Here is a 57,671-nt window from a genome sequence, read left to right as displayed (position 1 = left end):
ACGTCATCAGGTTCAGTCAAAGGCAATAACTTTTGATTAGTAAAGTTAGAAACCAATGAGTTAACGTGATGGTTGTGACAAATATCAATTTCATCGAACATTTCTGCTTGATACATTTGTAAGACAGCTTTCATGATCGGTGTGATATCTTTAACAGTTGGAATATCAGGTAGACCAGTATATTCATAGGCTATGTCATATCCACGAGCCTTAAAAAATTCAGTACCAGTATTACCTAAAGAAATAATAGTAAATTTGCTCTTGTCGCCATTATATTTCTTTTGGAAAAGATCCATCATGGCTTTCAAAATATTACTATTGTATCCACCAACAAGGCCACGGTCACTTGTAATGACAACGTAAGCGGTCTTTTTGACTTCACGAACTTTTAGAAGACTATTCAAACTCAACGGATCAGTGGAATCATCAGCAATTGATAATTCTTTGAACACATCAGCCGCTGTTAAATGTCTGACAATAGCTTCAACCTTTTTTTCGTACAATTGATAAGCAATAGATTTCTTTTCAATACGAGAGAGTTTAGCACCAGAGACCATTTGCATGGCCTTCGTGATTTGACCGGTTTTCTTAGTAGAAGAAATTCTTCTCTTAATATCCATAAGGGATTCAGCCATTATTTAAACCTCCTGTATTATTATTTGTCTTGCTTACTATTATCTGACTTTGATGCCAAGAAGTTTTCTGTAAATTCACTTACAGCAGCTTTGAAGGTATCTTCGTCAGGCAATACGCCTTTTTCTTTGATTGTTTGTAATAGTTCTGGATGGTTTGCATCGAAGTTTTCAGAAAGTGAAGCTTGATATTCTTTAATATCTTCAACATCAACTTTATCCAAGAATCCTCTTGTCAAAGCAAACAAAATCAAAACTTGTTTTTCAACAGGAACTGGGGCGTGTACGGGTTGTTTTAGAACTTCCTCAGTACGACGACCACGGTCTAGTTTAGCTTTTGTAGCTTCATCAAGATCAGATCCGAATTGAGCGAATGATTCCAATTCATGATATGAAGAAAGATCCAGACGCAAAGTACCAGCAACTTTCTTCATGGCCTTGATTTGGGCATCCCCACCAACACGAGAAACAGATGTACCAGCATCGATAGCTGGACGTGTACCTGAGTGGAACATATCACTACTCAAGAAAATTTGTCCATCAGTGATAGAAATAACATTAGTTGGAATATAGGCTGACACATCACCGGCTTGTGTTTCAACAATAGGAAGAGCAGTCATTGAACCGCCTCCTAATGCGTCACTCAACTTAGCGGCACGTTCTAGTAGACGTGAGTGTAAGTAGAAGACATCACCGGGATATGCTTCACGCCCAGGTGGTCTACGAAGCAATAGTGATATTTCACGGTAGGCATTGGCTTGCTTGCTTAAATCATCATAGACGATTAAAACATGTTTACCGTTGTACATGAAATATTCACCCATTGCAGCACCAGAATATGGTGCGAAGTAAAGCATAGGGGCTGGTTGACTTGGACCAGCTTCAACAACGATAGTGTAATCCATTGCGCCATGCTTTCTTAAGGTTTCAACTTGGGCTCTAATTGTTGATTCCTTTTGACCAATTGCGACATAGATACAAATCATATCTTGATCTTTTTGATTAAGAATTGTATCAATAGCGATTGATGTTTTACCAGTTTTACGGTCACCAATGATCAACTCACGTTGACCACGACCAATAGGAACAAGTGAGTCAACTGATTTCAAACCTGTTTGTAGAGGTTCAAAAACTGACTTACGTTGCATAACACCGGGTGCAGGTGATTCGATAGGTCTTGTCTTGTCTGTCTTGATTTCTCCTAAACCGTCAACGGGTTCACCCAAAGCATTTACGACACGTCCAACCATTGCATCACCAACAGGGACTTCCATGATACGACCTGTTCTCTTAACAGTATCGTCTTCACGAATTTTATCGTAGTTACCTAAAATGATGATACCAACATCATCACTTTCAAGGTTTTGAGCTACACCGAAAGTACCGTCTTGGAATTCTAGCAATTCACTAGCCATAGCATTTTCAAGGCCATTAGCACGAGCAATACCATCACCGACGTATGTAACTGTACCTACTTCATCAACTGAGAGTTCATTTTTATAGTTCTTCAACTGTTCTTTGATCAGCGAACTAATCTCTTCAGTTTTGATGCTCATTCTTTTCACCTCGACTTATTTAATTAACCAATAGAGTCTTCTTAATATCGTTAAATCTCTTAACGACACTACCATCAACGACTTGGTCTCCTACACGGATTATAACCCCACCGATGATAGATGGATCGACTATTTTCGTTAAATTTACTTTATTTACTGAAAATCTTTGCTTGATTACGGATTTTAGACTTTCTGCTTGAGCATCATCAATGTCAATCGTCGTTGTAACTACAGCTTCAACAATGCCATTAGCTTCATCATATTTTTCAATGAAAGCATCTGCAATGTCAATGATACAGTCCATACGATTATTGTCAAAAACTAGGCCCAAAAAATCTTGCATCAATTCGCCAAATTGGCTCTTCAATGTTTCCAAAATCTTAAGTTTTTCAGTGCGAGAAATAGAACGTCCTGCAAGAGCAAAGCTCAAACTAGGATTGTCTTCATAGACTTTTTTCAAAGACTTTAAGTCTTCAAGCATTTCTTCTATGGATTTTTGTTCTTCGGCTACTTCGTAAAGTGCCTTACTGTAACGCTTTCCCACTTGTTTTTTACTTAGCTTCATGTACCGTCAACTCCTTAATATAAGAGTCGATAAGTGACTTTTGATCATCTGCATTAAGCTCTTTAGAAATGACTTTTGAAGCAATTTCCAAAGACAAGCTAGCAATGTCGTTTTGTGCATCTGACATTGCATCTTCTTTAGCTTTAGCTGCATCAGATTTTGCTCTTTGTCTTACTTCTTCAGCTTCGCTATGAGCATCGGATACGATGGACTTCTTTTGAGTCTCACCGCTTTCCTTAGCTTTACTAACAATTTCCACTGCTTCAGCACGTGAACTCTTCAGAGCATCTTCACGTTCTTTTGCCAACTTTTCAGCACGTGAGCGTTCCTGATCCGCATAATCAAGATCACCAGTAATCTTTTCAGATCTGGCATCCATCATCTTCGTTACAGGACCCCAAGCAAAATGCTTAACTAACAGTGCTAAAACGATGAAAGAAACAAGAATGAAAAGCATGTCACCCAAAGCTACTTGATTAGCTCCGAGAACTAATAAACCTGCCAATATTCTTCACTCCTTCCTTTCTAATAAACACATCAACATAAAAAGGCGATTATTTTATATCGCCAAGTTCCTGGTTGTATGTATTAAACGAAAAGAATAACGAACGCAATAGCGATGGCAATGATAGGAACAGCTTCGATAAGACCAACACCGATGAACATTGTTCCTCTTAACTTATCAGCTACTTCTGGTTGACGGGCCATACCTTCAAGAGTTTTTGAAATAACAAGTCCGTTACCGATTGATGCTCCAAGAGCAGCGATACCAGCTGCAAGAGCTGCCGCAATATCCTTCATAATTAAAAATCCTCCAATAAAAAGTTATTCTTGTTCCATTTTACGTGAAATATAAACCATAGACAATGTGGTAAATACGTACGCTTGGATGGCTCCAATAAATACAGAGAAACCTTGCCATACCATTGCAAGTGGCATAGCAGCAACAAATGTGACCGCTCCAAGGCTCTTTGCAACAGTTCCAATAAGTGCAAGAAGTACTTCACCGGCAAATATATTACCGTAAAGACGCAATGACAATGTTAGGAAGTTGGTAAATTCTTCCAGAAGGTTAATTGGTAGTAAAAACTTTACCGGTCTCGCATAATTGGATAAATAGCCGCCGAATCCAAATTTCTTCACAGCATAATAGTGTGAAAGCAACAATGATACCGTTGCAAGTCCCATTGTGATCAATGGGTTAGACGTTGGTGACTTAACATATGTGAAACCGCCAACCTTTACTTGGAAGAATAATCCCAATTGGTTAGATACAAAGATGAATAGGAATAATACAAACGCATAAAGGTTGAATTGTTTACCAGACCCATCTGGCATTGCTGATTTGACTATACCATTAGTAAAATCAATCATCCATTCAAGTACATTCTGTGCTTTTCCTGGTCTCATAGTGACCTTGCGAGATAATGCAAACACCAAAATGAAAACAAGGACCGCAGAGACAAGAACTGACAAGTCATTTGCAACATTGAATCTTAAGCCTAAGAAATCAATAAACTTATACTTATCATCCAATAATAACCCTCCTTTCTTCGCTTATTGAAAACAATTGATACCATGAAATAATAACACTAAATTTTAGATATTCAAACAATGAAATTTCTATTTTGTCCCAAACAATCTGTCTCCAGCATCGCCTAGACCAGGGAAAATATAACCACTTTCGGTAATCTTTTCATCAAGTGATGCGGCATAAATATCAACATCAGGATGAGCATCTTGAACAGCTTTGACACCTTCAGGAGCTGCTACTAATACAACTAGGCGCATGTGCTTAGCACCACGTTTTTTAAGAGCTTCAATGGCCATATTAGCTGAACCACCAGTAGCAAGCATTGGATCAACGATGAATAGTTCACGTTGGTCGATATCACTAGGGAGTTTTACAAAATATTCGTGTGGCTTCAAAGTTTTTTCATCACGGTACATACCAATGTGACCAACTTTAGCAGCGGGGATCAATTCAAGAACGCCATCGACCATACCTAGACCAGCACGCAAAATAGGAATAACAGCTAGTTTTTTACCAGCAAGTACTTTTTGTGTTGACTTACCCATTGGTGTTTCAACTTCAACATCTTTCAAAGGAAGGTCACGAGTAATTTCGTAAACCATAAGTTCACCAATTTCGTTGGCAACTTCACGGAACACCTTAGTACCAGTGTGCTTGTTACGGATAATTGTAAGTTTATGTTGGATCAATGGGTGATTTAATACTGTAAATTTAGACATTTTGAATCTCCTTAGTTTTTATAATGTGTGTTACCAGCTGACTTATTCAAGCGATTACTGTATGCAGCACCGTGACCTTCGTCAGGGAATCCTTGAGCTAGGATAAATTGCATATGATCATTGTCCAATTGACGTAATCCAGCAAATAGATTTCTTGAAGCCGTGTAGACATCGTCACCAAGTGAAAACTTCTCGATACCTTCAGGTACTTCCTTCAAAATTTCATCCGTAGCCATGACTCCCATTGAAACATCTTTAGCGACGTATTCAGCAATAGCTTGTTTAAAGTCGTTCTTATCATCAACGATGATAACTTGTGCGTTTGGTGCGTAGTGCTTGTACTTCATTCCTGGCGCCTTTGGAACCTCGGTCTTTGTGACTTTGTGATGGTCACTGTTGACGTCGTCGATAACTTTCAACAAATCGTCTGAGTCGATCATCCCCGGTCTCAAAATCGTTGGTATATCCACAGACAAGTCGATCACTGTAGATTCAACACCAAGTTTCGTTGGACCATCATCCAAAATGGCCGCAATTTTACCATGCAGATCATGATAAACATGCTTAGCCAAGGTTGGACTAGGTTTCCCACTAGTATTAGCTGATGGACCAACAATTGGTTTGCCAAAAGTTTTGATAAGATTCAAAGTTGTCTGATTGTTGGGCATACGAAAGGCAGCAGTTGTAAGTCCCCCGGTCACTGCTTTCGATAGCTTACCAGGCTGAATTGGCATAATGATCGTCAATGGGCCAGGCCAAAATGCATTCATCAGTTTTTCAGCCAAGGGCTTATAACTGTTGTCGGCGTATTCCCAAACCATCTCTGGTCCAGAAACATGCACGATCAAAGGATTGTCGCTTGGACGTCCTTTGGCAGCATAGACATCTTTGACTACATCAGGTCTTGTCGCGTCAGCACCTAGTCCGTAAACTGTTTCAGTTGGAAAAGCAACTAACAGTCCTTTGGCTAGGAAATCTGCAGCTTCTTGAATCTGTGTATTCTTGAGTATCTCAGTTTCCAATACTACATCTCCTTTTTAGCTTTTAGATATCGGTAATTTCCACTTATATCTTTATGAAATTCTACAACATAATCAGGTAAATTATCACAAAAAATCTGTTTTATTGCATTTTTTTGTCGAAAACCGAACTCCATGTACAAAATACCATCGTCAGACAAGTAATTTTGAACTTCTTGCGTGATATTCTCGTAGAATTCCAAACCATCATCTTGACCGTACAAAGCTAAATCCGGTTCATACTTGATGACACTGATATCCATATCCTTTTTCTCTGATTCAGCAATGTATGGTGGATTGGACACAATGATATCGAATTTTTGTGGTTCAATACTTTTAAACAAATCACTCTGCTTAAAAAAGACATTATTTGTTTGGTAGTTTTCCGAATTAAGTTCAGCGACCTTTAAAGCATCCTTGGAAATATCAGTTGCTAAGATTTCATCTTCCGGAAATTCTAAGCCCAAAGTGACCGCAATGATCCCTGAACCAGTTCCAATGTCACAAATACTTTTTTTCTCATCGCCATGATCATCAATGATCTTTTGAACCATTTCTTCGGTATCTTGCCTAGGAATAAGTACATTCTCATTAACAGAAAAGTTTCGATCCATGAAATATGCATATCCCAAAATATATTGTACCGGCTCATCAGTCATCAACTTAGCTAGTCCATCCCGAAACCGATACATAATATCACTGGGAACTTCATCATTTCGATGCAGCTGCAGTTGCGTGTAATTGAACCCACTTAATTCCTCCATCAAATACTGAGCATCCTCTGGAAACTTGTGCTCGGCCTTTAACATAGAAAAAGCCCCTTTCAGGGCGTTAGAATAACTTAGCTTCTCCACTTTGAATTTGCTCCAATTTTTGTGCTTGGTCGTGAACGATCAAGGCAGAAATAATTTCGTCGAGATCCCCGTTCATGATTCGATCCAATTTGTTCAATGACAAACCGATTCGGTGATCAGTAACACGGTTTTGTGGATAGTTGTAAGTTCTAATACGTTCAGAACGGTCCCCCGTACCAACGGCAGACTTACGTTTCTCATCGTATTCACTTTGGTTTTCCGATTCATAGTAATCATAAACACGTGACTTCAAAATTTGCATTGCTTTTTGACGGTTTTGTTGCTGTGAACGTTGATCCTGCATAGCAACTACGATACCAGTTGGCAAGTGAGTCATACGGACAGCTGATGAGGTCTTGTTAATGTGTTGACCACCAGCACCAGATGAACGGTAAACATCAGTTCTGATATCCTTAGGATCGATATCAATATCAACTTCATCATATTCAGGCATTACGGCAACTGTGGCAGTTGAAGTGTGGACCCGACCTTGAGATTCAGTTGATGGAATACGTTGAACACGGTGAGCTCCGTTTTCATACTTCAATTTAGAGTAGACACTGTCACCTGTGATCATGACGGCGACATCCTTGTAACCACCGACTTCAGTGTCAGTTTCATCAATGATGTCAAAGCTCCAGCCTTGTTTTTCAGCATACTTGCTGTACATACTCAACAGATCAGCGGCGAACAAACTAGCTTCGTCCCCACCGGCAGCGCCACGGATCTCCATGATGATATTCTTATCATCGTTAGGATCCTTAGGCAACATCAAGAGCGTGATCTTGTGTTCGATCTCTTCAAGTTCTTTTTTGGAACTCTCCATCTCATCTTTTGCCATTGCTTGCATTTCTGCATCGTCAGTTTCACGAAGAATCTCATCGCTATCACTGATACTTTGTTTTAATTCTTTGTAACGCTTGAAAGCCGCAACGACATCACGCATATCAGCTTCTTCTTTAGAGTAAGCCATATAACGCTTAGTATCGTTGATAACTTCAGGATCACTCATAAGTTCTTGAAGTTCTTGATATCTTTCAAGTAAAGTTTCTAGTTGATCAAATATTTTATCCAACTTAACTATCCTTTCTTCTATTTATTATTCTTCATCGAGCATTGGAGGATGGTTGTAATGGCGACGACAAACTGGATAATACATTTCATTGCCACCGATCGACACCTGTTTTCCTTCATAAACTGGTTTGCCATTAGACATACGCATATTCATTGTAGCTTTTTTCTTACAGAACCAGCAAATAGTCTTCATTTCTTCCAACTTATCAGCGTACAACAACAAATATTTAGTTCCTTCGAACAATTCATTGCGAAAGTCATTTTTCAAACCAAATGCCATGACAGGAATGCCTAAGTCATCAACCACTTGAGTTGCTTCTAAGACTTGATCTTTAGTCATAAATTCACATTCATCGATCAAAACACAAGCCGCACTAGGATTTTTAGCCTTAACAATTTCTAAAACATTCGAATCCTTCGTCAAAGCAATAGCATCACGAGTCAACCCCATACGGCTTACTATTCTACCCTTGCCGGAACGAGTATCCATAATACTGGTCATTAAAATGACTGACTTACCTTGTTCTTCATAATTATGCGCTACTTTCAAAATCTCAATCGATTTTCCACTATTCATAGCACCATATTTAAAAAATAATTGAGCCAAATTTACGCCTCCAAAATTATATCCTTCAAGATTATAACGAAAAAACGCCGATTTGAATATAGCAAACATTTTCCAATTTCAAACAAAAACCGCTAAAATATGGATTAGGTGTGATAATATTATTTTAATTAATTTAATTTGGGGTTTTTATCGATGACATTCAAATCAGGTATAGCAACATTAACAGGGAAAACATCTTACTTTATTTTAAGCAAATTTTTCAACGGCGGTTCCTCATATCCAGGAAAAATTGCTTATAAGATCGACCCTGATATTTTAAAAAGTCTCGGCAAGGATTACGATCTCATCGTCGTTACAGGTACTAACGGGAAAACTCTAACGACTTCTTTGATCAACAAGATGTTGATTCAAAAGTACGATGACGTTCTAACTAACCCAACCGGTTCAAATATGATTCAAGGTATCGTTACAAGTTTTGTTACGCATCACAAAAAGAGCAAACGTCCGCTAGCAGTTATCGAAGTCGACGAAGCCAACGTTCCTATCATCTGCAAATATATCAAGCCTAAGTACTTCGTTTTGACAAATATTTTCCGCGATCAAATGGATCGTTATGGTGAGATCTATACAACTTATCAAAAGATCCTCGATGGGATCAAATTGGCTCCTGAGGCTACGATCATTGCTAATGGCGATGCCGCTATCTTCGCTTCTAAGAAATTGCCTAACAGAGTCGTTCACTATGGTTTCTCTGATAAAGGTCACGAAACAGCTGACTTCAAAGCACCAACGAATACTGACGGTGTCTTATGCCCCAACTGCAATCACATCTTGCACTACCACATGATCTCATACGCCAACTTAGGTAGTTATTTCTGCCCTAACTGTGGCTTCAAACGTAGTGCTTTGGACTATCAAGTGACTAACATTTCAACGTTGTTGCCCAACAAGACTGCTTTTGAGATCGATGGTCACAAGTTCACAATGAACATCGGTGGTAAATATAACGTCTATAATGCCTTAGCTGCTTTTGCAATTGCTTCCGAAATGGGCGTTTCTGTTGAACAGATGCAAAAAGCCTTCGCTTATGACGAAAAAGTCTTTGGCCGCCAAGAAACTATCAATGTCGATGGTAAAGACGTCAATATCATCTTAGTTAAGAATCCGGTTGGTTTGAATCAAGTTATTGAAACTATTCTCAGTGACAAAGATCCTTACACCTTGGCTTTCTTATTGAATGCTAACTACGCCGACGGTATCGACACTAGCTGGATCTGGGACGCAAACTTCGAGGATTTCGACTACGACAAGTTGCCATTAGTCATCACTGGTGGTAAACGAGTTAAAGACGTTACTTATCGTTTCAAAATTGCTGGTTTAGATATGAAGAAAAATATCGAAACAGTTGAGATCGACGACTTCGTTAAACAAATTGCTAATATCCCAACTGATAAAATTTACGTGTTGGCCACCTACACAGCCATGACTGGTTTGCGTAAAGTGCTTGGTGATAAGGGTTACATTAAATCAAAATAAATATACCAAGAGAGTGAAGCAAGCTCGATCAGATTCTGAGCAATTGTCTAGACTTGGAAATTAGCCACCCGTTTTTGGTGGATAATTTTTAAGTCGTAGCAATGCACAGGAATCTAGCTTGTATAACTCGTTTTAGAAAACAGAATAAAACATGGTCAGCTTTCGAGCATTAACAAAAAGGCGCCTCTGATTCAGCATTTCGAATCAGAGGCGCCTTTTACGTCCATATTTAATTTTTATTTACTCTCATCCAAAAATGCATCCAAAATCGTCTCTCGCCGTTCCAAAAACAACTGATTATTTTGGATTGGATGAACCCGATTAGTCATAACGACCATTGCATTTTGATGTTGATAATCGACCGCAATGAATTCTCCGGTATAACCAGTGTGGAACAAAACATGTCCTGACCCATCCGGCTTTACATCCCAACCTAATGATCTACCAGGATCTAGTTGAGTGTAATTGTGATACAGATCTTTTTTATCTGGCAACAACATGTCAGCTGCAAATTTCATAACATCGTCTAAAGTAGCAAACATTCCCGCTGAACCACAGTGCTTACCTAATTGACGCGCTTTAGGATCATTAGCGACACCTTGCAGCATTTGCCCATTAACTTCATACGTTGGTACGCAACGACTGACATCAGGTTCAAAAGTTGCGTCCTTCAAACCTTCTGGTTCAACGACATATTTCATGATTGCATCTTGAACCGGCATGTGACAGATCTGCTCGATCACTAATCCAAGAAAAATCAAACCAGTATCGGTATAAACAACCTTTTTATTAAACGTATCAGTAACTGGCAATTTGATCAAAGCTTTGATCAACTCATCACTATTGAGACTATCCCGATTGGGAATATAGCCGTGAATCCCTGAAGTATGCGTAATCAAATGGAACAACTCAACTCTACTATCAGTAAAATCTGGAAGGTATTTTTGAATCGGATCGTGCAAATCGATTTTTTTCTCATGCAGTAATTTGATAATCAAGGGAACTGTTCCCATAACCTTCGTTAAAGACGCTAAATCGTGCAATTCGCCGCCTTTGAGCGCGATTTTAGCTGGTCGCCATGATTTACTACCATAAATATATTTATGCGTCTGAGTCCCATTTATAAAGCCAAAACTAGCTCCGGGAACAATCTGTTTATTAACTAGATCAATAATCTGTGCTTTTGTCTCTGTAAAATCTGCCATTAACTTCTGCCTTTCATAAATAAAAGTACAAAAAGGGATTTGAATACAACTATATTTTTTGAATATATCGCATACACACGGAACAAAAAAATCATCTCTGATTCCAAGTGTGGGAATCAAAGATGATTTTTTGTTAATACTCGAAAGCTGACCATGTTTCGTCCCGCTTTCAATTATATATCTAAGTTTTTTACAAAGCGACATTTCCGGCAAATTGTGAATTGTAAAGATCAGCATAGAATCCGTTCTTAGCCATCAATTCATCATGATTACCTGTTTCAACGATTGAACCGTGATTCATAACGATGATCTTGTCAGCGTCTTGAATAGTTGAAAGTCTGTGGGCAACTACGAAACTTGTCCGATTCTTCAATAGTCGTTCCATCGCATGTTGAATATGCAATTCAGTTCTTGTATCAACTGAACTTGTAGCTTCATCAAGGATCAAAATTTCCGGATCAGCCACAAAAGCACGAGCAATTGTAATCAACTGTCTTTGACCTTGTGAAATATTAGATGCCTCTTCGTTTAAGATCGTGTCATAACCCTTAGGCAATTGACGCACGAAGTTATCAACGTGGGCCGCTTTGGCAGCTGCAATGATCTCTTCTTTGGTTGCATCTTCACGACTGTATTTCAAGTTGTCATAAATCGAACCTGTAAAGAGCCATGTATCTTGTAGAACCATTGCGTAGTGACTTCTGACATCTTCTCTAGAAATATTCCGGATATCTTTACCATCCAATTTGATCGAACCACCGTTGACGTCATAGAAACGTTCCAACAAGTTGATAATGGTAGTTTTACCAGCACCAGTTGGACCAACGATAGCAATCATTTGACCTGGTTTGACACTCAAGTTGTAATCTTCCAAAAGGGTTGGACGGCCTTCATAACCGAACTTAACATGATCAAGTGTGACCTTGTCATCAGTTTTAACGTCCGGTACATCGACCTTGGAATTGTCCATTTCTGGTTCATCCAAGATTTCAAAGACACGTTCAGCAGAAGCAACAGTCGCTTGAATAGTATTCGTCAAGTTGGCTAATTGAGCAATTGGTTGAGAGAATTGGTTCATGTATTGCAAGAAAGCCTGAATATCACCCAAAGCAATATTACCATTGGCAACTTGAATACCACCATACATCGCAACCAAGACGTAACCTAAGTTATTGACGAAGATCATCAAAGGCATCACGATACCAGAGATCATCTGAGCTTTCCAAGAAGCCTTATACAACTTAGTATTTTCTTGTTCAAATTCATCGATCGATTCTTGACCGTGGTTAAAACTCTTAACAACCACGTGGCCAGAATAATTCTCTTCAACTTGGTTATTCAACAAACCTAGTGAAGTCTGTTGACGTTTAAAGAATTTTTGTGATTGTGGCGCAATGATTCCGACAACGATCAAACTCAATGGCACGGTTGCTAAAGCAATCAAAGTCATTTTCCAACTGATCGTAAACATCATCCAAATAACTCCAACGAATGTAACCGTACTGGTAACGAATTGCGTCAAACTCTGTTGCAAAGTACCGGCAATGTTATCCATATCGTTGATAGCACGCGACATGATATCACCATTTGAATGTGAGTCGTAATATCCAATTGGCAATCTTTGCATCTTGGCTTTAAGATCCCGTCTCAATTTGTAAACGGTCCGTTGTGAAATACGTGTCATAACAAACTGTTGCACGAAACTGAAAGCTGCTGAAGCCAAATACATCAAAATAACGATCACAATGATGTGTTCGATCTTCGTAAAGTTGATCGGTAGTCCGTTAATCTTGAGTCCCGCCTTTTGTTGAGCGACACCAGTCATCAGACCCTTGTAAATCTCAGTAGTTGCTTCACCCAAGATCTTGGGTGTTTTGATTTGGAAAACTGCGGAGGCAATAGCTAAAACCAACACGACGATCAACCCTACTACATAAGTCGACATGTAGTTAGCTAAACGAACCGTCGTCTCCCAAAAATTCTTGGGCTTCACAACGACTGCAGGTCCACGGCCACCAGGGCCACCATGTCCCATTGAAGGTGAACTTTGAGGTTTTTTCTCAGCCATTATTTACCCTCCTTTAATTGTGAATCAATAATTTCTTGATATGTCTTGTTATTTGCTTTTAATTCTTGATGAGTTCCCAAACCAACCATCTTACCGTCTTCTAGAACAACGATTTGATCGGCATCAGCAACCGTTGAAATACGTTGACCAACGATAACAACAACTGCTTGACTGATTTTTTCATCATTCTTCAAAGCTGTACGTAAATTCAAATCAGTCTTGAAATCAAGTGCTGAGAAGGAATCATCAAAGACATAGACTGAAGCATCTTTGACCAGTGCTCTAGCGATAGCCAAACGTTGTTTTTGACCACCAGAGAAATTGTCACCAGCTTGTTCAACTTCGCCATCTAGTTGACCATCAAGGTCCTTGACAAAATCAGCAGCTTGAGCGATTTCTAGAGCGTGCCAGATCTCATCGTCAGTTACATCAGGTTTACCGTAAATCATGTTGTCCCTGATCGTACCTTTGAAAAGAAAGGCCTTTTGTGGAACCATTGAAACTTTACTGTTGATATCTTCGGTACTCAAAGCCTTGACATCAGTTCCATTGAGACTAACGACACCCGTTTCAGCATCGTAGAATCGAGGGATCAAGTTGATCAAAGAACTCTTACCAGAACCAGTTCCACCGATAATAGCCAAAGTTTGACCTTTAGTTACTTTGAAATTCAAATCAGCTAAAGCCAGTTTTTCGGCTCCACTGTATCTGAAGTTGACATCGTTGAAACTCAATGAAGCTTCGTCAGAAACCTTAGCTGGTTTAGCAACGACGTCGATCTCACTTTTAGTTTCAAAAACTTCTTGAATACGTGCGGCTGAAGCTGAAGCACGTGGAACGAAGACGAAAACCATTGAAAGGATCATAAAACTCATTAAAATTTGCATGGCATAAGTCATGAAAGCAATCATATTACCAATTTCCATTGATTGGTTAGCAATATAATGTGCACCAAGCCAAGTGATTCCAACATTAGTACCACTCATAACCAAAGTTACAACTGGGAACATGATCGCCACGATCGTAAATACTTTGACCGCATTGTTTGTATAATCAGCATTGGCGTCTTTAAAACGATCCTGTTCAAACTGATCTTGACGAAAAGCTCTGATAACACGTACCCCAGTCAACCCTTCACGGAAAACCAAGTTCAAACGGTCAGTCTTTTTTTGCATAGCCTTGAACAATGGCACAGCAAAATACATTACTAAACCTGTAACAATGATCAAAATAGGAATCGAGATCAAAAAGATCTTCGTCATTTCCGCATTCTTTTGATAAGCCATGAAACTAGCACCGATCAACATGATTGGCGCCATGATCATCATTCTCAACATCATGATCATTACGTTTTGAATTTGAACAACATCATTAGTCGTTCTAGTTGTTAATGACGCTGTTTCAAATTTATCGAATTCATCGTGGGTAAAATTCAGTATTTTTTTAAACAGATCAGATCTCAATTTGCGACCTAATCCTTGTGATGCTTGTGAAGCCATCAAGACATTACCAAAAGCGACTACGACAGTAATTAATGAAACGATCACCATCTTTATTCCGGCATGTACGATATAATTAGTATCACCAGTAATAACACCTTTATTAACAATGTCAGATGTTATGTTAGGAATGTACAACGTTGCAACAACTTGGAAAATCATAAAAATGACTGCACCAAGAACTTGCCACGTGTTGATCCTACCTCGAGCAATATTAAACATTTATTCACTCCCTTTAAAAAACTCATGATAGCATTATAGTATTAAAGCACTAATTATCCAAAAATTCTAATAGTTATCTTACTAAGGCGGTATTTTTAATGAATAATTCTCAAAATACTTATCATCCTATAAAAGTCATACTTCATATTATAGCCTTTTTATTTTTATTTTTAATGGAACAGCTCCCATTAAGTATCCTAACTTTGACAAAAAAAGAATTAGGAAATAGTTATAGTGCCTATTTAAAGTACGCACCAGTTTTTACTATTATATTATTGTTGATCTCAGCAACGATAATCTTCGCTGTCTTCAAAAAAGTTCAAAAATTCTCCACCCCAAAGTTCACTAAAAGTACTTGGATAATCATTGTCGTTGCCCTGTTGTTAACTTTTTTGATCAATTTTATTACCGTTCCTTTCATGAAAAGCAGCAATGAAAACGTCGAAGCGTTAAAATTAGTTGGCAACAACAATATGTTCATTCTAATTGCTTTTACAATCTTTGTTGCACCGATTTTGGAAGAAATTATTTTCCGGGGAATTTTCATGAACTGGTTCTTCGTCAACAATCCTTTGCTATCAGTCCTATTCAGTGGCCTGATCTTCGGCTACGTTCATGCTCCTTTCAACGCGGATACCGATTGGATCTATGCCTTATCAAAAATTTTGTTAGGGATCGTTTTAGCCGCTGTCTATTATCGGACTAAAAATATCAAAGCCGATATTTCCGTACATTTTCTCAATAATTTTTTGGCCGTATTAGCGGGAGCCTTAACTTCAGGAGTGATTCTTCTATGAGTAATAATCAAAAAAAATTCAACGAAATCTATCAAAATATATTGCGACGCATTGTCATGTTTGGCGTCTTATCGATGCTTTTAATCGCCAGTGCTCGAATCACCGGCTGGATCATAATGGAATATGCCGGTTTCGTCAGTGCTATTTATACAATTGTCCTGATTGGCATGTTGATCTATGTTCTGATCATCAAAACTAAGGATAATAACTCCAACAAAAATTGAAATAACTACCAATTTTTTCGAGTTCGATCCCCATACCGGCAAATCCACGATGAAAATAAAAAAACTGTTATACCAGCTTCTAAACGCTGATATAACAGTAACTTGAACTACTTAATCACCCGTATGGGAATCGAACCCATAACTCCACCTTGAGAGGGTGGCGTCTTAAACCATTTGACCAACGGGCAAATTTAACAACACTCATAATTTTAACTGTTGACCTAGGTTTCTGTCAACTTAAATATGACATTTATTAAGATTTATTTTTTGATCAATAACGTACTATAATTTTACTTACGAGAGGAGTGAAACTTTTGAACGTTGAATTTTCAGATCTATTCACCGATAATTTCATGCAAGAAAATACTGCTTTTGCTAATCTAAACGAATTCTTTTCGGCTGTCCATGTGACCGATGAAGAAAGTTTTTTGGCTTTGCCTGATGATAAATTAGAATTCTTGGTTACTTCCAGTACTAATTTTTCTAGTTGGTCCAAGATGCAAGAAGCTGCTGCCACAGAATATTTAAGCAACAAGTTGGATTTTTGATTTTAGTCTAAAACACAAAAAGCAGACCTTGAAAGGTCTGCTTTTTATGCAAGGTATTCAACATGGATATAACTCAAACTACTGTTTTATCTGCAAGATGTTTGTACCTTTCATCAAGGTACTCGTTTAATATAAAATAATTAGCAACTAATTAATATGGACAATTTCAATAAAGTGTTCACTTTCAAGCATTTTTTGGAAATTGTTCAAAAGTAAATATTTTACCTATTGCCTTTTCAGTTTTAAAATGAACTTATTAAAATTTTAAAATGCAACCATATTTTTAAATATTCAGCCTTAATGTGGGACAAAACATAGCTTTAAAGCGTGTTTTGCCCCGCTCTTTATTTTTCACAAATCAGAAAGGAGTATTATCTTGGCATTCAAAACACCTTTGGCCGATCAAATGCGACCACAAGAATTGACCCAAATGGTCGGACAACCTGAACTTTTAAACCCAGGTCAACCACTGCGAAAAATAATCGATCAACACATCAACATCCCTTTGATACTCTGGGGACCTCCGGGGACTGGGAAAACCACCTTGGCTAAAATCATTGCTAAAGAAGATAATTATCCCTTCGAGGCTTTCAATGCTTCGATTGATAACAAAGCTAAACTGACAAAGTTGATCGATCAATATCCTGACGACTCATTCGTCTTATTGATCGACGAAATCCACCGGATGACTAAAACTTTGCAAGATTTTTTATTGCCTCATTTGGAGAATGGTCACGTTATGTTGATCGGTTCAACGACAGAAAATCCCATCATGTCGATTGTCCCTGCTATTCGCTCGCGCTGTCAGATCTTCGAATTCAAACCACTGGCTGACAAAGATATTTTAACAATGCTACAACGAGCCACCAACGATATTTATCATTTGACTGAACAACAAATTGAGCCTAATGCTTTAAACTTGATTGCAATTTCAGCCGATGGCGATCTGAGGATTGCTTTAAATGCTCTAGAAACGATCCACGCTATTAATCCTGAGAATATCAAAATTAGCGATGTAAAAAGTTTTGCTCAGCAACAACATTTTAGTTACGATAAAAAAGCTACCAAGCATTATGATTATCTTTCTGCCTATTCTGATTCAATGGCTGGTTCCGACACTGACGCTGCGTTGTATTATTTAACGATTTTATTGAAGAATAACGACTTGCCTTCAGTTGTTCGCAGATTGCGGGAGATTCCTTATACATATATCGGTTTGGCTAATCCCCAGCAAGTTACGCAGATCGTCACGGCAGCCAATCAAGCTGAAAAAATTGGTATGCCCAAGGCCAAATATCCATTGATGTTTGCGACTATGCTGATGTGCATTTCACCTAAATCAGGCTCCTTTGACGAATCTTTGGAAAAACTCGATCAAGATACTCAACATCCTAATGAACATCCAATGCCCAAAGAGCTACGCGATAGCCACTATAAACATTCTAAAGAAATTACTGGTGGCGGATTATTCGAATCCCCCTTTACGGCACCACACCAAATCGCCCAGCAAAATTACATGCCTAAAGGTTTAGAAGGACGACGTTACTACTATCCTAAGGAGAACAGCAACGAGCAAAAATTAGGTGAACAATATTTAAAGTTGCATCGCTTCATTTATCACGATGATTACAAAAATTAAAACAATTTAAAAGGAGATTTATTTATGAATCCTACCATCGAAAACTTGCTCCATCACGTTTCTGTTCGTGACTTTACAGATGAAACAATTACCAAAGAGCAGAAAGAGAATTTATTAGCCGCTAGTCAAAGTGGCTCAACCTCTGAATTTGTCCAAGCCTTTTCTATTATTGAGATTACTGATCCTGACTTACGGCAAAAAATATCTGACATCACGATCAGTTCGCCTCATGTCAAAAAGGCTGACACTTTTTATATTTTCGTGGCTGATTTAAATCATCAAGCACAGATCTTACAACGACACCATCAAAGTTTGGAACCTATCAAGAACATGGAAAGTCTCTTAGTTGCCACGGTCGACACCACGATTGCAGCTCAAAATATGGCCGTTGCAGCCGAATCAATGGGATTAGGCATCTGCTATATCGGCAGTATTCGCAACAATATCAAACAAGTCGCGCAGTTGTTGAATTTGCCAAAATTTACTTTCCCACTCTTTGGTATGACCGTCGGCGTACCTAGTATCAAAAATCAAGTTAAACCGCGTATGTCCGTCAAAAATCAAGTATCGACTAATACTTACAACAATCAACGATTCACTGACTTGACTGACTACGACCAAGAAGTTAAAGAATATTACGCTAATCGCAAAACTCATCCCCAAGATACGACTTGGACACAGAAGAATTTAGCTATTTTTGACCACATTCATCGCCCTGAAGTTGCTAGTTTCTTGAAAGAACAAGGTTTTTCGTTGCAATAAAATTCATCAAGAGAGTGAAACAAGCTCGATCAGATTCTGAGCAATTGTCTAGACTTGGAAATTAGCCACCCGATTTTGGTGGGTGATTTTTAAGTCGTAGCAATGCGCAAGAATCTAGCTTGTGTAACTCGTTTAGAGAGTGAAACATGTTTGGTCAGATTCTGAGCATTAATGTAAATTCGCCGTTGATTCAGTATTTCGAATCAGCGGCGAATTTTTGTTAAACGGAAAAATATAATTGTATCCTAGACTTTTTTATTTCAACTCATAAGTAAAGGACATTTATCGTTATTTTTCAGAAAATTTACACAATTAATACAAAACTTTACATTATCTGAACATAAAATACACACTACTTTTATATTATTTAGCCATAGATATAAATATTTGACGAATGGAATAAAAATAGTAGGTGTATAAATAATGAATAATTTAGGAGATATTTTAAAAGAAACCCGACAACAAAAACAACTTTCTCAATTAGAAGCATCCGAAAATATTTGTTCTCAATCAACTCTTTCTGAAATTGAACACAATAAATACATACCCAACACTGAATTGTTGCTCAACCTCTGTCAAAGACTCTGCGTTGATTTCGACGACTTAGCATTGTCGACTAATTTCAAGGTCTGCAAAGATAACTACTTCAATCAGAAGATCCATTCTTTTTATAACAACCGTAATTATCGTAAGCTACAGATTTTTTTGAATCGACCCACAGTCTTAGAAACTATTCAAACTGGCAAACAAACTCAATCATATTACTTTTACTTAGCTCTCTGCTCTCTACATTTGGAACGAAAATACGACAATGCCAAAGAATACCTAAAACTATCTTTAGCCAGTGCTGGCCACAGTCGCAAACAAACGACCTTAACTCGAGTCGGCAATATTGTACTAGCTTATGTCTACGCTCAGCAAGGGCTCAAAATGTCCGCTCTCAAACAGATTGATTTAGCTTTGAAAGGTCTTGAAAAAGCCAAATACGAAGAGAATCTCAACTTGGTCTTTTACTTGGCTTCACTCTCCTACTTCCAGTTGTCCGAACAAGATTCAGCTATTCAAACGATCGAAAATGGCATTCATTTTATTCTTCAAAATAACTCGCACTTTATGCTGATCAACAGTCTTTATTTAATGGCTAATGTAGCCGAAGTTCTCAAACGTGACAATGAACCATTACAAGCCGTCAAAAAATACGACATTTTTAATAATTTCATGCGAGAACGTGAGAAAGTAAGCTAATAAAAGCGCTATAAAGTACCATCCTTCAATGTTATACTCACATTAAAGGATGGTACTTGATCATGAATGATGATGTAGAACTATTGATCGAACAATTACAAGCAATCGCTCAAACTGGCAAACATTACAGCAAAGATGTCTTTGACAAAGAACGTTACGAACAATTAGAAGTCGTCGCTAAAAAACTAACGACCAAATTGACTAATAATGTTACGCCTGAACAATTAGGCATCTTCTTTGATGCCGATACCGGTTATGTGACTCCCAAGGTCGACATTCGAGCCGCCACTTTTAAAAATGACAAGATTCTCTTAGTTCGTGAAAAGAGCAGCGGTCAATGGTCGATTCCTGGTGGTTGGGGAGATATTGGCTACTCTGCTGGTGAAATTGCCGTCAAAGAAACCTTTGAAGAAGCTGGCATCAAAGTTGAACCTAAACGTCTAATTGCTATCAAGGATATGCAAAAGAATCACTATCCTAAGAAAAATCTCAACTATATTTACAAACTATTCTTTGAATGTGAACCAATTGAAGATGATATCCACAGTGGTATTGAAACTTCTGACGTCAACTACTTTTCACTCGAGGAAGCTCTGCAGCTCAACCTCTCCTTGGCTCGCAATCTGCCGGATGATTTTCAAAGGGCCTTTGACTGTCATAAAGCTAAATGTTGGCAAACTTATTTTGATTAGCAACAAAAAAGCACTAAGAATCAGCTTTTATCGAGCTTGACTCTTAGTGTTTTTATTTTGAACGTTAATACTTAACAATATTTACTATAGTAAGTGAGCATCCTTCAACAATTCTTCGATATAAGTTCCCTTGATCTTCTCCATAACTTGCTTTTCAACGATCCGTTCCTTGAATGGCAACTTGATGTCTTCGATCTTCTTCTTGCCATCTAGATAGTAGATTGCTCTTAACAATGTACGTGTATCAAAGGCTGAAGCAAAGACTTCAGGAACACCACGGTCAACATCAAGCAATGTGTAGACAGCTTCCATGGCTGTTCTGACTGAATATTCAGTTGTGAAGACAGTGTCACGTTCTGTTTCGGCAAAGTTACCAATGAAGGACAAGTTCTTTGAACCTTCTGGAACTACCAATGGACGGTCGCCGACTTTTCTAGGCATGAAGTACGAAGTGATGTATGGCATGTGTGCTGGAATAGTGCTTGCGTGGTTTTCAGCAATGTCCTTGATCTTGTCAGTTGGAACACCAATGTGATATAGCCACTCTTCACATAGTTCATCACCAGTACACTCCGTGATTTTCTTGTTAACGAAGTTACCTGGTTTGTCTGAGAATAATCCGTAGACCCAAACGACTAATTCGTTGTCTTTTTGTCTCTTAAAGTGCTTTTGACGACTAATTGAGTAACCATATAGCCAGTTAGAATCCTTGATACTTACTGGTCCACTTGTGACGATTGAACCACTGTGGGGATCTTTCTTACTGATATTTTCGATGTATGGAACTACTTCATCATCTGTCAACGTAATCGTTCCAGAAATCGTCCAATTAGCTTCAGGAATATTCTTGCAGAAGACATCTGGGTTACCAAAGGCCTTATCTTGAGCAGCTAAGTTTTCCCAAAGTTTCCAACTGTCTCCTAATTCATGTTCAGTTGGTGCCGGATGAGTCTTGTCACCATAAGTTGTACTTTCAGTAATTGAACCGTTAGTTACGAAGACCAAATCATTTTCAGTCAACTCGACATTATTTTCTTTGCCATCAGTTGTCATTTCAATTTCAGTAGCTACTTTAGAGCCATTTGAAAGATCAACTTTGATATTTGTTACATGAGTATTGTATGTAAATTGAACGCCCTTGTCTTCCAAGAATTTGATCATTGGTTGAATCAAGGATTCGTATTGATTGTATTTAGTGAATCTCAATGATGACAAGTTTGAAAGTGAGTCGATATGGTGACAGAAACGCATCAAGTAACGTCTCATTTCCATAGCACTTGCCCATGGTTCAAAGGCAAACATTGTTGACCAATAGAGCCAGAAGTTTGAATTTAAGAAGTCTTCAGTGAATACTTCATTGATCTTCTTGCCATCCAAGTCTTTTTCAGGTGTCATCACAAGGTCGATCAATTCTTTAACAGCCTTAGGTGTCAAAGTAAGGTCGCCTTCAGTTGGCAACTCCTTACCTTGGTCTTGAATAACTCTACCGTGTGAGAAACTAGGATCTTTCTTGTTCAACCAGTAGAATTCATCCAAAACTGAAACATCAGGATTTTCCAATGATGGAATCGATCTGAACAAGTCCCAAAGTGTTTCAAAATGAGGTTCCATTTCTCTACCACCACGGATGATATAACCTTTTTGTTCATTCCAAATACCATCCATACTACCACCAGGTAGGCCTAACTCTTCTAGGACATGGATCTTGTCGCCTTTCATTTGACCATCACGAATTAAAAATGTTGCAGCAGCCAAGCCGGCTAACCCAGAACCTACAATATAAGCTGACTTATTATCAACGCCTTCTGGTTTAACTGGTTTTGCGAATGCCTCATAATTACCATTGCTTCTATACATAAGAACCACCTCTTGATTAGAATTGCTTCTTTTTTGTAACTGCTTACAGTTAGAATATAGTTCTCTTATTAACAATATACAATAGTAAAGTTGTGATTTTTTTGTGAAATTTAGATTTAAAATTTATCACATTTTGAGACAATTTTAAAAAAGAGTGGTATTTGAGATAAACTCAAATATCACTCTCATTTTCGAATTATTAGAACTCTTCGTAAACTGCTGGGTCTTGATTCTTATTTCTTCCATCAGGTTTAGTCAAAGAATTGATTTTTTCCATATCACTATTTGAAATTTCAAAATCAAAGATGTTCAAATTCTCACGTTGTCTGACTGGTGAAGATGACTTAGGAATTGGAATAGTATTCAATTGGTGTTCCCATCTTAGAATAATTTGTCCGACCGACTTGTTATATTTCTTAGCCAATTCAAGCAAAGTTTCATTCTTCAAGACTGAACTAGCACGTCCCAACGGACTCCAGTCCATCGTTACAATACCGTGATCTTGATCATATTGACGCATCTTGGCTTGGTTAAAGTAAGGATGTAATTCAATTTGGTTAATAGTTGGCAAAACACCAGTTTCTGTCTGTAACTTTTCCAAATGTTCTGGCAAGAAATTGCAGACACCGATAGATTTAACTAAACCGAACCTCTGTGCATCGATCAAAGCTTGCCAAGCTTCAACATACTTTCCTTGTTTAGGGTTAGGCCAATGTAATAAATAAAGATCAAAATAATCTAAATGAGCTCGATAAAGCGACTCTTGTAAGGCCGTGATAGCATCGTCATAAGCATAATAACGACCAGGCAATTTAGATGTTATTGTCAACTTATCACGATCAATGCCACTTTCAGCTATTGCTCGACCAACAGTACCCTCATTCTCGTAATTATAAGCTGTATCAAGCATTCTATATCCATTATTAATGGCAGAAACAATACTTTGAACACCTTTGAGACCATTTAATTTATATGTTCCAAATCCAAAATCAGGTATTTTTTGACCATCATTTAATTTATACATAATATTTCCTCCTCAATAACTTATTCTAACGTACATCAAATCACGCAATTGAACAAATTATATCCCAGAAAACAGAAAGAGCCTTACACCAATCCTAGGTGTAAGGCTCTGGGCAACTTTATAACGGATCTTGGAATGTATAAAGCTGTCACTTTTAAATCACAGGTAGGCTACCTGCACAACTAACTATACCGTTTTTCAGTTGAAATAGCTAGTCTTTTTAAAAACAGTAATAATCCAAACAAATCTAATAATAGTATTTAAGCATTAATTTGTTATCATTTGATAAATTTGCTTTGCCGTTGGTTTGATATCCGCTGCCAATCGTTCATAGTTTTGCAAAACGATCACCGCGTTCTGGCCATCGTCTGACATGTGAACGACCGTTTGGAAACCATAACCCCAACCATTCGCAAAGTTGTCATTATTTCCATGATACAGACCACCACCGTAAGTACTTATACTACCAGGCGTGAACAACTTAGCCCGCGACTTCTTCGTCAACATTGAACCTGTCATGATGTACTTTTCAACTTTATACAAATCGTAGGCACTCATATAAACTTGGCCGGTTCCTAATTCATCGAATTCAAACGATTTCTTAGTATATAAGGCATTACGATAATCCAGATTTGCGGAGATTGGATCAATATTGCTGTAACCGACTGCTTTTTGAATACTAGGTTTATCATCATAGGCAAAAATCGTATTCTTGAGTTTCAACTTCTTAATGTAAGTCTCAGTGAATAGTTTCCGATATGATTTGCCTGTAATTTGTTCCAAGATACCACTCAGCAAATTAAAATTAATGGCTGAGTAATTCCACTTGTTGTACATCAGATTCGAGAATTTAATATTGCCAATATCCGTATCGATAATATCAGCATCAGACATAACTCGGTCAGGACCGATATTACCCTTTAAACTCAATCCAGAAGTCATATCGAGCATTTGTCGGATGGTGATCTTTTTGCTGCCGGGAATCTCGGGATAAAACTCATGCAACTTATCTGTCAGACGCAATTTTTTCTTCTGAACTTGTTTCATGATCATCGCTGCCGTCATCGATTTTTGCACTGAATCGATCTCATAAGTTGTATCAGCGTCATTGGATACGCCGTTAGCAAAATCAGCAAAACCTCGGCTAGTCTGATAGACCATCTTGCCATCTTTGACCACTAAAAGCGTTCCGGAATAGCCTTTTTTATTCAACATGTAGTTGATATTCTGATTCAATTCAGTATCGGCCGTCGTGTCGACAGAACTGTCTGCATAGACCGTGCTAGGAGCGCTGCCTAACGTAATAGAAAATAACATTAAAATTGGTAAAAGGATTTTCTTCATAATATATTCACCTGTGAAACCTGACTCTAAGCGACCTTCCTCAAATAAGATTATAAATTATTTGGCACAAAATCCATACTAATAAACTCAACAATCTATTGTTGCCTCACCTTATACTCCTAATCTTTCGATATGGTAAAATATAGCCAATAAGAGAAGAAGGAGATTTAAATGAAAATACTAATAATTGTAATTATTGTCGTTCTACTAATTGCAGCTTACGCTGGCATGTACAACAGTCTTGTTAAGTACCGTAATCGTGCCCGTGAATTCAGTTCACAGATCGACGTCCAACTCAAACGTCGGACTGATTTGATTCCTAACTTGGTTGAAACTGTCAAAGGTTACGCTAAACACGAAAAGGAAACACTTGAACATGTAGTGGAATTACGTAACAACGTAAACAGTGCCAGTTCTTTGCAAGACAAAGTCGATGCCGACAATGAATTGTCCGGTGCCTTGAGACAAGTCTTTGCTTTGGCCGAAAACTATCCCGATTTAAAAGCAAACCAAGAATTCTCTCAATTAATGGAAGAACTTTCTAATACTGAAAATAAAGTTTCATATGCTCGTCAAGCATATAACAGTCAAGTACAGGCTTACGACACAGCTATTCAAACATTCCCACGCAATATCATCGCAAGTATTCATGGCTTCAAAGAAATGAACTTCTTGCAGATCCCTGATGTTGATAAAGAAGCTCCAAAGGTTAAATTTTAATCGAGGTCAACTATGATCTATGAACAAATTGATCGTAATAAACGTAAAACCTACTTGATATTTTTTGTTTTCTTTTTACTATTAGCAGCTCTGGGGAGTTTTATCGGTGAATACTTCTTTGCCAATATATACTCCGGTATCGTGATTGCTTTGATCATCGCCATCGTCTACACACTGATCACTTATTTTCAATCTACCAGTATCGTAATGCAAATGAATGGCGCAAAAAAGCTAAATTCAGCAAAAGATGCGCCTGACCTTTGGCATATTGTCGAAGATTTATCGATGGTTGCCGATATCCCTTTACCAGAGATCTATATTATCAACGACCCTAGTCCTAATGCCTTTGCGACCGGACGCGACCCACAACATGCAGCCGTAGCTGTTACCAGTGGACTTTACGAAATGATGAATCGTGAAGAGTTGGAAGGCGTTTTGGCCCATGAGATCTCCCATGTCAAAAACTACGACATCCGTGTTTCAACGATCTCCGTTGCCTTGTCTTCCGCTGTTATTTTGATTTGTTCCATTATTGGAAATGCCTATCGTTGGTGGATCCCTATGAACGATGACGACCGTGACAACAACAACTCTGGCGCCATCAGAATCGTCTTATGGCTAGTTGGTTTGATTTTTGCAATCATCGGTCCGTTGATTGCTAGTCTAGTTCAGATGGCTATTTCCAGAAATCGTGAGTATTTAGCTGATGTCTCCGGTGCTGAATTGACTAGAAATCCCCAAGGGTTGATCAATGCTTTGGAAAAACTCAAAGAGAGTACTAAACCAATGCAACGTGTCGACGACGCTAGTGCAGCTTTGTATATCGATGATCCTAATAAGAAGAAACATTTCTCAGGACTCTTCGATACTCACCCTCCATTGGATGATCGGATTGCGGCCTTGAAGAAAACATTCGAATGATTTATTAAGAAGTTGATTTTTATTCAACTTCTTTTTTTATAGTTTTAAACTATAACTTTATATACGAATAAAATGTAATATTTTCGGTAATATTGTTCTGAATTTACAGAAATTTATGATAAAATCAAATGCGAAGGTTATTTGATCTTCGTAGTGAGGGGAAAGAATTATGTATATGTTATTGCTCGTTTTATTGGGTGCAATCGTCTTATTTACGACCTTTATGGTCAAACCCAAAAAACGTACCCACAAAAAGTTAGTATCTCTCGGGATCTTGCTAGTTGTGGTTGGAGGTTCTGGTATTTATGAAAGTTACCAGAATAATGGTCTGGGGTCTGGCGACAATCCCCGCCAAGTTGAGAAATCAAAAGTCTCTTCAAGTTCTGATTTAGCCAACCTTGATTATCAAGGTACACAAGAAATTACGGTCAATAACAATACGCCTACTTTCTCAAAATCCGAACTAAACGTGACAAATGGTCCTTGGCAGGAATTTGCTGATCTGGACAATTTGAATCGGGCTATTCAAGCAGATGCATTATTGAACAAGAATTTAATGCCCACTGCTAAACGTGAACCACTCTATGTCAATCCCACTGGTTGGCATAATAAAAAGATTCGAACTGGTTGGCTCTATAATCGATCCCACCTGATCGGTTATCAATTAAGTGGACAGAACAATAATCCCAAAAATCTGATGACCGGAACGCGTTCCTTGAACTCCCCTGAGATGCTCAAACACGAAAACGACATTGCTTACTATTTGAAGCAAAATCCTAACAATTACATTAGATACCGGGTCAAACCGATATATCGTAATGATGAATTAGTCGCTCGTGGAGTTCAAATGATGGCTGAGTCCTTGTCTAACAACGGACAACCTGATAACGGCGTTTCTTTCAATGTATACATATTCAATATTGAAAAGGGTGTCAAGATTAATTATAGTGATGGTACCAGCGTAGTTAACAACAATTATTAAGGAGATGGTCGTAGTGCAATATAGTACAGGTGATAGTAAAGTTTTCGATTTGATCAAAAAAGAAGAGGACCGACAAAATAGAAATATCGAGTTGATTGCCTCTGAGAATATTGTTTCCGACAACGTTAGAAAGGCTCAAGGCTCCGTTCTAACTAACAAATATGCTGAAGGTTATCCTGGACACCGTTACTATGGTGGCTGTGAATATATCGATGGAATCGAACAAATCGCTATCGATCGAGCTAAAAAATTATTCAACGCCGAATACGTTAACGTTCAACCACATTCTGGTTCTCAAGCTAATGCTGCTGCTTATCAAGCCGTTCTAAAGTCTGGTGACACTGTTTTAGGTATGGATCTAAATGCCGGTGGTCACTTGACTCACGGTTCAAGAGTTAATTTTTCAGGTAAGATCTACAATTTCCATTCATATGGTGTTAATGCCGACGGTTTGATCGACTATGACGATGTTTTAAGAATCGCTAAAGAAGTCAAACCACATTTGATTGTCGCTGGAGCTTCAGCTTACAGTCGTATTATCAACTTCAAAAAATTCCGTGAAATTGCTGACGAAGTTGGCGCATACTTAATGGTCGACATGGCCCACATTGCCGGACTCGTTGCGGTTGGTTTGCACCCTACTCCAGTTGGAGTTGCTGATATCGTTACTACAACTACCCACAAAACTCTTCGTGGACCTCGTGGTGGTATGATTTTGGCTAACGCTGAACTAGGCAAGAAATTAAATTCTGCTGTCTTCCCTGGAACTCAAGGTGGACCTTTGGAACACGTCATTGCTGGTAAAGCTGTTGCCTTTGGTGAAGATTTACAACCAGAATTCAAGACTTACATGGAACAAGTAGTTAAGAACGCTGCTGCCATGGCCAAAGTCATCAACGACGCTGACAACCTATCCGTCTTGACTGGTGGAACTGACAATCACTTGTTAAACGTTGTTTTAACTGAAACTGACCTAAACGGTATGGAAGTTCAAAACTTGCTTGACTCAATCCACATCACAACTAATAAGGAAGCTATCCCTAACGACCCATTGCCTCCTAAGTTCACTTCAGGTCTACGTCTAGGTTCTCCTGCCATTACATCTAGAGGTTTTGACGAAGAAGATTCTAAAGAAGTAGCCCACATCATCGTTGATGCTATCAAGTATCACGATGATCCAGCTAAATTAGCCGAATTGGATGCACGTACAAAGGCCTTAACTGACAAACACCCTATTAAGTAAAAAAATTCATGTATTAACGCAAAGACGTCTCTGATTCGGCATTTCGAATCAGAGACGTCTTTTTGTTAAACGGAAAAAGCTATGTTTTGTTCCGCGTTTATGCTGCATATTTGATGGGAAATATAGTTGTGTCACCTTAGATCCTCGCAGTTTAAAGTACACTGACGCTGAATCAATGGTATTTTACGCTGACAAAGATTTTCAAAATCGAGCTTTGATCAAGTCTTTAAAGCCTAGTCAAAACAATTCTCATAAAAAAATTATAAAAAAACAGACCTTATCAAAATTGATAAGATCTGTTCAAAATATTTATTATTTAGTAGCCTCAGCACCAACGGAACTTGAATCTTTGGCATGTCCTTTATGTTCATATCTGTAATAAAGTACAAACCCAACAAGTCCGAAGACGACTGGTCCAAGGATTGTCCATAGAGCATCTGTATATGCACCTTCCATGATTGGTTGGAGCAAAGTAAAGATAATGGCGAAAGTTAGAACTAATAAGACGATCGAAGTTACTGTCCACATGATCTTCTTATTCTTGAAGAACAAGTATGGTTTTTCGATATCTTTGTTCAAGTTAAAGAATGGATATGCCCCTACCAAGAATAGGTATGGAACAGTTGTTGAAACATTAGCCATCAATGTCAAAACATTGTAAAGTGCTTTGGCATTCTTACCACCCATATCAACGATCAAGATAAGAACGATAACTACGATAGCTTGAATCCACATAGCATAAGCTGGCATACCATATTTGTTTAACTTAGTAACTTTTGCTGGCCATAGATCCTTTGGTGTTCCTAGGATGAATGATTTCAATGGTGAATAGATCAAAACGAAGAAGGCACCCATGTAAAGGATAAACATATCAAAACCAGTGAAACGAGCTAGCCACTCACCTAGTGTGATAGCAGCTGCACTACCCAATCCGATATGCGTTCCAAATTGATAACCAAGATTACTCATCATAACGTATGTAATATTACCTAGGTTAACGTCACCTTTGGCAATAACGGTATTCCAGTTAGCACTCATTGACCAACAGAAAATCGTTAATGAATACATCAAAGCCATAACGACCGCAGCGATTAAAACACCACGTGGGAAATCCCTTTTAGGATTCTTCATACTATCTGTAACACCACCAACGGATTCCAAACCACCGTAAGCAAAGATTGCATACACGATGAAGGAAACCATTCCAAGTGGTGAAGCAAACGCTGGATTAGCTGAATGGATAAATGTATCTAATCCGTGAATTGGTTCTGCTGTGTGAAAGCCTGACATAAATAGAACTGCCAAACTCAAAACGAAGAAAATAACTTGTAAAGCAATCGTCATAACACCACCAAAGTTAGTGATCTTGGCGATTTTATCGATACCTTGCGTAGCTGTGAATGTAACGAAAATGATCCACAAAACAGCTAAGATACCGATAACTTGCGTGGCACTTAATCCAAACATTCCCCATGTTTGAGTCGTATCGTGCCCAGCGAAAGTCGTTGAAAGTGGGATCCAAACCTTTGAAGAAGTTGACACAAGCCAAACTTCCCAAGAAGCTAGCCACATAAAGGTACCAATAAAGGCCCATTTAGCACCAACGGCTCCATCGATCCAAGAATAAATACCACCTTTTGCTTCATTAAAAGCAGAACCATATTCTGCTACCATGAATCCTACTGGTAGAAAGAAGAATATAGCAGCGAATACGTACCAAAGAATACTTGCCAATCCCATCTGTTCATAAGCAACAGTTGTATTAGCAAATCCAAAGATCGCCGTGAAAATCATCATTATTAAACCAAACAATGTGATTGTTTTTGTCGGCGCATTACCATCATTCATTTTATAAAACCCCTCATTTAATTTTCAATGTACAAATTATAATTTTTATAAATTCATATCTGTCTTGAAGTTTAGAGGTGAAAAATCAGTCGAGTCCGTAATTAACTGAGCAATAAGCTCTTTGTAGCCATCAAGTGAAATTTTTGCCATTTCAAACGATGCCTTTGTCAAATAATTAGGTAATTTATCATCATCTGTGCTCAAGGCTTCCTTATCAAAATCATTCAACTTCTTGCGAAGCGTGATATTGATATCCTTTTGCTTGGCTTGGAAGTTCTTTCCAAGTTCTTTGTAGTGACCGTCTAATAAAACTCCGGCTAATTTATATGTCCAATAAGCTGACTTGCTGTCGTATGGCAACTCACCAAGTTTATATTCCTCAGGTGTATCTGTCATTCCCATGTAGAAAGGAACATAGATGCTTTGAGAAGCTACACCCATAGCTAACCATTGAACGCAGGCAATCTCAGGCTTCATATTGGGTCTGATCTGTAAGACGTGTGATTCCTGAGTTTTAGCCAAACTGATTGGACGATAACGTTTATTATCAGCTGATTTGTTCAAAGGATCGAATTCGGTCTTTTGAAAATGAGAAGCTAGATAATCTTGTGCGTCATCAACACTCAACAACCGATCTGCTTTCTTGATAAAAGCTAGATCTTCGCTCTCAGGACTCTCATCAGTCTTGCCTGAGAATTGTTGCTGTCCCCACCACACACGTGGAGTACTGTAAATCTCATCGGATAAATCGTGTGTTCCAAAAATTTCTCTAAAATTAAAAGTCTGTGGTCTGACGTTCAAATGATTGTCCGAGACGAATTTCTGAATATCTTTACGATACAAGAAATTATCCGGATCATTGAAGTCGATCTCTTGAATAGCTAATTGATTAGCTACCACAGCGTAACTATCGTCGGGGATACGTTGTGCAACCCAATAGTGACCTGAACCACTTTCGAAATACCAAACTTCTTTTTCATCAGAAAATAGGATTCCGTTAGTTTCACAGGTGCCATAATCCTCAATAATTTTACCTAAGCGCAAAACGCCTTCCCGAGCATTTTTCACATAAGGCAAAACTACGGTGATCATAGCCTCCTCGCCAATACCATTTTTTTCAAGAGGGTCCACGCCTAAGACGCGCTGATTTGAATAAGCACTTTCCGTGGCGCTCATTCCAACGCCATATTCGTTAAAACCGTCCTCTTCAAACAATCCCTCTTTAAAGGTCCATTCAGGAGTGGCTGAATATTTATAGCGAACTTTAGGCAATTCCATTTGAAAGTCATTAGCTGTTGAAACGAATTTTTGATCATCAGTAAACTCTTTGTGTTCATGAATCACAAAATGCTTAGGCCATGAAGCCATGGCATCTTCATTTCTTCCGATGATAGTAGAACCATCAACGGTAGCATTTTTCCCAATTAAAATACTTGTACAAGCTGATAAAGAATTCTTGTTATATTCTAATGTCATCTAATCACCTTACTTAAATTTTACTGCGGTACCATACGCTGCAACAGTTTCCATGTCAGCACTGATAGAATCGGAATCAAAGCGCATCATAACTACTGCGTCAGCTCCCATATCCAATGCATTTTGACGTAAACGATCAATAGCAATATCACGTGCTTCAGTAAGAAGCTCTGTATAAGCCTTGATCTCGCCACCAACGATGTTTTTGAACCCAGCACCAATATTTTTGACAACATTTTTTGACTGAGTTGTTAAACCAAAAACTTCGCCGATGATTTCGTAATCACGTCCTGGCACATGTTCTGTCGTAGTCACTAATATTTCGCTCTTCTCCATTAATTCACCTCACAAAAATATTTATTTCACTCCATTAAATAATGTAACACATTCTCCTGTTAATATGACCATATCTTGAGAATTATTGGCATTAAATCTGATAATTATTTAAATTTACAAAAGTGGTCTAGATGTTAGTCCCACAAGCGTTTCGTACAATAATTATATTTCCCGAAACCAGATTAACAATCAGATTTTCTCTAATAAATTACTTATTTATTTAAAATATTTTTAATGAAAATTCAACTGAAAATTTCAAGCAAATAATTGATGTTTTGGAAATAATAAAAGTCCAATAAAACTTTTTTTTAGACAAGTATTATTGGACTTTATAATTAATATTTTCAAGTTTAATATCTAATTATCATAATAAAAAAAGCCACCCAATTAAGGATGACTTTCAAATTGATTGGACATATTGGGTTCGAACCAATAAATTGCGGATTCAGAGTCCGCTGCCTTACCATTTGGCGAATGTCCATTAACAATAAAATGTTATAAAAAAAACGCTCCCTTGTCAATAGAAATACCATATTCCCTACGAATATAAACGATTTTAGGTAGAAAAAAGGAACCATTTCAACTTATTCGTCAAAATAGTTCCTAAAATTTGCGAACCAACCTTACTTTTTGATCTGTCCTGCATCTAAAAGTTTGATTGCTTTATCCAATGATTCAAAAATATCGGTATTCAATAATTCCATAATTGGACTTAACCGATCGTATTCGTGTGAGATTAAATTCTTATTCGTCTGTTCGTCATTGAGCCGACGTAGCTTCAAATTGTAATCCATCAAAGCATTGATCCTAATTTTAGAATCATCTAGTTCCACTAAAATATCATCGATTTTATCCATATCATAAGTTCTTGAATTCGCAGCAGTTTTTGTATTTTCCATTTGAACGTACTCCTTTATATTTCGGACTAAATATCCTTCTATTTGGTCTATACCTATATATTAAAGGTTTTACTTAGGAAAGATAGCCTACTATCCAAGATGTATATCTGAGCTTTGGTTAAGCATTGAGTTTTCAGAAAACTAACTATCTATGTTACACTATTCTAGTTTTTGTAAAAAAAACAATCCACATCAAGGAGATGCTAAACAACACATGCATTTATCTACTCTTGAACGACGTCACTATGTGATTGGTTTTGCCCTGATCATTTTCATGGTTTCTTGCGCTACATTATTACATGATTTTGAAATCATTCTCCCAGAAATCGGCGCCTTAACCGCTGGAACTTGGATCTATCAAAATGAAGGCTGGATCAAACAACCGGTCAAAATTTTCTTAGCTCCATCAGGTACAGCCATCATTGGTTTTTTGATCAATCAATTAAATATTACTTACGCTCTCAAAGTTATTCTGGGCTTACTATTAATGCTGATACTATTGCGTTTATTAAATTCTAACTTAGCCCCATCATTTGCGACCGGACTATTGCCAATTATCATCAACGCCACTCATTGGTCATTTATCGGCGCAATTTTAATTTTTACTGCTATTCTGATGGCTGGCGTTTTTTTACAAAAAGAATATAAAACCGCTCAACCAGCCCCCAATATCAAAATACAACATATGATAGTTTTCACCATTTTAGCAGCCATTTGGGTTGGAGCTGTCTGGTTCTTTGGCTTTTCACAAATGGCTGCTATCCCGCCTGTAATGGTCGTCTTCTTTGAAGTTTTACAGAAACCAAATTACTCTTGGCGCATGGCCAGCAAACACTTCATTGCCTTAGTTGGGGCAGCCACGATCGGCGTATTAGTCCACTTATTCTTTGCATCTTGGTTGATCTCAACTATTATTGCTTTGCCATTAGTTTTCTTGTTGCTGCAACTATTGAGAATCAAGCTTCCAGCCGCCTACGCTTTTCCACTCTTGGCACTAGTTTTACCGACGAATATGTTCCATATGTTACCAATCACAGCTATCTTAGCAACCACATTTTTCCTTGGTTCATTAGTCGTTTTGAAAAAAATCGTTCCTATATTTCAATCTACTCGAGAAGTTAATAACGATTAATATCTCTACATAAATAACCTCCGATTCTAAAAATCAGGGGCTATTTTTTTACTTTACGATACCCAAATCGATCATTGATTGAGCAGTTGCGATAATAGCTGTTTTAGCAGAACGTGGTTGCCAATTTAATAATTCTTTAGCCTTTTTGTTACTTGTTTCAGCGTAACCACCCACGATTGAGGCAATCATTCTTAACTTAGGATTAGTTACCGCGGCTGCTTTAATAACTGTGTTAGGAATCAACTTAGTTGGCATTTTAGAAGCATAATCAGGAAAAGCTTCCCGCAAAATATCAGCTACATCCATCATCGAAAGCGTCTCACCTGTTGTTGCCAAGAAACGTTCTCCATTAGCTTTATCAGAAGTCATTGCCAAAATGTGCAAGCTGGCAACATCACGGACATCGACATAACCTGAATCTACTTTTGGCAGAGCCTTGATTTTGCCTTCGAGCATTTCTTGAATTTGGACATTTGAATGGGAGTACTTAGCGGACAGCACCGGTCCCATTACACCCACCGGATTAACGGTAGCTAATTCTAACCCATGGCCTTCTTTTTTGATAAAGTCCCAAGCAGCCATCTCTGACATCGTCTTTGATTTTTGGTAAGGGTGGATATTTTTGGCATCCAAATTAGTCCAATCTTTTTCAGTATAAGGTGTACTCCGGTTCTTGTGACCAGCAAAAATTGCTCCATATGCAGAGGTCAGTACTACTCGTTTAACACCTTCATCGCGGGCTGCTTTGAGAACTCGTAAAACACCATCAACGGCTGGACGGATCATCTCAGACTCATTTTTGAAATTCAACTTTGGTGTTGGTGAAGCCACGTGAATAACGTATGTTGCTTTGGCCATTGTTTCTTCCCAATTATCATCTGAAGTTAAATCAGCTAATGAAAACGATAGGTCAGAAAAATCTGTGATCCCGCCATTAGTTAACATCTCTTTTACCACAGCTTCCTTTGCTTCGGAACGAATCGTCGTTCTAACGGCATAACCTTGTTGTAAAAGTTGCAAAATAATATGTATTGCGATAAATCCACTACCACCTGTTACGACTACTAATTGTTTTTTCATAATTAAATATCTCCAAAATTTTGTTATTGTTAAGCTGACGTTTCACTTGTAACGTTCATGAATGCATCTTACAATGTGTCTAATATGTTCTCAAGCAAATCGAGAGCATCTGTGACAAAAAGGAGAAAGTGTAATGGCAGCTACTGATCATTCGCAACAAATCAAACAAGATTCACAAGATTATTTAATTACGGCCCTTTTACAATTACTAAAGAATCAACATCTCAATGAGATAACTGTAACTAAGGTCGTCAAAAAAGCCGGTGTCAGTCGGATGGCTTTCTATCGGAATTTTCAAACGTTGGAAGATATTTTAGTTGCTTATTTCAAGCCAAAGATCGACCAAGAATTCGATATTATCATTAATAAAACTCCCCAAGACAAAAAAATGGACGCTTTAGGTAATTTCTTTACCGATATGGCTGAACCAATGAAGTCAGCTGAAATTGGCAATTATGAATTTATTATTCAAAAGATCTTTGATGACAATATCAAACACTTCTATGACACGGTCATGAATTGGGATAATTTTTCAGATGTTCAAAAGAAGTACTGGATCAAATTCATGGGTGCCGGTACATATGCCATTTGGAAAGAGTGGCTACTTACCGACCAACAAGAATCTTTACACGATATCCACACCTTGATTGCTGACTTTCAGATTGCAACGTTAAAAGCATTGCAGAATCAAACGATCAACAAAGATATTTAATGAAATGGACTTCCATATTGATGGCAGTAATTATAAAGGCCAACTTTGTACAGGTCAGTCATTTTATTAACTTGGTCATCAGAATTGAATTCAATCATTTTTAATACTAGATTAGTGAATTCCAAAACGGCTGTTCCATTGGCTGTGACTAAATTATTATCGATGACTGCTTGTTCGTTCATATAGTCATTGTCATTGTGATAATTGATATATTTGCGCCATAAATATTGTGAATTGCCAGTGTGTTTATATCCGTCTAACAAACCGTTGCGAGCTAAATAATCCACTGAGCCACAAATTGCTGCCACTGGTTTGGAAGAATTCAAACGTGTCTGGATCAACTCCAACAAACTAACATTTTCGATTCGCCAAGTATCGCCACCAATCAAAACTAACAAGTCAATATCACTGGGAATATCGTCAACTTGATAATCAATTTTAGTCGTAAAGCCACCGATCGAAGTAACTTCAGGTTTGATCGAAGCTGTCTTAACTAGCCACTCTGGGTTTCGGTTCAACTGACTCGACAAATAGCCTCCTTCCCAATCAGCATATTCATTCAATACAAAAAATACCGCCCGTTTCATAAAAAACTCCCTCGCTAAATCAATAATTATATTTCTTCCACGGCAAATTATAGTTGAGGTCATTTTTTCTAACTACAAATAATTGCAAATATTTTCAAAAAATAATGACTTTATTACTCATAACAAGGGTAAACTAATGACTATTTATTTAGTAATATTGTATATTTAAACCAGCGAGGTGATATTATGAAAATTTTGGTAATTGGTGCTAACGGAAGAACCGGGATCCAAATCGCTTCAACACTCAAAAATAGTGGTTACACTGTCATTGCGGGCGTTCACTCGCACATGGATTACATCAAAAAACTCAATTTGGAATCGCGTCGAATCGACTTGATCGACATGACAGTTGACCAAATTGCGCAACAGATGCAAGGAATTGATATTATCGTCTTTGCTTCAACCGCTCCCCAAACTCAACCAGAACTAGCAACTTGGATCGATTTGGATGGAGCCGTCAAAACGATGCAAGCTGCCAAGAAAAATAATATCGAACGTTTCATTATGCTTTCAGCTGCTGGAGCCGAAAATCGCAGCGATTGGGACATTTACGACACTCCTGAACTGTATTTAGCTAAATATTATGCTGAAGATTTTCTCAAGAAATCTAATTTGGCTTATACGATCATTCGTCCTTCGATTTTAACGGACGATATTCCCCGTGACAAAGTCAGCTTGACCGACCATGGAGATCCTCGTGTCAGTCGTAATGATGTAGCCTCAGTCGTCTTTCAAGCTATCGAAAATCCTCATTTTATTCACACGAGTTTTAACTTATATCGTGGACAGACAGATATCGACAAAGTCATCCCTGCCCAAGATTTTTAATGCAACAAAAAATAGTAGTGATCAAAATAATTGATCACTACTATTTTTGTTAAACGGTTTATTCGTTCTCTAATTCCTATTCACCTGGATCTATTCGATCAACAACTGCACGTGCTTCGTCGGTTGTCTTAGTCATCATCAAATCATTACGGATTCCCGAAGCACCTTTCATGCCACGAACATAGATCTTAAAGAAACGTTGTAACGGTGCAAAGTGACCGGGGATACCTTTGGCCACGAATTCATCGTAAAGATCTAATTGATAACGCAACAAATTCAATAGTTCATGCGTCGAATGTTTTCCAGGTACCTTTTCAAAAGCGTATGGGTTCATGAAGATTCCTCGGCCAATCATAATACCATCGACACCAGGGTGTTCTTTAGCCAGCTCAATCCCCGCTTGATAGTCGGCAATGTCGCCATTGATCTGCAACAACGTATCTGGAGCGTATGCATCCCGCATTTGAACTAATTGGTCGATCAATTCATAGTGGGCAGGAACTTTACTCATTTCTTCACGAGTTCTAACATGCACTGTCAATACTGGCACTTGTTGCTTCAACAAAAATGGAATCCACGTTTCAAACTCTTCAACATCGCTATAACCGAGTCTGGTTTTAACACTGACTGGTAAATCAGCTTGTCTAGCACCTTCAATAACTTCTTTAGCTGTGTCGAAGTGACGGATCAAATCGCTACCACTGTGATTTTTGATCACGGCAATATCGGGACAACCCATGTTGATATCAATTGCTTGATAGCCTTGTTTTTCTACTTCCTTAGCCGCTTTGGCAAAGTCTTCACCCGAATTGCCCCACAACTGCACGATGGGCTTAGGATCTTCTTTAGGATCAATATAAAGTCGTCCCTTAGTAGTTTCCTTGGCTAATGGATGCGTGATACTCAAGGCATTAGTAAATTCCGTATAAAAATTATCTGGTGCTGCTGCGCGCATAACTACCCGACGAAAAACTGAGCCGGTTACAGCTTCCATCGGTGCCAAACTAAAGAAAGGTCGATCTTCTTGTTTAGCTTTTTCTGCGATGCGATTCCAGTATGCTGACTGGGTCACAATCTCACTTCCAATCAAAAATTAATTACAATACTTACAACTATAACGACTAATTAACCCGATAAGCAAGTTTTTAGTTCGTTAATTATTTACTCAAATGATACGAATCACCATACATTTTCCAAGATAGTGGTCTGGTCAACTGCAGATTCTTTTCTTTTAAAAATTGTACTTGCGTACTGATTCTGGAAAGATCCTTGTGATCTTTTTCTTGGCGCATGACCTTTGAACGGACTTTCAAAAAGATCAACAGATAACCGCTTTGATTGAAACGAGCTGCTTTGTCGAGTGACTTAGCCTTTTTGCGAATGCCACCAAAACTCTTAGCGTCATTGCCTGGTCCATGAACGACAATCGCATCATAATAAATATACTGACCTAATGGTCCTAAATTGTCTTCTTTAGCAGCTTTTAAAGCTGGTTTCATATATTGCTGATCCAAAATATAGTTTTGAGCTTGAATCATTTTGGAATCATTGGCAGCTTTTTTCCAGTCTTTTTCAAAATTCTTTCCCAAACCGACATGGCTGGCCGAACCTTCAACTGATTTCAAAGCTGGCAAGTATTTGACTAAGATGTTTTTAGGACGAAGCTTTTGATATCGCAAAATCACTTGTCTTAAATCGCCTGTGGCACTGGTAAAGCCAATAATACCGGCCGTGTAGCCACGATTATCGCCGATATCTTCGATATAGCTATACTGTTTTTGATAATCTGTAGTTGAATTCTCGGCACTGCTGACCAACGAAAAAGTCGTTTTACGTAATTCACCAGTTGCTATAGTGTGGTTTTCCTGATAGTGATTAGATTGACTCCGCGTAAAGAACCCAATCACCAATAAAATGACTACCAAACTTAACCCAATTATTAAAGCGCTGCGTTTCTTATTCAAATGTATCCCTCATTATTTAATTATTTCTCTTATATTCTGATAATAGATAACTTGAATCATTATAAACAAAAATGACGGTTCATTAAATAGAGAATATCTTCTATTTAACTTATTTTTGTATTTGCAATTGACTGACATCTTCTATAACATGATAATCAGACTTCAAAAGAAATTAGGTGAGAACCATGGAACTATCAGACATCATGGCTTGTATGCCCGCAAATGATGCAGGACGTTTTTCAGCAAAATAAAATCTTAGGAGTTTAAAATGAAAAACGTCCGCAACACCGTACCATCAATCTTAATTATCATTGTTCTGGTGGGATTCCCCCAGATCAGTGAATCAATCTTTACCCCTGTTCTACCAATGATCAGTAGCAACATGCACATCTCTGCTGCTACATCGCAACTAACAATGAGTATTTACTTTATTGCTTTTGCCATTGGCGTATTATTCTGGGGCCAGCTATCCGATAAAATCGGTCGTCGTTTAGCAATGAATCTCGGTATCATTGTCTACTTGATTGGCAATATTGGCTTATATATCAGTCCCAGTTTCGACTTTTTACTAGCTTCACGTTTCATTCAAACCTTTGGAGCTAGCGTTGGCTCAGTTGTGACTCAAACCATTATGCGTGAAAGTTTCGATGGCATTACTGGAGCCAAAGTCTTTTCCAAAGTTAGTGCTGCCATGGCACTGTCACCTGCTTTTGGACCTTTGATCGGTGGCCTTATCCAAACTTACTTAGGTTACCGCAACGTCTTCAGTACTTTAATAATTATGGCAACGATTGTCTTATTATATAGTTATGCCCGCCTGCCAGAAACTCGTGATACCAATAATATTCAACAAGTCTCTTTACTCAAGGTAACTTGGCGATTACTCAAAGATCCAGTTGTTTGGGCATATGGAATTCTCATCGGTGGGATCAACGGTATCCTCTTCGGTTATTATTCCGAAGCACCATTCATCTTTATGGAACATTTCGGTTATTCGTCGGTCAAATACGGCAGTCTTGGTATGACTTTGGCCTTAGCTAGTTTGATCGGCGCTATCATCGTCAACTTCTTGGTCAAATACATTAAATCAGAAACAATTGCCATCTTAGGACTCGCTTTCAGTAGTATTGCTAGTCTATTATTATTGATCAGTCTGCAATTCAACCAAGCTTATCTGATGATCATCGGGTTTTTCTTGATTTTTCTGGGCTTGAATACGACCTTACCAGTAACCCTGAACTTAGCTCTAAAAGGCTATGAAGATGTCATTGGCAGTGCCAGTGGGATTTTCAGTTTCGGTTACTATCTGATCGTCAGTTTATTGACTTATCTAGTCAGTTTCATTCATAACGGTACGATTTGGGCTTTGCCTATTTTTATCTTGACCGTTAGTTTGATTATGCTAATAGTTTATTTGCCTGTTGCATTTAAAAAACATGAATTAGTTGAAGATTAAGATATTGCTTAAAACCTCCGATACATTTGATGATGTATCAGAGGTTTTTTCTGCTTATTCAGGGGTTAATTTACTTTTCCAAAGAGGAAATATTAGATTCTCAGCATATAACATAGTAATATATATAATATTGAATTTTATTGATAAGGAAGTAATCGAGTTTGACAGAATCAAAATTTTGGTCCGAAATCGCCACAAAAGCTAAATCAGAACACCGCCCCTTCTTTACTATGGCACCGATGGAGGCCGTCAGTAATACTGTCTTTCGTCAAGTAATCTCTAAGGCCTACGCACCGGACACGTTCTTCAGTGAATTCGTCTACGCCAAAGGTATCACCGACCCTAACACCAAATTTCCTATTCACGGTCGCCTATATGTTGACAGTCGTGAGTCAAAGAAACCAGTCGTTCAACTTTGGGGAAATGTTGCTGAAGACTTCAGAACTGGAGCCCAAGCTTTAAAAGAACAAGGATTTGAAGCTATCGACATCAATATGGGCTGCCCTGACAGCACAGTCATCAAAAATCACGGTGGCAGCGACTTGATCCGTAATCCAAAATGGGCTCAAGCTGTGATTGCTGCAGCCAAAACTTCTGGTTTAGCTGTCAGTGCCAAAACTCGACTCGGTTACAGCAAAGTTGACGAATTCAAAACTTGGATTCCTTTTCTACTAGAACAACACGTTGACGTCTTAACCGTTCATTTACGCACTAAAATGGAAATGAGTAAAGTTGCCGCTCATTTAGAAGTAATCGACGACATCATCAAAATGCGTGACGAAATTGCTCCGGAAACACTGATTCAAATCAACGGTGACATCCCTAATTACCAAGCTGGTTTGAAATTAGCTCAAGCACACCCCGGACTAGACGGTATCATGATTGGTCGTGGTGTCTTCGCTGATCCATACGCCTTTGACCCTAAAAAACAAACTCACTCATTAGACGAATTACTAGACTTATTACGGATGCAATTAGATTTATTCGACGATTTCTCTGAACATTACGATTACCCTCGTTTCCCATCACTCAAACGTTTCTTCAAGGTCTACGCTCGACCTGAACTCGGTGCTACTGATCTACGCAATACGATGATGGACGCTAAAACGACTGATGACGTCCGAAAGATCCTCGATGATTATCAAAAAAATGAGATGATAAATTGAAAAAACCAATGGTAATTGTAGTCAGTGGATTGACTGCTAGTGGCAAAACAACTTTAGTCCAAGCAATGCATGATACATTGTCTGACAGTACCGTGATTTCTTACGACGATTACAGTATCGATGCCTTACCTTCTGCACCACCAATCGACTTACCACTATCAAAGACAGTCGATCAATATGATCTCAGTAATCTGATGAAAGACTTTTTGAAGGCCAAAAATCATTACAATTATATTCTGATGGATTTTCCCTTTGGTTATAAACATCCAACTCTCAGACCCTATATTGATAAGGTGATTTACGTTAAAACACCTTTGGATGTTTGTTTTGCCAGACAAATCATTCGCGACTATTCTGACAAAACTATCAATGATGCCGTCAACTGGTCTAAAACTTATCTTAACTTTGCTCGACCAATCTTTTTAGATTATGAAAATTTCATTGCTGGTGAAGTTGATTTAACTATCGATGGTCTGTTACCAATCGACCAAAAGGTCACTTTAGCGACTAATTTTTTAAATTAATGCTAAAAGAACTCCATAACTACTAGACAAAAATCTAGCAATTATGGAGTTTCTTTTTGTATAAAATAAAATTTTAAAATCTATTTTGTCTCCTCAGAAATTGCAATTTATTCGATCATTTCAATGATGCTTGCAATAATATTGGCCAGCCTTTTAAGTTTCAATTATAAGCATTAAACTGCGTTTCGTTTGACAAGACAAATTGTCTGGTTTAACTTGGATGTAACATTAATTATGAAATAATTTTATAATTAATGATTTTTAAATATTAGAACTTGAGAGTTGAAAGGAAGTATTTATTTGCAGAGGATAAGTTCAGAGAAAGTAGAAAAGATAGGAACGATTGCAAGTGCTATGTCTGTGTTGATGTATGTTTCATACATCCCTCAGATCATATCCAACTTGTCAGGCACGAAAGGAAATCCCATCCAGCCACTAGTTGCTTTTATCAACTGCACGATTTGGACGGCCTATGGTTTATTGAAAAAAGAGAAGGACTGGCCTATTGTTTGGGCCAATGTTCCTGGTATCTTTTTAGGCGCTGCAACCTTCATTACAGCGATTTTTAGTTTTTAACTAAATATGTAAAAATAAAGCAACCAACGAATTGTTGGTTGCTTTTGACGTCTATCTTAAAATTAATTTTAAAGTGATCCTGTATTATTATTCATCCCATGGTTAACCGTATCCAAAACTCGGCTCCAATAATGTTCACGTTCAATTACTGTATCCATTTTTGTTTTAGTATCAAAAATTTCTAGGATTGAGTATTGGAAATTTTTGACGATATAATCTTTACCATATTTTTCAACTATTTCTATAAAGGTCTTATCACCGCCAGTTAAATTATTTAAATCAGCGTAATCACTCCACCTTTGCCAAATTCCCGAAGTGTTTCCAGAGGCCGACCCTATATACAATTCTCCATTGGATTTATCGGTAATCACGTAAATCCCTTTCACATTAGAAAGTGCTTTTTTCCAATCAGGAGCCTGATTATTAATCATATGCTCTAAATCTGTATGGTTCAATCTTACATTCTGATATCCCATAAAATTACCCATTTTTGTATTTGGCGAGATTTCATACACTTCCGCTTGAAGCTTATCCTTCACTGTTTGAAAACGAAAATTATAAGTTTGTCCTGATCTTGATCTATTCAATTTTATAATTAATCTTTTTCTGTATTCACTATAATCATTCAACAAGGTTAATTTATAGCCAATTCCATCTTCTATTTCGGGAATTATTTTCTCTACTTTATAAATTCCTCCAAAAACAAAATAATCTTTTCCATATGGATAATACTGAGCAAAAGCCATCAAATATTTATAATTATCTAAATTATTATTAGATTGTTTTGTTCTAAACGAATTCATATTAACCCATTTTTTATCATCATCAAGTAAATATCCCCATGCACTTTTAGTGGCATCTCCACCCGAATTCATATTTAATTTTACTTTTATATTACCTTGATCAACGTCATTAAAAAAGTCTTCAAATTTTATCAATTTTCTCCCACCTTTATGTAACCGTTTTATTGTTAATTAAGTATAGCATTAATACAAATGCCTAACGATTCATCTATGTAAAAAATTCCAAGAAAAAAATAATAAGATTTTCTAATATTCGACTTTTTAAATTAAAATCATTCAACATTTTCTCAAGCATTTATTTTTTCTTAATGCGTTTACTTCGCTATGATATTTAAGTGACCTTTTTTACTGAAAATCATCCCATTTTATAGGAGTATTTTAATGAAATATATTTTTGATATAGATGGCACTTTAAGCTTTGACGGCATCCAAATTGATCCAATTATCACTGCTGCTATCGAGAAATTGATTGCTGCCAATAATGAAGTCATCTTTGCCTCAGCCAGACCGATTAGAGACTTGCTTCCAATGATTCCCGATTTTTCTGCTCACAAATTAATCGGTGCCAACGGTGCTATGATCTCAATAGAGAAAAACATAGAAGTTGTCTCCGGAATCAATTCTCAAGACTTTGAATTTTTAAAAAAATTGATTCAAACATATAATTTGGACTATATCGCTGATAGTTCGTGGAATTACGCTTCGAAGATCACTGCCCCTTGTCTGATTGAACGAATGATCGACCCCAATCAACTAGCTCAAAGAATTAAACTAAATGAAATCATTGATCCTATCAAAACCATCTTTGTAAATTTAGAAAATCAGCTACAAAAAGAATTGATGGAACTCGTCTCCCAACAGACAAAACTAGCTGTCATTGGTTTGTCTGGTGAAGGAACAGTCGACATTACTGCCACCGGTATCAATAAATTTTCTACCTTAGATAGATTAGGCGTTGATCAATACATCGCTTTTGGTAACGATCGAAATGATTTGGAAATGCTTGATGGAGCCATTCGCAGCATTTGGATCAATAGTAAACCTAGCTTGAAATACCTTGGTGATCAATATGACATTGTCTGTGAACCTGATCCCCAGACGATTGCTGACCTAATTACTAGTTTCATCTAAAAAAAATCGTTGAACGAAAAATTCGTCCAACGATTTTTTATTTTACTAATTAGAATTCAGCATTACCTGGTGTTCTAGGATAAGGAATCACGTCACGGATATTTTCCATACCTGTGATGTACATAACAAGTCTTTCAAATCCGATACCGAAACCTGAGTGAACTGTACCACCGTACTTACGTAATTCTAAGTACCACTTGTAGTCGTCTTCGTTCATATCAAGTTCAGCCATTCTCTTTTCAAGAACGTCCAATCTTTCCTCACGTTGTGAACCACCGATCAACTCGCCGATTTCAGGAACTAACAAGTCAGCTGCAGCAACAGTCTTGCCGTCGTCGTTAGCACGCATGTAGAAGGCTTTGAAGTCTTTAGGATAGTCAGTGATGAAGACAGGCTTCTTGTAAACTTGTTCTGACAAGTAACGTTCGTGTTCTGAATCAAGGTCAAGACCCCAGTAAGGTTTAACTTCAAATTCAACGTCAGTAGCTTTTTCCAAGATGTCGATAGCATCTGTATAAGTAACGTGAGCAAATTCTTCACCAGCAGTTGCCTTCAAGCGGTCGATCAAGGTGTTGTCGACGTTTTCGTTCAAGAAATCGAATTCTTCTTTAGCATTGTCCATGACGTAGTTGATAACGTATTTGAGCAATTCTTCTGAGCAGTCCATTTCATCTTTAAGATCGGCGAAAGCCATTTCTGGTTCGATCATCCAGAATTCTGAAGCGTGACGGCCAGTGTGCGAGTTTTCAGCCCGGAATGTAGGACCGAATGTATAAACGTTTCTGAAGGCCAAAGCAAATGGTTCAACTTCCAGTTGACCTGAAACAGTTAAGTTAGTTTCTTTTCTAAAGAAGTCTTCGTTGTAGTCGATCTTACCTTCATCAGTCTTAGGAATATTGTTCAAATCAAGCGTTGTAACTTGGAACATTTCACCGGCACCTTCAGCATCAGAACTGGTGATAATTGGTGTGTGTACGTAAACGAAACCATTGTGTTGTAGGTATTCGTGAATAGCAAAGGCAGCTAGTGAACGGATACGGAAAACAGAATAGAAAGTGTTAGTTCTGGGACGAAGGTGAGCAATTGTTCTCATATATTCGTATGAGTGAGCCTTCTTTTGTAGTGGGAAATCAGCATCAGAAGCGCCTTCTTCAACTACTTCTGTAGCGTGAATTTCAAATGGTTGTTGAGCCTTAGGTGTTAGTGAAACAGTTCCGACAACTTTAAGAGTTGTACTGATTGGGAACTTAACAACTTCAGCGTAGTTTTCCATGTCGCTTGTGATAACGACTTGAACATTCTTGAAGAATGAACCGTCATTTAATTCAATAAAGCCGACACGCTTTGAACCTCTAATAGTACGGATCCAACCATGAAGAGTTACTTCATCGCCGTCTGCAAATTCTTTTTTGTATAAATCTTTAACTAAAACGTCTTGCATAGATTTCTCCTTTGTCATTTTGGAATACTATAGACCAAAAAAAGATCCTTCATCCCCTATAAAAGGGACGAAAGATCTTTCCGCGGTACCACCCAAGTTTTTTGTAAAAAAAACACCTCAAAGCACATTCATATGCTCTCCAATTGTAACGCATTGGGCCACGTCTGTACCTACTCTTATTATTTCAGCCAGAAGAAACAAAGATGTTTTTCCTATATACCGACACGTTAAGTTCTCACTAATCTTAACTCCCTGTGGATAAAGTATATAGTACTCCTTCTTTTAATATCTTATATATTAATTTTCTTAAATATAGCATATTTTCAGACCGCTTGCAAAGTACAATAATCTAAGTGAATACCCAATTATAAGGAGTCCTAAAAATGAAAAAATTTAAACGTTGGCTACTTGGCAGCTTAATTGTCCTGTTGGCCATTTGTTCGATTATCTTGCTAGTCGTCAAAAATAAAGAATATCAGCCATCAAATACTGCTCAACAAGCTTCTTCAACTAGCACAGTCGTTGACAACACAATCAAATTCAGTGGCGACGATTCTAAACCGATGGTCATCTTCTATCCGGGTGCTTTAGTCGAACCAAAGAGTTATAGTATCTGGGCGCAAAAAGTCGCTCAAGCTGGCTTTTCCGTTTACATCGTCCGTTTTCCCTTAGATCTAGCGGTTCTCAATGCCAACGCCGCTAAAAAAATTCAAAAAAATCATCAATATATTATCGGTGGTCATTCTCTTGGCGGTACCATGGCCAGTCGTTATGCCAAAAATAATTCTCAAAAACTCTTAGGAGTCTTTTTCCTAGCCAGCTATCCTGAAAAGAAAGGCGACTTACATGAAACTAATGTCCCCGTACTTTCATTAACCGCTACCAAAGACGATGGCAATACCAAATTGTTTTTTAAACAACCAAGCAAACTTAAAGAGCCGTCTCAAAACTCGATTACGGTCTTTGTGCGACAGTGAATGAATCTCATCCAAAGTCTTTTTATCCTCATCTTCCATTATTTAACCTCCCCTCTAGTTCAGCATTCTTGGCTTGCAAGTTGAACGTATCAGCGTACCAACCTGGTTTAGCTAAGAGTTCTTCGTGCGTACCTTTTTCAATGATCGTTCCGTGGTCGACGACGATGATCTCATCAGCATTTTCCACTGAACTCAAACGACTAGCTGCAATGATCGTGGTACCGCTTTTACGATTCTTAGCGATCCGTTGTTCAATATTCCGCTCAGTTTTGGAGTCGACCGCTGACAACGAATCGTCCAAAATCAACAGCTTAGGATCACTCAAAATGGCTCTGGCGATTGCTAAACGTTGTTTCTGACCACCAGAAAGCGATACACCCAATTCGCCTACTTGCGTATCATAGCCTTCAGGCATTTGCTTGACGTCGTCTGCCAAATCAGCGACAAAGCTTGCTTGTTCAACTTCTTTTTGACTTGCCTCGATACGGGCGAAACGAATATTGTCTCTGATATCGGTTGAGAACAAGAAATTAGTTTGTGGAACATAACCGATCGTATCCAAGTAACTATTCAGTTCATATTTGCGAATATCGATCTTACCAACCGTGATCGAACCATCATAGTGGTCAAAATCTCGCATCAACAAACTGATGATGGTTGACTTGCCACCACCGGTTGGACCTACCATTCCTAGTGTCTGCCCAGATCCTAATTTGAAATTCACATTATGCAATGCGATTGCTTGGTCGTCTGGATAGTGAAATTTGTCGATTCGAAAATCTAATGTCCCATTTGGTACCGTCGTAAAAGCATTTTTAACTTTAACTAGTGATGACTGCTCTGCTAGCAATTCATTGATTCGGTCGTAACTAGCTGAACCACGTTCCAACAAATTGAACAGACTGCCGACGGCATACATTGGCCACATCAATTCAGCCATGTAAGTAATGAAAGACACCAACTGACCAATTGTGATCCGTTGTTGAATGACCGCTAGACCACCAAAGATGATCGTTACAATATAAGACAACCCCATGATCAAGGTCGTCAAAGGATCAAACATCGCATCGAGTCGATAAGACTTCTTATTAGCTTGAATATTTTCTTCAACATAATTGTCGAAATCTTGCTCGTCCTCTTTTTCTTGACCTAGAGCGCGCAAAACTTTTAAACCTACGACACTCTCTTGAGTTTTATTGTTAATGCTCGAAAAAGCCGCTTGGGCATCTTTAAAAGCTATATGGATTTTTCCACCCAACACGTTAGCCATGACTGCCAATAACAATAAAGGTAACACAGCCCACAGAGTCATTTGCCAATCAACGAACATCCCCATCGCTAAGATCATTGAGGTTCCGGTAATAAGTGAATCTGCCAAGGTCAAAATACCTGGTCCGGCAACATCACGGACGGCATCAATATCGTTAGTAGCGTGGGCCATCAGATCACCTGTCCGCCACTTCTGATAAAAAGTCGTATCCATCTTCATAAAGTGTCGAAATAACCGACTCCGCAAATCACGCTCTAAAACAAACGAACTCCCATAGATCATCTTTTGCCACAAAAAGCGCAATAAATATTGAATGATGGCAACGACAAATAGCACAACCATATTGGTAACCAAAAACTTAGTCGTCATCTGTCTTTTACTGACCGCATCCACGACGTTTCCGATGATCCGTGGTGGAATGACATTACAGATGGCCACTAAAATCAGTGCGATCACACCGATCAAATACTGCTTCCACTGGTGTTTGAAAAACCAGCTCAAACGAGAAAAAATCCCCATATTTATCTCACCACCTAATATCCCTTTTTAACTTTGAGTAAACTTTACACCTTTGAGTTGACTTTAAGACAAGTGATAAGCCTTAAAATCTCGAATAAAACGTTTCCAAAGCACAAAAAAAGTAATTTTCCTAATATTTAAGGAAAATTACTTTTATTTTTATTATTTAATTATTTATTAATAATACAGATCAGTATTCTTAACTTCGTTGATAGTCTTGGTACCAGCAAGTTGCATCGTGATCGACAATTCCATATTCAAGTGATCGATAACATCAGTAACACCTTGAGCACCACCGAGATTTAGACCATAAATAATTGGACGACCAATAGCAACTAAGTCAGCCCCACTAGCCAAAGCCTTGAAGACATGTTCGCCACGACGTACACCACTGTCAAAGACGATTGGTACACGTTTGTCGACACGATCAGCAATATCAGGCAAAACATCAAATGAAGCAGGTCCACCATCTAGTTGGCGGCCGCCGTGGTTAGAAACCCAAATACCATCAGCACCGAACTCAATGGCCAATTCAGCATCATCTGGTGATTGGATACCTTTAACAAAAACAGGGAGTCCTGACATATCCTTAATCTTTTGGATATCTGCAGGTACGATACCTTGTTTAGCTGAAGCATAAATTTCTGAAATTCCCTTACCTTCGCCGTCACCAGCTGAATAACCAGCCAAGTTAGGCATTGGAAGTGGGAATTGGAACTTATTGATGACATCAGCTTCACGATAACCACCCAAAGTTGAATCAACTGTCAAAACAATAGCTTTAACGCCAGCAGCAACAGCCTTCTTGATCAAGAATTCGTTGAACTTGTCATCTTTACTCATATATAGTTGGAAGAATTGTGGTGCATCAGGTGCAGCAGCGGCCGCATCTTCAACCGAAGTACTTGCGTAAGTACTGATTGAGAATATTGAACCAGCAGCAGCAACACCTTTAGCAGTATCAGTTTCACCCTTAGCATGTGCCAAACCTTGAGCAGCTGATGGTGCTTGAATAATAGGAGTTTTGAGATCAATGTCCCATAACTTCGTACTTAAATCAGCGTGGTCGATACCTTGGATCACACGGGGCATGATCTTAGCTTTGTTGAAAGCTTCGGTATTCTGTTTCATGGTGTACTCATCCTCAGCACCGCCACGGATATAGCCAAAAGCTCCCTTTTCATTACTCATGTGGTCTTGAACACGTTTTTCTAGACTTGCAATATTAACGATTTCTACATGATTTTCAGCAGTACTTGCTTCATACTTTTTCTTATTCATCAATAAAATCCCGACCTTTGTACGTAATTATTTTTTAACAAGGATCAGTTTAACCTACATTTGTAAATTATGCTTAAATTTATACTCAAAATATCAATTTATTTTTCGATATTAATGAAATAAATTATTTTATGAAGCACTATTTTATATTAGAAGTTTGGGATTCAATTATTTTCTTCTTTTGAATCTTCCTTACTGAGAATTTTATTAAAGATGACTGGGCAAACTAGACAAGTAATGATGGCGGCTAAAGTAATCGCACCAGACTGTGCCGTGGTAATCAGTTTCAAATTACGTCCTACTTGCAAGATTGGCAAAACCAAGGTAATGGTGGTTGATGTCACAACTGCGGCGGCTACGGCATATCTGCGTCCGAAACGATGGCGAAAGGCTCCATAAACAGCTGCCTTTGACATGATAAAGGCAATCAAGAACACTGGAATCAAAATCAACGAACTAGGATCAGTAAACAAAGTCCGCAAATTCAAATTAACTCCGGTTGTGATGAAAAATACCGGAATAAAAAATCCGTAACCCATCGAACTCAATTTTTCTTCCGTATCAGGTTTTGGCTTTAACAGTTTCATAACTGCACCGGCTAAGAATGAACCCAAAATACTTTCAGCACCAATTTGTTGGGCAAAAGTTACCAAAGTAAAAATCAAGAAAAAGGCTAGACGAATATCCAATTGTGTCGTTGATTTGTCGATTTTATCAAAGAAAACATAGATTCGATTGAACCGACGCAACAAAACAATGGCGATGATAAAAATCACTGGCAAGCCCAAAACAGAAATATAATTCTGTTGTTCAACCGCTGAATAAATTGTCAACGCAACCAACGGAATGAATTCACCAAAAGCAGCCGTTAGTAAAATTGTCTGTCCGTAATTCGTATTAAGTAGTCCTACTTCTTTGAGCAGTGAAATGATCACTCCTAAAGCAATGGTACTGAACAAAATAACTGCCAAGACAAAGTCCGTGAAAACATGCGTATAATACAAAATTCCACTGAGAATCATCGACATTACAAAGATACTGACGAATCCGGCAAACGATGTGCCCAGTGGCGAATATTCAGACTTATCTTTTTTAGGCTTGAGCAACGAAAAATCGATCTCCATCCCGCCCAAAAAGATCAACATAATAACACCCAAGTTAGCGATATATTGCAAACTGGTATCTGGATGAACGATATTGAGACCCGTTTTACCGATGATTATTCCCATAATAATTTCTGAAATGGATGTTGGCATTCGTGTCAAATGAAACCTGGCCGTAATCAATGGTGTCAAAAGTGCTGCAAACAACACAATCAACAATGCAAATTTTTCCATAATTATCCCCTCTTATTGAGTTGATAGTATAACACTTTTATTAATATCCAAAATCAAAACCACTTAATATCTGTTTAGAATTATTTATTTTTCTTCTTCCCGCCTTCCATGACAAGTAATTTAAATCTCTTTAAGATTGCATAAAAAAAGGTCATCCAGCTGATTTTTGGATGGCCTATTGGTATATCTAAATGACTTATGTATCTATTATTTATTAACTACAACTACTTTACCGATGTTGTGATTGCTTTCCAAATATTCGTGAGCTTCTCTAACTTTATCCAAAGTAAAGACCTTAGTCGGCGACACTTCAACGTGATACTTACGAATATAATTCAGCATCTTGTTCAATTTAGCACTGTTGACTGAACCGGACTCAAACGAAGTCAAGTACGCACCACCGTGAATATCGGCAATTGGATCAAAGTCGTCCATGTACCACTTGCCACCAAGTTCACCTGTATTGCAGACGATACCTTGAGGAACTACATGTTTGAATGTATCTTTCAAAGTAGCTGGACCAACTAATTCCAATACTTTAGTAAATTGAACTTTCGTCTTCAATTTACCATGTTTATCTTTAACGACATGATCGTACCCAGCATTAAGCAACATTTTCTCCTTCTTCATACTTCTGACTGAGGCTGTCACTTTGATTTCTGGATATTTGGCTTTGATCAATCTCAACGCGGCGATCCCAACGCCACTAGCCCCTGAACGAATCAAAACACGGTCGGTCTCTTGTAAACGTAAAGTTTTTAATGACCCATAAGCTGTAAAGAACGTCTCAGGTACAGCAGCTAAATCAGCCCAATCAAGCGTTGTTTCAACCGGATAGATCTGATCATTAGGCAACAAAACATATTCGGCATAAGAACCATCAAACGCGCGTCCCATCTCGCCCATGATTGAAATAACTTTTTGACCTTCTTCAAGGTGGGGACTGGTACTTTTATCAACTACACCGACACATTCAATACCTAAGATTCGAGGGAATTTCACCGATGGTGACAATCCTTCACGCGTAAAGATTTCTGAGTGATTGATGCCAAAGCCCTTTACTTTGACTAATGACCAACCTGGCTTAGTTTTAGGAATGGGAACTTCCTTATACTTTAAAACTTTGGGACCGCCAGCCTTTTTAACAACAATTGCTTTCATATTATTCACTCCAAACTTAATATAATTAAATCAATTGTATTATATGTGCGAAACAATGGTAGGAATAATAGCTTGATTCATCGTATATAGTCAAAAAAAGCCATCTAGTTTTTCTAGATGACCGACATATTAAACTGCTAATCTTACTAATGCTAACGAAATAATTCCGACAATCACGATCAACAATAATTTTTTGGTTAAAATTGCTGTCAAAACCGTTGGAATTGAAGCAATCAAATTCTCATAATTAACTTGAGGTAAGTGACCGATATGCTGTGTGAACAAACCTTCAAACCACAAGGCCGCCATGATCGTTATTGGCACAAAGCTCAAAAACTCCACTACTTTAGCTGGCAAATTGAACTTCTTCAATAAGACGAACGGTAAAATTCTGGACAGCCAAGTTACCAAACCACAGGCGATCAAGGTGAATAAAACAAACTCAGTTGATTTCATGTTTTAAGATCACCCCTAACGCACAACCAATCAAGGTTACTACTAAAATCAATAGATCACTGGAAATAAAAATAAGTCCAAAATAAACTAATGGCAACATCAGTAAGACAATAATCAACTGCACCTTGAGTTTGATCGACTTGTCACTGATCATTTGTAAATACAATAAACCAATAAACATAGCGGTGATAGCAAAATCCAAATCAAAGCGCTTGGGATCAGTAATAACTTTGCCCAACATTGCCCCCACAGCTGTTGAAGCAGCCCAAACCAAGTAAGCCATCACGTTGACAGTATTGAACCACTTGAAATCCAATTTACCATCGGTAAAATTCAACTTATTCATACTCAAAGCAAAACTCTCATCCGTAATCAGGCTACCAAGAAAGATATTTTCAAACATCGAATTCTTTTTGAAGAAATTAGCCGTCGTCATACTCATCAAGATCATTCGTGAGTTGACCAAGAAAACCGACAATACGATCGAGATCATTGGTGTACCAATCGCTAACAAACTAACCAAAATGAATTGAGCCGAACCCGCATAAACGATCAAAGACATCAAGGTTGCCATCCAGACGCTCATCCCAGCAGCTGCTGCTACGATCCCAAAAGAGATTCCAATTCCGATGTAACCAAAGACTGTTGGTAAAGTATCTTTAACCGCACTTTCAACACTTAAACTGTCGTCCATAAATTATCCCCCCTTAAAGTGTAAAACATTATAATAATTTTAATTTACTTATATGTCAATTAGAAATGAAAATTGTAATAAAAAAGCCTTGATTTCAATATTTATAAACTGAAATCAAGGCTATTAATGTTTCTTACAAGTTATATTCAATATTTGGTCGATTGACCATTGTATCAACTATTAAATCTCGTTTAGTTTTGGTTATCTGAAATTTTTGAATCAATTGTTGCATAGCTGAATTATCCGTAGGGTTCACTTCCAAACTTATCCATTTACCCTTTTGCTTATTTTTAGTCGCCACGTAGACAGCCGTACCAATATCATTGGTCGTAAATTTCTTTAAGTTGTTTTGAAACTCATCTGCATCACTATTCAAAGTAAATTCACTCAAAACCATGTGTTCGTTTTTCCCATTAGTTTTAATCGAATCAGTCGTCATTATCAATTCAGGATGTAATTCAAACATTTCCCGACCCGTCAAAACCTTTTGAGCTAACTGACCGTATTGCTTGAATTGTGGCGAATCCGCATGAATTTGATAATGGTTCATGTCTTGATAAAGTTCGAAGACAAAATTGCTCTCGCCTAATTCATCATCATGCGTTGCATACATCATTAAAGTACCTGGTTCATTTTCAAAGGAAGTAAACATATTATGCGTACCCTCACTGGCAAAAGCTGGCTGATCTTGCTGCGCAATCGTTAAATGATACATTCTAAAAATCGGTGCTTGAGTCAATTTCATTGTCCATCCCCCTATTTTAGTGGTGCTAATTGTTTGATAACTTTAGCTGGAACACCACCAACAATACAGTTATCTGGAACGTCTTTGACTACTACGGCACCGGCTGCAACTACAACATTGTTGCCAATATGCACACCACCGATGACCGTCACATTGCCACCGATCCAAACGTCGCTACCAACGCTGATGGGTTCTGTATAAGTGATTAGATAGCGACTGCCATCAGGACGAGTTCCAAATCTTTTAGTAGCATCGAGTGAGTGTTCACCACAATAAAATTTAGTATCCGGAGCAATGATCACACGGTCACCTAATGTGATTTTATTGGAATCTTGAAAATAACAATTGCCATTGATAAAAACATCGTCGCCCAAACTAATATGATCGCCATAAATAGCTCCAAATTGGCCATTGATCGTCAAGCGTTGGCCAATTTTATGAAATAATTTTTCTATGGCCTGTTGACGTTTGTCGGGGTCAGTTTCAGTATTGATTGTTTGTACAAGTTTACGTCCATTAGCCAGCATCTCTTGTAATTTTGGATCGCGATAGTCGTAATCCAAACCTGCTAATAATTTTTCATGTTCTGTCATTATCATTATTGATCTATTCCTTCCAATCATCTTACTGACACAAGCATAAACGTCTAATATAAGTATGTCTAATGCCTATATTGAAATATATAGTATAGAAAAAGCGAATAAAAAAATAAATTATTATTTATTTTTCCATGAATTCAAATATCATGGTACTGTTAAGTAGTAAACGGTTTCTCATCTCAAATAATCACTGGGATATTTATTAATAAATTCGAAAAGAGGATATTTTTATATGAAAACAGCAACATTCGTTAAACCAGGTCAAATGAGAATCGACAATGTCGACAAACCTACCATTCAAAAACCTGACGACGTCATTATCAAAGTTATCCGTGCTTGTGTCTGTGGATCAGATCTCTGGGCTTATCGTGATTTAGAAGATAAAGCCAAGGATTCTGAAAACTCCGGTCACGAAGCTATCGGAATAGTTGAAGAAGTCGGTTCTGACATTACGACTGTCAAAGCCGGCGACTTCGTTATCGCACCATTCACACACGGTTGTGGCCACTGTCCTGCCTGTTTAGCTGGATTTGACGGCGATTGCCAAGAACACACTGACAATTTCAGTAATGGCGACCAATCTGAATATATCAGATTCCAACACGGTCAATGGGCTTTAGTTAAAGTCCCTGGCCAACCAAGCGATTACTCTGAAGGTATGCTCAAGTCATTGTTGACCCTAGCTGACGTTATGGCTACTGGTTATCACGCTGCTAAAGTCGCCAATGTCAAAGCTGGCGATACTGTCGTTGTTATGGGTGATGGTGCTGTTGGCCTCTGTGGTATAATTGCTGCCAAATTATTGGGTGCCAAGAAGATCATTTCTACAAGCCGTCACGCTGACCGTCAAGCTCTAGCTGAAAAATTTGGTGCTACTGACAACGTTGCCCAACGTGGTGATGAAGGTGTCGAAAAGATTTTAGCTTTAACAAATAACGCCGGTGCCGATGCCGTTCTCGAATGTGTCGGAACAGAGCTCTCTACTCAAACAGCTCTAAAAGTTGGCCGTCCCGGATCTGTCGTTGGCCGTGTTGGTTTGCCACACACTGCTAAAATGGACGTTACAACACCGTTCTACAAAAACATTATCCTAGCCGGTGGTCCTGCTTCCGTAACAACTTATGATAAGCAAAACTTACTCAAAGCTGTTTTGGATGGTGAGATCAATCCCGGTTTGGTCTTCACTAAGAGTTTCAAACTCGATGACATCAACGATGCTTACCAAGAAATGGTCGATCGTAAAGTTATCAAATCATTTGTGATTGTTAACGACTGATATGATTAATTAAATATGCCGCCTTCCGATCAAAAGCTGATTGGGCTGGAACGTAGTGAGCACGACTTGGAGCCAATTTAAAAATTGTCTTCAAGCTCGGCAGTAATCTAAGCCAGCACAAAACGCTGACTAAGATTAAACCACTACTGAGCCCATCAGCTTTTGCTCTCCAGGCTAGGGTTTTCGTTGTTTAGTTGGTATATATAGTATTTGAGTAAAGTTATTATCTAGATAAATATAATTTTGAATATAAGAAGACCGTAATTCCTAAGTTAATTAAGAATTACGGTCTTTCTTGTGTAATTTAAATTTTTACTGATAAATATTCAATATTTAATAAAATTACCG

The 57,671-nt window shown here is 38.1% G+C and carries 57 protein-coding genes, 2 tRNA genes and 1 other annotated feature (1 of these 60 running past the window's edge); of the genes, 22 read left to right on the top strand and 37 right to left on the bottom strand.

Annotated elements, in window-relative coordinates; translation table 11 throughout:
* The 11 genes from FD29_RS04500 to FD29_RS04450 all read right to left on the bottom strand — a co-directional run.
* Nucleotides 1-635 carry the 5' portion of a F0F1 ATP synthase subunit gamma gene (locus FD29_RS04500; protein ID WP_057887761.1) on the bottom strand. Its footprint begins 283 nt before the window's first position, so the window shows 635 of its 918 coding nt (coding positions 1-635); it begins with the start codon at nt 633-635; its stop codon lies off the left edge, out of view.
* Between the two features lie 20 nt (nt 636-655).
* Nucleotides 656-2,188, bottom strand: a complete 1,533-nt coding sequence (atpA, locus tag FD29_RS04495; protein WP_057887760.1) for a F0F1 ATP synthase subunit alpha — start codon at nt 2,186-2,188, stop codon at nt 656-658.
* Between the two features lie 19 nt (nt 2,189-2,207).
* Nucleotides 2,208-2,753 (bottom strand): ATP synthase F1 subunit delta, encoded by a 546-nt coding sequence (gene atpH, locus FD29_RS04490; RefSeq protein ID WP_057887759.1) that lies wholly within the window; start codon nt 2,751-2,753, stop codon nt 2,208-2,210.
* Nucleotides 2,740-3,261, bottom strand: coding sequence for a F0F1 ATP synthase subunit B (gene atpF / locus FD29_RS04485; protein WP_371862705.1), 522 nt, complete (start codon nt 3,259-3,261; stop codon nt 2,740-2,742). Before atpF ends, atpH begins: the two co-directional genes overlap by 14 nt.
* A gap of 80 nt (nt 3,262-3,341) precedes the next feature.
* Nucleotides 3,342-3,554 (bottom strand): F0F1 ATP synthase subunit C, encoded by a 213-nt coding sequence (gene atpE / locus FD29_RS04480; protein ID WP_010020175.1) that lies wholly within the window; start codon nt 3,552-3,554, stop codon nt 3,342-3,344.
* Between the two features lie 24 nt (nt 3,555-3,578).
* Nucleotides 3,579-4,289 carry a F0F1 ATP synthase subunit A gene (atpB, locus tag FD29_RS04475; protein WP_057887758.1) on the bottom strand — a complete coding sequence of 237 codons (711 nt, stop codon included), beginning with the start codon at nt 4,287-4,289 and terminating at the stop codon, nt 3,579-3,581.
* 87 nt (nt 4,290-4,376) lie between these two features.
* Nucleotides 4,377-5,006: a uracil phosphoribosyltransferase gene (gene upp / locus FD29_RS04470; RefSeq protein WP_057887757.1), complete on the bottom strand. Its 630-nt coding sequence runs from the start codon at nt 5,004-5,006 to the stop codon at nt 4,377-4,379.
* Between the two features lie 11 nt (nt 5,007-5,017).
* Nucleotides 5,018-6,028 carry an L-threonylcarbamoyladenylate synthase gene (locus tag FD29_RS04465; protein ID WP_057887756.1) on the bottom strand — a complete coding sequence of 337 codons (1,011 nt, stop codon included), beginning with the start codon at nt 6,026-6,028 and terminating at the stop codon, nt 5,018-5,020.
* A 2-nt stretch (nt 6,029-6,030) separates the two neighbouring features.
* Nucleotides 6,031-6,879 carry a peptide chain release factor N(5)-glutamine methyltransferase gene (prmC, locus tag FD29_RS04460; RefSeq protein ID WP_083477773.1) on the bottom strand — a complete coding sequence of 283 codons (849 nt, stop codon included), beginning with the start codon at nt 6,877-6,879 and terminating at the stop codon, nt 6,031-6,033.
* On the bottom strand, nt 6,857-7,954 hold the full coding sequence (gene prfA, locus FD29_RS04455; protein ID WP_057887754.1) for a peptide chain release factor 1: 1,098 nt from the start codon (nt 7,952-7,954) through the stop codon (nt 6,857-6,859). The genes prmC and prfA overlap by 23 nt, the downstream gene beginning before the upstream one ends.
* 24 nt (nt 7,955-7,978) lie before the next feature.
* Nucleotides 7,979-8,560 (bottom strand): thymidine kinase, encoded by a 582-nt coding sequence (locus FD29_RS04450; protein WP_057887753.1) that lies wholly within the window; start codon nt 8,558-8,560, stop codon nt 7,979-7,981.
* Nucleotides 8,561-8,713: 153 nt separating this feature from the next.
* Here FD29_RS04450 and FD29_RS04445 point away from each other — a divergent pair, with 153 nt between their 5' ends.
* A complete protein-coding gene (locus FD29_RS04445; RefSeq protein WP_057887752.1) occupies nt 8,714-10,057 on the top strand; it encodes a Mur ligase family protein in 1,344 nt (447 codons plus the stop codon).
* Between the two features lie 236 nt (nt 10,058-10,293).
* Here FD29_RS04445 and FD29_RS04440 read toward each other — a convergent pair whose 3' ends face one another.
* The 3 genes from FD29_RS04440 to FD29_RS04430 form a co-directional block, all read right to left on the bottom strand.
* On the bottom strand, nt 10,294-11,262 hold the full coding sequence (locus FD29_RS04440; RefSeq protein WP_057887751.1) for a serine hydrolase domain-containing protein: 969 nt from the start codon (nt 11,260-11,262) through the stop codon (nt 10,294-10,296).
* A 190-nt stretch (nt 11,263-11,452) separates the two neighbouring features.
* Nucleotides 11,453-13,330: an ABC transporter ATP-binding protein gene (locus FD29_RS04435; RefSeq protein WP_057887750.1), complete on the bottom strand. Its 1,878-nt coding sequence runs from the start codon at nt 13,328-13,330 to the stop codon at nt 11,453-11,455.
* Entirely contained in the window at nt 13,330-15,051 is a 1,722-nt protein-coding gene (locus FD29_RS04430) for an ABC transporter ATP-binding protein (RefSeq protein ID WP_057887749.1), read from the bottom strand. The genes FD29_RS04435 and FD29_RS04430 overlap by 1 nt, the downstream gene beginning before the upstream one ends.
* A gap of 203 nt (nt 15,052-15,254) precedes the next feature.
* On the opposite strand from FD29_RS04430, the gene FD29_RS04425 reads away from it, so the two are divergent.
* Both FD29_RS04425 and FD29_RS04420 read left to right on the top strand, forming a co-directional pair.
* A complete protein-coding gene (locus FD29_RS04425) occupies nt 15,255-15,848 on the top strand; it encodes a CPBP family intramembrane glutamic endopeptidase (RefSeq protein ID WP_235804259.1) in 594 nt (197 codons plus the stop codon).
* Entirely contained in the window at nt 15,845-16,072 is a 228-nt protein-coding gene (locus FD29_RS04420; protein WP_057887747.1) for a hypothetical protein, read from the top strand. Before FD29_RS04425 ends, FD29_RS04420 begins: the two co-directional genes overlap by 4 nt.
* Before the next feature lie 115 nt (nt 16,073-16,187).
* On the opposite strand, the gene FD29_RS04415 is transcribed toward FD29_RS04420, so the two are convergent.
* Nucleotides 16,188-16,260: transfer RNA gene (locus tag FD29_RS04415), tRNA-Glu, on the bottom strand.
* Between the two features lie 126 nt (nt 16,261-16,386).
* On the opposite strand from FD29_RS04415, the gene FD29_RS04410 reads away from it, so the two are divergent.
* The 5 genes from FD29_RS04410 (at nt 16,387) to FD29_RS04390 (ending at nt 20,958) form a co-directional block, all read left to right on the top strand.
* On the top strand, nt 16,387-16,620 hold the full coding sequence (locus FD29_RS04410; RefSeq protein WP_057887746.1) for a hypothetical protein: 234 nt from the start codon (nt 16,387-16,389) through the stop codon (nt 16,618-16,620).
* 376 nt (nt 16,621-16,996) lie between these two features.
* On the top strand, nt 16,997-18,259 hold the full coding sequence (locus tag FD29_RS04405) for a replication-associated recombination protein A (protein WP_057887745.1): 1,263 nt from the start codon (nt 16,997-16,999) through the stop codon (nt 18,257-18,259).
* A 24-nt stretch (nt 18,260-18,283) separates the two neighbouring features.
* Nucleotides 18,284-19,021 (top strand): oxygen-insensitive NADPH nitroreductase, encoded by a 738-nt coding sequence (gene nfsA, locus FD29_RS04400; protein ID WP_057887744.1) that lies wholly within the window; start codon nt 18,284-18,286, stop codon nt 19,019-19,021.
* 423 nt (nt 19,022-19,444) lie between these two features.
* Entirely contained in the window at nt 19,445-20,266 is an 822-nt protein-coding gene (locus FD29_RS04395) for a helix-turn-helix domain-containing protein (RefSeq protein WP_057887743.1), read from the top strand.
* 62 nt (nt 20,267-20,328) lie between these two features.
* Nucleotides 20,329-20,958 (top strand): NUDIX hydrolase N-terminal domain-containing protein, encoded by a 630-nt coding sequence (locus FD29_RS04390; protein WP_057887742.1) that lies wholly within the window; start codon nt 20,329-20,331, stop codon nt 20,956-20,958.
* 84 nt (nt 20,959-21,042) lie between these two features.
* Here FD29_RS04390 and FD29_RS04385 read toward each other — a convergent pair whose 3' ends face one another.
* The 3 genes from FD29_RS04385 to FD29_RS04375 all read right to left on the bottom strand — a co-directional run bounded on the left by FD29_RS04385 (nt 21,043) and on the right by FD29_RS04375 (nt 25,183).
* Entirely contained in the window at nt 21,043-22,815 is a 1,773-nt protein-coding gene (locus tag FD29_RS04385) for an oleate hydratase (RefSeq protein ID WP_057887741.1), read from the bottom strand.
* A 199-nt stretch (nt 22,816-23,014) separates the two neighbouring features.
* A complete protein-coding gene (locus FD29_RS04380) occupies nt 23,015-23,839 on the bottom strand; it encodes an aldo/keto reductase (protein ID WP_057887740.1) in 825 nt (274 codons plus the stop codon).
* 267 nt (nt 23,840-24,106) lie between these two features.
* A complete protein-coding gene (locus FD29_RS04375; RefSeq protein ID WP_083477772.1) occupies nt 24,107-25,183 on the bottom strand; it encodes a serine hydrolase domain-containing protein in 1,077 nt (358 codons plus the stop codon).
* 171 nt (nt 25,184-25,354) lie between these two features.
* Between FD29_RS04375 and FD29_RS04370 the strand changes: the two genes are divergently transcribed.
* The 4 genes from FD29_RS04370 (at nt 25,355) to glyA (ending at nt 29,049) form a co-directional block, all read left to right on the top strand.
* Nucleotides 25,355-25,903: a LemA family protein gene (locus tag FD29_RS04370; protein WP_057887739.1), complete on the top strand. Its 549-nt coding sequence runs from the start codon at nt 25,355-25,357 to the stop codon at nt 25,901-25,903.
* Between the two features lie 12 nt (nt 25,904-25,915).
* The gene (gene htpX / locus FD29_RS04365) at nt 25,916-26,824 is read left to right on the top strand and encodes a zinc metalloprotease HtpX (protein ID WP_057887738.1); all 909 of its coding nucleotides are present in this window, start codon (nt 25,916-25,918) and stop codon (nt 26,822-26,824) included.
* A gap of 169 nt (nt 26,825-26,993) precedes the next feature.
* Nucleotides 26,994-27,806: a DNA/RNA non-specific endonuclease gene (locus FD29_RS04360; protein ID WP_057887737.1), complete on the top strand. Its 813-nt coding sequence runs from the start codon at nt 26,994-26,996 to the stop codon at nt 27,804-27,806.
* 4 nt (nt 27,807-27,810) lie between these two features.
* On the top strand, nt 27,811-29,049 hold the full coding sequence (glyA, locus tag FD29_RS04355) for a serine hydroxymethyltransferase (RefSeq protein ID WP_057887736.1): 1,239 nt from the start codon (nt 27,811-27,813) through the stop codon (nt 29,047-29,049).
* A 312-nt stretch (nt 29,050-29,361) separates the two neighbouring features.
* Here glyA and yjeM read toward each other — a convergent pair whose 3' ends face one another.
* From yjeM to FD29_RS04330, 5 genes are all read right to left on the bottom strand, one after another.
* Entirely contained in the window at nt 29,362-30,897 is a 1,536-nt protein-coding gene (gene yjeM / locus FD29_RS04350; RefSeq protein WP_057887735.1) for a glutamate/gamma-aminobutyrate family transporter YjeM, read from the bottom strand.
* 45 nt (nt 30,898-30,942) lie between these two features.
* On the bottom strand, nt 30,943-32,373 hold the full coding sequence (locus FD29_RS04345; protein WP_057887734.1) for a C69 family dipeptidase: 1,431 nt from the start codon (nt 32,371-32,373) through the stop codon (nt 30,943-30,945).
* Nucleotides 32,374-32,382: 9 nt separating this feature from the next.
* Entirely contained in the window at nt 32,383-32,709 is a 327-nt protein-coding gene (locus tag FD29_RS04340) for a heavy metal-binding domain-containing protein (protein ID WP_057887733.1), read from the bottom strand.
* A gap of 409 nt (nt 32,710-33,118) precedes the next feature.
* Nucleotides 33,119-33,190 (bottom strand) — tRNA-Gln (locus FD29_RS04335).
* A 142-nt stretch (nt 33,191-33,332) separates the two neighbouring features.
* Nucleotides 33,333-33,608 carry a hypothetical protein gene (locus tag FD29_RS04330; RefSeq protein WP_057887732.1) on the bottom strand — a complete coding sequence of 92 codons (276 nt, stop codon included), beginning with the start codon at nt 33,606-33,608 and terminating at the stop codon, nt 33,333-33,335.
* 214 nt (nt 33,609-33,822) lie between these two features.
* Here FD29_RS04330 and FD29_RS04325 point away from each other — a divergent pair, with 214 nt between their 5' ends.
* A complete protein-coding gene (locus FD29_RS04325) occupies nt 33,823-34,740 on the top strand; it encodes a hypothetical protein (protein ID WP_057887731.1) in 918 nt (305 codons plus the stop codon).
* Nucleotides 34,741-34,788: 48 nt separating this feature from the next.
* Here FD29_RS04325 and FD29_RS04320 read toward each other — a convergent pair whose 3' ends face one another.
* The gene (locus tag FD29_RS04320; RefSeq protein WP_057887730.1) at nt 34,789-35,820 is read right to left on the bottom strand and encodes an SDR family oxidoreductase; all 1,032 of its coding nucleotides are present in this window, start codon (nt 35,818-35,820) and stop codon (nt 34,789-34,791) included.
* Between the two features lie 133 nt (nt 35,821-35,953).
* On the opposite strand from FD29_RS04320, the gene FD29_RS04315 reads away from it, so the two are divergent.
* A complete protein-coding gene (locus tag FD29_RS04315; protein ID WP_057887729.1) occupies nt 35,954-36,532 on the top strand; it encodes a TetR/AcrR family transcriptional regulator in 579 nt (192 codons plus the stop codon).
* On the opposite strand, the gene FD29_RS04310 is transcribed toward FD29_RS04315, so the two are convergent.
* Nucleotides 36,529-37,119, bottom strand: coding sequence for a type 1 glutamine amidotransferase family protein (locus FD29_RS04310; protein ID WP_057887728.1), 591 nt, complete (start codon nt 37,117-37,119; stop codon nt 36,529-36,531). The genes FD29_RS04315 and FD29_RS04310 overlap by 4 nt on opposite strands.
* Before the next feature lie 186 nt (nt 37,120-37,305).
* Here FD29_RS04310 and FD29_RS04305 point away from each other — a divergent pair, with 186 nt between their 5' ends.
* Nucleotides 37,306-37,947 carry an SDR family oxidoreductase gene (locus FD29_RS04305; protein ID WP_057887727.1) on the top strand — a complete coding sequence of 214 codons (642 nt, stop codon included), beginning with the start codon at nt 37,306-37,308 and terminating at the stop codon, nt 37,945-37,947.
* Nucleotides 37,948-38,023: 76 nt separating this feature from the next.
* Here FD29_RS04305 and FD29_RS04300 read toward each other — a convergent pair whose 3' ends face one another.
* A complete protein-coding gene (locus FD29_RS04300) occupies nt 38,024-39,019 on the bottom strand; it encodes a tRNA dihydrouridine synthase (protein WP_057887726.1) in 996 nt (331 codons plus the stop codon).
* Nucleotides 39,020-39,104: 85 nt separating this feature from the next.
* On the bottom strand, nt 39,105-39,911 hold the full coding sequence (locus FD29_RS04295; protein ID WP_083477771.1) for a chitosanase: 807 nt from the start codon (nt 39,909-39,911) through the stop codon (nt 39,105-39,107).
* A 268-nt stretch (nt 39,912-40,179) separates the two neighbouring features.
* Here FD29_RS04295 and FD29_RS04290 point away from each other — a divergent pair, with 268 nt between their 5' ends.
* From FD29_RS04290 to FD29_RS04275, 4 genes are all read left to right on the top strand, one after another.
* Entirely contained in the window at nt 40,180-41,367 is a 1,188-nt protein-coding gene (locus FD29_RS04290) for a multidrug effflux MFS transporter (protein ID WP_057887725.1), read from the top strand.
* A gap of 161 nt (nt 41,368-41,528) precedes the next feature.
* Nucleotides 41,529-42,533: a tRNA dihydrouridine synthase gene (locus FD29_RS04285; RefSeq protein ID WP_057887724.1), complete on the top strand. Its 1,005-nt coding sequence runs from the start codon at nt 41,529-41,531 to the stop codon at nt 42,531-42,533.
* Nucleotides 42,530-43,057 carry a nucleoside/nucleotide kinase family protein gene (locus FD29_RS04280; protein WP_057887723.1) on the top strand — a complete coding sequence of 176 codons (528 nt, stop codon included), beginning with the start codon at nt 42,530-42,532 and terminating at the stop codon, nt 43,055-43,057. The genes FD29_RS04285 and FD29_RS04280 overlap by 4 nt, the downstream gene beginning before the upstream one ends.
* A gap of 309 nt (nt 43,058-43,366) precedes the next feature.
* Nucleotides 43,367-43,633 (top strand): SemiSWEET family transporter, encoded by a 267-nt coding sequence (locus FD29_RS04275; RefSeq protein WP_371862704.1) that lies wholly within the window; start codon nt 43,367-43,369, stop codon nt 43,631-43,633.
* 68 nt (nt 43,634-43,701) lie between these two features.
* Here FD29_RS04275 and FD29_RS04270 read toward each other — a convergent pair whose 3' ends face one another.
* Nucleotides 43,702-44,571, bottom strand: a complete 870-nt coding sequence (locus FD29_RS04270) for a GIY-YIG nuclease family protein (protein ID WP_057887722.1) — start codon at nt 44,569-44,571, stop codon at nt 43,702-43,704.
* Between the two features lie 246 nt (nt 44,572-44,817).
* Between FD29_RS04270 and FD29_RS04265 the strand changes: the two genes are divergently transcribed.
* Entirely contained in the window at nt 44,818-45,567 is a 750-nt protein-coding gene (locus FD29_RS04265) for an HAD-IIB family hydrolase (protein WP_057887721.1), read from the top strand.
* A 49-nt stretch (nt 45,568-45,616) separates the two neighbouring features.
* Here the strand turns inward: FD29_RS04265 and asnS are convergent, their stop codons facing one another.
* Nucleotides 45,617-47,008 carry an asparagine--tRNA ligase gene (gene asnS / locus FD29_RS04260; protein WP_057887720.1) on the bottom strand — a complete coding sequence of 464 codons (1,392 nt, stop codon included), beginning with the start codon at nt 47,006-47,008 and terminating at the stop codon, nt 45,617-45,619.
* A 60-nt stretch (nt 47,009-47,068) separates the two neighbouring features.
* Nucleotides 47,069-47,304 (bottom strand) — a binding site (T-box leader).
* A gap of 87 nt (nt 47,305-47,391) precedes the next feature.
* Here asnS and FD29_RS04255 point away from each other — a divergent pair.
* Nucleotides 47,392-47,985 (top strand): alpha/beta hydrolase, encoded by a 594-nt coding sequence (locus FD29_RS04255; protein WP_083477770.1) that lies wholly within the window; start codon nt 47,392-47,394, stop codon nt 47,983-47,985.
* A gap of 28 nt (nt 47,986-48,013) precedes the next feature.
* On the opposite strand, the gene FD29_RS04250 is transcribed toward FD29_RS04255, so the two are convergent.
* From FD29_RS04250 to FD29_RS04215, 8 genes are all read right to left on the bottom strand, one after another.
* Nucleotides 48,014-49,774, bottom strand: coding sequence for an ABC transporter ATP-binding protein (locus tag FD29_RS04250; protein ID WP_057887719.1), 1,761 nt, complete (start codon nt 49,772-49,774; stop codon nt 48,014-48,016).
* A 177-nt stretch (nt 49,775-49,951) separates the two neighbouring features.
* Nucleotides 49,952-51,055 carry a lactate oxidase gene (locus tag FD29_RS04245; protein WP_057887718.1) on the bottom strand — a complete coding sequence of 368 codons (1,104 nt, stop codon included), beginning with the start codon at nt 51,053-51,055 and terminating at the stop codon, nt 49,952-49,954.
* A 164-nt stretch (nt 51,056-51,219) separates the two neighbouring features.
* Complete coding sequence (locus FD29_RS04240) at nt 51,220-52,392, bottom strand: cation:proton antiporter (protein ID WP_057887717.1); 1,173 nt, start codon at nt 52,390-52,392, stop codon at nt 51,220-51,222.
* Between the two features lie 207 nt (nt 52,393-52,599).
* Nucleotides 52,600-53,553 (bottom strand): zinc-binding alcohol dehydrogenase family protein, encoded by a 954-nt coding sequence (locus tag FD29_RS04235; RefSeq protein WP_057887716.1) that lies wholly within the window; start codon nt 53,551-53,553, stop codon nt 52,600-52,602.
* Nucleotides 53,554-53,682: 129 nt separating this feature from the next.
* Entirely contained in the window at nt 53,683-54,009 is a 327-nt protein-coding gene (locus tag FD29_RS04230) for an AzlD domain-containing protein (protein ID WP_057887715.1), read from the bottom strand.
* Nucleotides 53,996-54,703 (bottom strand): AzlC family ABC transporter permease, encoded by a 708-nt coding sequence (locus FD29_RS04225; RefSeq protein ID WP_057887714.1) that lies wholly within the window; start codon nt 54,701-54,703, stop codon nt 53,996-53,998. The genes FD29_RS04230 and FD29_RS04225 overlap by 14 nt, the downstream gene beginning before the upstream one ends.
* 133 nt (nt 54,704-54,836) lie before the next feature.
* Nucleotides 54,837-55,448, bottom strand: coding sequence for a putative quinol monooxygenase (locus tag FD29_RS04220; protein WP_057887713.1), 612 nt, complete (start codon nt 55,446-55,448; stop codon nt 54,837-54,839).
* Nucleotides 55,449-55,459: 11 nt separating this feature from the next.
* Nucleotides 55,460-56,047 carry a maltose acetyltransferase domain-containing protein gene (locus FD29_RS04215; RefSeq protein ID WP_083477769.1) on the bottom strand — a complete coding sequence of 196 codons (588 nt, stop codon included), beginning with the start codon at nt 56,045-56,047 and terminating at the stop codon, nt 55,460-55,462.
* Between the two features lie 232 nt (nt 56,048-56,279).
* On the opposite strand from FD29_RS04215, the gene FD29_RS04210 reads away from it, so the two are divergent.
* Nucleotides 56,280-57,323: a zinc-binding dehydrogenase gene (locus FD29_RS04210; RefSeq protein ID WP_057887711.1), complete on the top strand. Its 1,044-nt coding sequence runs from the start codon at nt 56,280-56,282 to the stop codon at nt 57,321-57,323.
* Nucleotides 57,324-57,671 lie beyond the last annotated feature (348 nt).

It is taken from the genome of Companilactobacillus mindensis DSM 14500 (assembly GCF_001434275.1).
Classification (GTDB): Bacteria; Bacillota; Bacilli; order Lactobacillales; family Lactobacillaceae; genus Companilactobacillus; species Companilactobacillus mindensis.
Note: the sequence above shows the minus strand (reverse complement) of the source record. Positions and strands in the feature narration are given on the sequence as shown.

Bases quoted from the DNA above. Each gene is read 5' to 3' on its own strand.
- atpA (WP_057887760.1), bottom strand. From the start codon at position 2,188: ATGAGCATCAAAACTGAAGAGATTAGTTCGCTGATCAAAGAACAGTTG.
- atpH (WP_057887759.1), bottom strand. From the start codon at position 2,753: ATGAAGCTAAGTAAAAAACAAGTGGGAAAGCGTTACAGTAAGGCACTT.
- atpE (WP_010020175.1), bottom strand. From the start codon at position 3,554: ATGAAGGATATTGCGGCAGCTCTTGCAGCTGGTATCGCTGCTCTTGGA.
- upp (WP_057887757.1), bottom strand. From the start codon at position 5,006: ATGTCTAAATTTACAGTATTAAATCACCCATTGATCCAACATAAACTT.
- FD29_RS04445 (WP_057887752.1), top strand. From the start codon at position 8,714: ATGACATTCAAATCAGGTATAGCAACATTAACAGGGAAAACATCTTAC.
- FD29_RS04440 (WP_057887751.1), bottom strand. From the start codon at position 11,262: ATGGCAGATTTTACAGAGACAAAAGCACAGATTATTGATCTAGTTAAT.
- FD29_RS04435 (WP_057887750.1), bottom strand. From the start codon at position 13,330: ATGGCTGAGAAAAAACCTCAAAGTTCACCTTCAATGGGACATGGTGGC.
- FD29_RS04430 (WP_057887749.1), bottom strand. From the start codon at position 15,051: ATGTTTAATATTGCTCGAGGTAGGATCAACACGTGGCAAGTTCTTGGT.
- FD29_RS04420 (WP_057887747.1), top strand. From the start codon at position 15,845: ATGAGTAATAATCAAAAAAAATTCAACGAAATCTATCAAAATATATTG.
- nfsA (WP_057887744.1), top strand. From the start codon at position 18,284: ATGAATCCTACCATCGAAAACTTGCTCCATCACGTTTCTGTTCGTGAC.
- FD29_RS04395 (WP_057887743.1), top strand. From the start codon at position 19,445: ATGAATAATTTAGGAGATATTTTAAAAGAAACCCGACAACAAAAACAA.
- FD29_RS04390 (WP_057887742.1), top strand. From the start codon at position 20,329: ATGAATGATGATGTAGAACTATTGATCGAACAATTACAAGCAATCGCT.
- FD29_RS04385 (WP_057887741.1), bottom strand. From the start codon at position 22,815: ATGTATAGAAGCAATGGTAATTATGAGGCATTCGCAAAACCAGTTAAA.
- FD29_RS04380 (WP_057887740.1), bottom strand. From the start codon at position 23,839: ATGTATAAATTAAATGATGGTCAAAAAATACCTGATTTTGGATTTGGA.
- FD29_RS04375 (WP_083477772.1), bottom strand. From the start codon at position 25,183: ATGAAGAAAATCCTTTTACCAATTTTAATGTTATTTTCTATTACGTTA.
- FD29_RS04370 (WP_057887739.1), top strand. From the start codon at position 25,355: ATGAAAATACTAATAATTGTAATTATTGTCGTTCTACTAATTGCAGCT.
- htpX (WP_057887738.1), top strand. From the start codon at position 25,916: ATGATCTATGAACAAATTGATCGTAATAAACGTAAAACCTACTTGATA.
- FD29_RS04360 (WP_057887737.1), top strand. From the start codon at position 26,994: ATGTATATGTTATTGCTCGTTTTATTGGGTGCAATCGTCTTATTTACG.
- glyA (WP_057887736.1), top strand. From the start codon at position 27,811: ATGGTCGTAGTGCAATATAGTACAGGTGATAGTAAAGTTTTCGATTTG.
- yjeM (WP_057887735.1), bottom strand. From the start codon at position 30,897: ATGAATGATGGTAATGCGCCGACAAAAACAATCACATTGTTTGGTTTA.
- FD29_RS04345 (WP_057887734.1), bottom strand. From the start codon at position 32,373: ATGACATTAGAATATAACAAGAATTCTTTATCAGCTTGTACAAGTATT.
- FD29_RS04340 (WP_057887733.1), bottom strand. From the start codon at position 32,709: ATGGAGAAGAGCGAAATATTAGTGACTACGACAGAACATGTGCCAGGA.
- FD29_RS04330 (WP_057887732.1), bottom strand. From the start codon at position 33,608: ATGGAAAATACAAAAACTGCTGCGAATTCAAGAACTTATGATATGGAT.
- FD29_RS04325 (WP_057887731.1), top strand. From the start codon at position 33,823: ATGCATTTATCTACTCTTGAACGACGTCACTATGTGATTGGTTTTGCC.
- FD29_RS04320 (WP_057887730.1), bottom strand. From the start codon at position 35,820: ATGAAAAAACAATTAGTAGTCGTAACAGGTGGTAGTGGATTTATCGCA.
- FD29_RS04315 (WP_057887729.1), top strand. From the start codon at position 35,954: ATGGCAGCTACTGATCATTCGCAACAAATCAAACAAGATTCACAAGAT.
- FD29_RS04310 (WP_057887728.1), bottom strand. From the start codon at position 37,119: ATGAAACGGGCGGTATTTTTTGTATTGAATGAATATGCTGATTGGGAA.
- FD29_RS04305 (WP_057887727.1), top strand. From the start codon at position 37,306: ATGAAAATTTTGGTAATTGGTGCTAACGGAAGAACCGGGATCCAAATC.
- FD29_RS04290 (WP_057887725.1), top strand. From the start codon at position 40,180: ATGAAAAACGTCCGCAACACCGTACCATCAATCTTAATTATCATTGTT.
- FD29_RS04265 (WP_057887721.1), top strand. From the start codon at position 44,818: ATGAAATATATTTTTGATATAGATGGCACTTTAAGCTTTGACGGCATC.
- asnS (WP_057887720.1), bottom strand. From the start codon at position 47,008: ATGCAAGACGTTTTAGTTAAAGATTTATACAAAAAAGAATTTGCAGAC.
- FD29_RS04255 (WP_083477770.1), top strand. From the start codon at position 47,392: ATGAAAAAATTTAAACGTTGGCTACTTGGCAGCTTAATTGTCCTGTTG.
- FD29_RS04250 (WP_057887719.1), bottom strand. From the start codon at position 49,774: ATGGGGATTTTTTCTCGTTTGAGCTGGTTTTTCAAACACCAGTGGAAG.
- FD29_RS04245 (WP_057887718.1), bottom strand. From the start codon at position 51,055: ATGAATAAGAAAAAGTATGAAGCAAGTACTGCTGAAAATCATGTAGAA.
- FD29_RS04240 (WP_057887717.1), bottom strand. From the start codon at position 52,392: ATGGAAAAATTTGCATTGTTGATTGTGTTGTTTGCAGCACTTTTGACA.
- FD29_RS04235 (WP_057887716.1), bottom strand. From the start codon at position 53,553: ATGAAAGCAATTGTTGTTAAAAAGGCTGGCGGTCCCAAAGTTTTAAAG.
- FD29_RS04230 (WP_057887715.1), bottom strand. From the start codon at position 54,009: ATGAAATCAACTGAGTTTGTTTTATTCACCTTGATCGCCTGTGGTTTG.
- FD29_RS04225 (WP_057887714.1), bottom strand. From the start codon at position 54,703: ATGGACGACAGTTTAAGTGTTGAAAGTGCGGTTAAAGATACTTTACCA.
- FD29_RS04220 (WP_057887713.1), bottom strand. From the start codon at position 55,448: ATGAAATTGACTCAAGCACCGATTTTTAGAATGTATCATTTAACGATT.
- FD29_RS04215 (WP_083477769.1), bottom strand. From the start codon at position 56,047: ATGATAATGACAGAACATGAAAAATTATTAGCAGGTTTGGATTACGAC.
- FD29_RS04210 (WP_057887711.1), top strand. From the start codon at position 56,280: ATGAAAACAGCAACATTCGTTAAACCAGGTCAAATGAGAATCGACAAT.